This window comes from Bacillus cereus group sp. BfR-BA-01355 (genome assembly GCF_022663675.1).
Lineage (GTDB): Bacteria > Bacillota > Bacilli > Bacillales > Bacillaceae_G > Bacillus_A > Bacillus_A thuringiensis_S.
Window position 1 is genome coordinate 1 of record NZ_JAKUFY010000023.1, and the last position, 57,671, is coordinate 57,671.

Here is a 57,671-nt window from a genome sequence, read left to right on the forward strand (position 1 = left end):
GGAGCAACAGGCACAAGTATAACGGCAACATACGCATTTGCAAATAATACGTCGGGAACAGCAATATCGGTACTACTAGGTGGAACAAATGTCCCGCTTCCAAACAATCAGAATATCGGTCCAGGTATTACAGTGTCTGGGGGGAACACAGTATTTACGGTTGCAAATGCAGGGAACTATTATATTTCATATACAATTAATATAACCGCTTCATTATTAGTTAGTTCACGAATTACAATTAATGGGGCACCGCTTGCTGGGACTATTAATTCTCCTGCATTAGCAACGACATCATTTAGTGCGACAATTATTACGACCCTTGCGGCGGGGAGTGCAATTAGTTTGCAATTATTTGGTTTGTTAGCTGTTGCGACATTATCAACAACTACCCCAGGAGCGGTATTAACGATTATAAGATTAAGTTAATGACAAACTCTCTTACTCTTTTAAGATTAGGAGAGTTTCTACATATAATAAGAAGTTAATGAAGTAAAGCATAGTTATAAAAAAGTCAGAATATTATGATTGTAACGCTATGGTGACTATAATATAATGAAAATAACCATCATGAATGAACATTCATTTATCCCGCATTAACGGGCAGTAAGATCCCGCCTCAAAATTCAGCGAAAGTAAAGAAGTTAGCTGGGTGATTAACTGCCCGTAAAATCCCGATTGGTGTGGGCTAATAATCAGTGGGGCTGAAAAATCCCCACTGATTAAAGTTTCACTTTATTTTTTATGTATTTGAAGGGGGAATGAAGGTGGAAAAAACATGGTTGAAAAGTTATCCAGAGGAAATTCCTAGTACGATTTCTTATGATATTCAGCCACTTCATGGATATGTAGAACAGATGGCTTCTCGCTACCCAGAAAAGAAAGCGCTTCACTTTTTAGGGAAGGATATTACGTTTTCGGACTTCCATGATAAGGTGAAGAGGTTTGCAAATTATCTTCAAAAGCTCGGTGTGGAAAAGGGTGATCGAGTTGCTATTATGTTGCCGAATTGTCCGCAAGCTGTAATTGGTTATTACGGTACATTACTTGCGGGAGGTATCGTAGTACAAACCAATCCACTGTATACAGAAAGGGAATTAGAATATCAGCTTCATGACTCGGGAGCAAAAGTAATTCTTTGTCTCGATTTAGTGTTTCCAAGAGTAACGAATGTTCAATCTGCTACAAAAATTGAGCATATTATCGTAACTCGTATTGCAGACTTTTTACCATTCCCTAAAAATCTATTGTATCCATTTGTGCAGAAAAAACAGTCGAATTTAGTTGTGAAAGTATCAGAGAGTGAAACGATTCATCTTTGGAATTCAGTAGAAAAAGAAGTGAATACGAATGTTGAGGTGCCTTGTGATCCTGAAAATGATCTAGCTCTTTTACAGTACACAGGAGGAACAACCGGATTTCCAAAAGGAGTTATGTTAACGCATAAAAACCTCGTTTCTAACACTTTGATGGGAGTGCATTGGTTATATAATTGTAACGAAGGTGAAGAAGTCGTCCTTGGGGTTCTTCCATTTTTCCATGTTTATGGTATGACAGCTGTTATGAATTTAAGTATTATGCAAGGATACAAAATGGTCCTTATTCCAAAGTTTGATATGAAAATGGTTTTTGAAGCGATTAAGAAGCATAAAGTGACATTGTTTCCAGGGGCTCCAACTATTTATATCGCTCTTTTAAATAGCCCGCTTTTAAAAGAATACGATATTTCTTCTATTCGTGCTTGTATTAGTGGATCAGCACCACTGCCAGTAGAAGTACAGGAAAAGTTCGAAAAAGTTACAGGTGGTAAACTAGTAGAGGGATATGGTTTAACAGAATCATCTCCGGTTACACATAGTAATTTTTTATGGGAAAAGCGAGTGCCGGGTAGCATTGGAGTTCCGTGGCCAGATACAGAGGCAATCATTATGTCACTTGAAACTGGTGAGGCATTACCACCAGGAGAAATAGGGGAAATTGTAGTGAAAGGTCCTCAAATTATGAAAGGATACTGGAATAAGCCAGAGGAAACAGCGGCTGTATTGCAAGATGGCTGGCTCCATACAGGTGACGTTGGATACATGGATGAAGATGGATTCTTCTATGTAAAAGATCGCAAGAAAGATATGATTGTCGCGAGTGGATTTAATGTGTATCCTCGTGAAGTTGAAGAAGTATTATATGAGCATGAAAAAGTGCAAGAAGTAGTGACAATTGGAGTTCCAGATCCGTACAGAGGAGAGACAGTTAAAGCATTTGTTGTGTTAAAAGAAGGTACGGAGTGCTCTGAGGAAGAATTAAATCAGTTTGCACGTAAATATTTAGCGGCTTATAAAGTGCCGAAAGTATATGAGTTTAGAGATGAATTGCCGAAAACGACAGTAGGGAAAATTTTACGCCGTGTTTTAATGGATGAAGAGAAGAGAAAGAATGAGGATGAGCAAACGGGCTAAGGCCCTTTCTTTTTGAAAAAATAGGATTGACACTTTTCTAAATAGTCAGTATTATAAGAATGTGAATGACTATTCATTCAGTCATCTTCTTGAAGGGGACAGTAAAGTGAAGAAAAATAGACCGAAATACAATCAAATTATTGATGCGGCAGTCATTGTGATTGCGGAGAATGGGTACCACCAAGCGCAAGTTTCTAAAATCGCAAAGCAAGCTGGGGTAGCTGATGGCACGATTTATTTATATTTTAAAAATAAAGAAGATATATTAATATCCTTATTCCAAGAGAAGATGGGAGATTTTGTCGAAACAATTCGTCAAAAAACAGCAGGAATTGAAAGCGCTGTATCGAAGTTATTCATGTTGGTAGAAACGCACTTCTTGCTGTTGTCACAAAATGATCCCCTTGCTATCGTTACGCAATTAGAGCTCAGGCAGTCCAATCAAGACTTGCGCCTTAAAATAAATGAAGTATTAAAAGGCTACTTACAAGTTATGGATGAGATTTTAGAGACTGGTATAAAACAAGGTGAATTTCAAGCAGATTTAAATGTTCGCGTGGCAAGACAAATGATCTTTGGAACAGTAGATGAAGTTGTGACCAATTGGGTAATGAGCGATCATAAGTATGATCTGGTCGCACTTTCAAAAACGGTACATGGGCTACTCATTGCAGCTTGTGGTTATCGTCAATAATGGGAGGGATCATGTTGAAATTCCTATCTGTAAGAGTTGAAGATCATATCGCGGTGGCGACGTTAAATCATGCACCAGCAAATGCGATGTCTTCACAAGTTATGCATGACGTTACTGAATTAATTGATCAAGTGGAAAAGGATGATAACATTCGTGTTGTTGTTATTCACGGTGAAGGACGTTTCTTCTCAGCAGGAGCAGATATTAAAGAATTTACATCTGTTACTGAAGCGAAGCAAGCAACAGAATTAGCACAGCTTGGACAAGTTACGTTTGAGCGTGTTGAAAAATGTTCAAAACCAGTTATTGCGGCAATTCATGGAGCGGCACTGGGCGGCGGCCTTGAGTTTGCTATGTCTTGCCACATGCGCTTTGCAACTGAAAGTGCAAAACTTGGTTTACCTGAATTAACACTTGGATTAATTCCTGGCTTTGCAGGTACACAGCGCTTACCACGTTATGTTGGGAAAGCAAAAGCTTGTGAAATGATGTTAACAAGTACACCAATTACTGGTGCAGAAGCATTGAAATGGGGACTTGTTAACGGATTGTTCTCTGAAGAATCACTTTTAGATGATACGCTTAAAGTCGCAAAACAAATTGCTGGAAAAAGTCCAGCAACAACTCGTGCTGTACTAGAGTTATTGCAAACGACCAAATCGTCTCATTACTATGAAGGTGTACAACGTGAATCACAAATTTTTGGTGAAGTATTTACGAGTGAAGATGGAAGAGAAGGTGTAGCTGCATTTTTAGAAAAGCGTAAACCTTCATTTAGTGGCAGGTAGTTCAATTATTTTTTTAATATAAATTAACAGAAAATTAAAATTGATAGAATATTTCTGAAAAACAAGGGGGTAAATGGAATGAACATCTACGTACTCATGAAACGAACATTTGATACAGAAGAAAAAATCGTAATTAAAAACGGTGCAATTTACGATGGCGAAGCGGAATTCATCATCAACCCTTACGATGAATATGCAATTGAAGAAGCAATTCAAGTAAGAGACGCACAAGGTGGAGAAGTTACAGTTGTAACAGTCGGTGGCGAAGATAGTGAGAAAGAACTTCGTACTGCATTAGCGATGGGCTGTGATAAAGCGGTATTAATTAATATTGAAGATGATGTAGAAAATGGTGACCAGTTCACGACAGCAAAAGTGCTTGCTGAATATTTAAAAGATAAAGATGCAGATCTAATTTTAGGTGGAAACGTTGCAATTGATGGTGCATCTGGACAAGTAGGTCCACGCGTAGCTGAAGCGTTAAATATTCCGTATGTAACGACAATTACAAAACTTGAAATTGACGGTACAAATGTGAAGATTGAGCGTGATGTTGAAGGTGATACAGAAGTGATTGCAACTTCATTACCAGTGTTAGTAACAGCACAGCAAGGTTTAAATGAACCTCGTTATCCATCGCTTCCAGGTATTATGAAAGCGAAGAAAAAGCCACTAGAAGAATTAGAATTAGATGATTTAGATTTAGAAGAAGATGATGTGGAAGCAAAGACAAAAACAATTGAAATCTATTTGCCTCCTAAGAAAGATGCAGGAAAAGTGTTACAAGGCGAGCTGCAAGATCAAGTAAAAGAACTTGTATCGTTGCTCCATACAGAAGCGAAAGTAATCTAATAAAATACGAAATTATATATGCAGGAGGGAAAATCTATGGCTCGTAAAGTATTAGTAATGGGTGAAGTTCGTGATGGATCGCTACGTAACGTTTCGTTTGAAGCGGTAGCAGCAGCAAAAACAATTGCAGAAGGCGGTGAAGTAGTAGGTCTTCTAGTTGGAGACAGCGTTGCCTCTTTTGCAAATGAATTGATTCATTACGGTGCAGATCGCGTTGTGACAGTTGAAAATGATAAATTAAAATCATATACATCTGATGGTTATGCACAAGCGTTTTTAGCTGTACATGCTGAAGAAAATCCAGAAGGTATTGTCTTTGGACATACAGCACTTGGTAAAGATTTATCACCAAAATTAGCAGCGAAGCTTGAAGCTGGTTTAGTTTCTGACGTAACTGCTTTAGAGGTTGAAGGTGGAAATGTTATCTTCACTCGTCCGATTTACTCTGGTAAAGCATTCGAGAAGAAGATTGTAACAGACGGCATCTTATTTGCGACAGTGCGTCCAAATAACATTGCAACTCTGGAAAAAGATGAGTCTCGCAGCGGTGACGTATCTTCTATTACAGTTGATGTGAAAGATTTACGTACAATCATTCAGGATGTTGTCCGTAAAACAGCAGAAGGTGTTGATCTTTCTGAAGCGAAAGTTATTATCGCTGGCGGACGCGGTGTGAAGAGTGAAGAAGGATTTAAACCATTAAAAGAGTTAGCTGACGTACTAGGCGGCGCTGTTGGGGCATCTCGTGGTGCTTGTGACGCTGAATACTGTGAGTACTCATTACAAATTGGTCAAACTGGTAAAGTTGTTACGCCAGACTTATACATTGCATGTGGTATTTCTGGTGCGATTCAGCATTTAGCAGGTATGTCTAACTCAAAAATAATCGTTGCGATTAATAAAGATCCAGAAGCAAGTATCTTCAAAGTAGCTGACTACGGTATTGTCGGTGACTTGTTCGAAGTTGTACCTCTTTTAACAGAAGAGTTTAAAAAGTTAAAAGTACATTCATGATTTAAGTACCCTTGAGTTCCAAGTGAAGTACCCCTATATATAGAAAAAGGTGAGAGATCCCCTGTCTCTCATCTTTTTAGTATTTAATCCGTATTTTTATATAGTATAAAGGAACATTTTTTTGTTACAATACATAACGATACATATTATTCGCCACGTATATAAGTTAATGATATACTCTTGGTAGAATATACTTGAAGGAGGAAATAAAATGGCAATTGTAAACGCAAATGACCAAAGCTTCGCAGCTGAAACTAGCGAAGGTGTTGTATTATTAGATTTCTGGGCACCTTGGTGTGGACCTTGTAAAATGATCGCTCCTGTATTAGAGGAAATCGATGCAGAATTAGGCGAAAAAGTAAAAGTAGTAAAAGTAGATGTTGATGAAAACCAAGAAACTGCTCGTCAATTCGAAGTAATGAGTATTCCAGCTCTTTTCGTATTAAAAGACGGTAAAGTAGTTGATCAAGCGTTAGGTTACAAACCGAAAGAAGCGTTAGTAGAATTAGTTTCTAAACACTTCTAAAATAAAAAAAGCTACCAAATGGTAGCTTTTTTTATTTTCTTTTTTAGATCCTTTCCGTTACAATAAAGGAACGTATGTTGGGTGTTTTGGCATAGTATGTTTTCAAGTGAAAATAAAAATGCTAAGCATGTAGAAATGGAGGGAGACGAGTGCACGAACATTTGAAAGAAAAGTTGGCTATTTTACCAGATCAACCTGGTTGTTATTTAATGAAAGATAAGCAAGGAACGGTTATATATGTCGGAAAGGCAAAAGTGCTTAAAAATCGTGTGCGCTCGTACTTTACTGGTTCACATGATGGGAAAACACTGCGGCTTGTAGGAGAAATTGTTGATTTTGAATATATTGTAACCTCTTCGAATTTAGAAGCACTTATTTTAGAGTTAAATCTAATTAAAAAATATGATCCGAAATATAATATTCAATTAAAAGATGATAAAACATATCCTTTTATTAAAATTACAGCGGAGAAACAACCGCGCTTACTCATTACTCGAAATGTAAAAAAGGATAAAGGAAAGTATTTTGGTCCTTATCCAAATGCACAATCTGCTCATGAAACGAAAAAACTGCTAGATCGTATGTATCCACTTCGGAAATGCACGAATATGCCAGATAAAGTTTGTTTGTATTATCATATGGATCAATGTCTAGCGCCTTGTGTGAAAGAAGTGACGGAAGAACAAAATAAAGAAATTGTAGATGAAATTATTAAGTTTTTAAATGGTGGGCATAAAGAAGTTCGTTCAGAATTAGAAATAAAAATGTATGAGGCCTCAGAGAAACTAGAGTTTGAACGTGCAAAAGAGTTGCGTGATCAAATTGCTCATATTGATGCGATTATGGAAAAACAAAAGATGATTATGAGTGACTTAGTGGATCGCGATGTGTTTGGATATGCAGTGGATAAAGGATGGATGTGTGTTCAAGTTTTCTTCGTTCGAAAAGGCAAGCTAATTGAACGTGATGTTTCTATGTTTCCGATTTACGATGAACCAGAAGAGGGCTTTTTAACGTTTATCGGCCAATTTTATGAAAACAGTAGTCATTTTAAGCCGAAGGAAATTGTCGTTCCAGGAAGTATAGACTCGGAATTAGTAGAGCGCTTTTTAGAAGTGGAAGCGACACAGCCGAAACGTGGTAAGAAAAAAGACCTTGTAGAATTAGCAAATAAAAACGCAAAAATTGCTCTTGAAGAGAAGTTTTACTTAATCGAACGTGATGAAGAACGAACGATTAAAGCGGTAGATCATTTAGGGAAGCAGCTTGGAATTGAAACACCGTATCGTATTGAAGCGTTTGATAACTCAAATATTCAAGGAACAAATCCCGTTTCTGCAATGATTGCTTTTATCGATGGGAAACCAGCGAAGAAAGAATATAGGAAATATAAAATTAAAACGGTTCAAGGGCCAGATGATTATGAGTCTATGAGGGAAGTTGTGAGACGCCGTTATACAAGGGCGCTTAAAGAAAATTTACCTTTACCGGATTTGATTATTATTGATGGCGGAAAAGGCCACTTGGCGGCTGCAAGTGATATTTTAGAGAATGAGCTCGGATTATATATTCCGATGGCAGGTCTTGTAAAAGATGACAAACATAAAACCTCCCATTTAATTATTGGAGATCCCCCGGAACCTGTGGTGCTTGAGAGAAATAGCCAAGAATTTTATTTATTGCAGCGTATTCAAGACGAGGTGCATCGATTTGCGATTACATTCCATCGTCAATTACACGGGAAATCTGTCATTCAATCAGCATTGGATGACATTCCAGGAATCGGTGATAAACGGAAAAAGGTATTGTTAAAACATTTTGGTTCATTAAAGAAGATGAAAGAAGCTTCTGTAGCAGAATTTGTCGAAGCAGGTATGCCAAAAAATGTTGCAGAGACGATTTATACGTATTTAACAGATAAGAAGACGTTGTAGTTTACAATGTCTTCTATTTTTTGTTATAATTTCTGAAGATTTAAAATAAATTGACGTGAATGAAAATACAAAAAAGTCAACTAAACTGATATGTCTAGTTGACTGTAGGTAATGCTTACACTTCAATGAGATCTTTTATATCCCATTTCACAAGAAATGTAATAGAGTCAGAACGTTTTTTCTTTTCTTCATATGACTCTGCAACGACGTTCCGTTGCTTTTGAATTTGTTCAGCGATGAATCCAGCTTCTAGTTGATAAGAAGAATGCCTTTTTTGTTTTTGACGTTCTGCAATGAGTGTGCCTTTAAGTTGGAACTGCATTTCACGACGCTTATGTTCAATAATGCTTAAAGTGCCCCAGCCAGCCTTTTCAAAGAACTGAATGACTTCTTCAATTGTTTCTAGCGGATATTTTCTTGCAAGGTTTCTACCAGACCAGTATAAAATACCATCTAAATCGTTGCCGATTAAATCAGGTAGTAATTCTTCACGTAGCAATTCATAAGCGAAGGCGTTCAATGAAACATCTTCTAAAGATGTTATATCGATTGTATTTTTACTCACAATATTCCCCTCTTTCTATAGGGATTATTATATAACATTTTTCATTTATAAAAACAGATTTTTCTTTAGGGAAATCTCAATATCTGAGAAGAAAAAAAGAATTGGCAAATTATATGCAAATTATGTATACGTTTTCTTGACGCTTCGACAAAAATAGGGGTAAAATGAACTTGTTATCAAATTATGCTGAAATATTTCGAATAATTTTTTCAGTTTTTCTTATGCCAATAGTGAAAAAACATTATTGTTATAAATTAATCTGAAAACAGCAGTCAAACATTCAAGGGGGTAATGGGGACATGAAAGGCCGCGAGTATACGTTTCGTAAGTGGCACTCATTAATGGGGGTCATCCCGGTTGGTGTCTTTTTGACGCAACATCTAATTGTAAACAACTTTGCAACAAGAGGAGCAGAGGCTTTTAACAAAGCTGCAGGCTTTATGGAGCTCCTTCCATTCCGGTATGCGCTAGAAATTTTCATCATCTTTTTACCGATACTGTACCATGCTATATATGGCTTATATATTGCATTTACAGCTAAGAACAATGCGGTTTCTTACGGTTATTTCCGTAACTGGATGTTCGTCTTCCAAAGAATTTCAGGTATCGTTACGCTGATTTTCATTTCTTGGCACGTCTGGGAAACTCGTATTCAAGCAATGTTAGGTAAAGAGGTAAACTATGATATGATGGCAGATATTTTAAACAATCCAGCTATGTTTGCATTCTACTTAGTTGGTGTTGTTTCAACAATTTTCCACTTTGCAAATGGACTATGGACATTCTGCATCAGCTGGGGAATTACAGTATCTCCACGTTCACAAAGAATCTCTACTTATGTAACATTAGCTATTTTCTTAGGTCTATCTTATGTAGGTGTGAGTGCATTATTAGCGTTCATCGATCCACAGCTAGCAAATCAGTAAGGAGTGGGAGAGCATGAAAGGGAAACTTATAGTAGTCGGCGGTGGCTTGGCTGGCTTAATGGCAACGATTAAAGCGGCAGAAGCAGGAGTGAATGTTGAACTGTTTTCTTTAGTACCAGTAAAACGTTCACATTCTGTATGTGCTCAGGGCGGAATTAACGGTGCCGTAAATACGAAAGGTGAAGGGGATTCTCCATGGATCCACTTTGACGATACAATCTATGGTGGGGACTTCTTAGCGAACCAACCACCAGTTAAAGCAATGTGTGAAGCAGCACCTGGTATCATTCATTTAATGGACCGTATGGGTGTTATGTTCAACCGTACGGAAGAAGGACTTCTTGATTTCCGTCGATTTGGTGGAACACAACATCACCGTACAGCATTCGCTGGTGCAACAACTGGACAGCAATTACTTTACGCATTAGATGAGCAAGTACGTCGTCATGAAGTAGCAGGACTTGTAACGAAATATGAAGGTTGGGATTTCTTACGAGCTGTTGTTGATGATGAAGGTGTGTGCCGAGGAATCGTTGCACAAGACTTACAAACTATGGAGATTAAAAGTTTCGGAGCTGATGCCGTGATTATGGCAACAGGGGGCCCTGGTATCATTTTCGGAAAATCAACAAACTCCATTATTAATACAGGTACAGCAGCGTCTGCTGTATATCAGCAAGGCGCATATTATGCAAATGGTGAGTTCATTCAAATTCACCCAACGGCAATTCCAGGAGACGATAAATTACGTCTTATGAGTGAATCTGCACGTGGTGAAGGTGGACGTGTTTGGACATATAAAGATGGTAAGCCATGGTACTTCTTAGAAGAAAAATATCCGGCTTACGGAAACCTTGTACCTCGTGATATCGCAACGCGTGAAATCTTTGATGTTTGCGTAGAGCAAAAACTAGGTATTAACGGTGAAAACATGGTGTACTTAGATCTTTCTCATAAAGATCCGAAAGAACTAGATATTAAACTTGGTGGAATCATTGAAATCTATGAGAAATTTACAGGTGATGATCCTCGTAAACTACCAATGAAAATCTTCCCAGCTGTTCACTATTCAATGGGCGGACTATGGGTTGACTATAAGCAAATGACGAGTATTCCAGGTTTATTTGCAGCAGGTGAGTGTGATTATTCTATGCACGGTGGTAACCGCCTTGGTGCAAACTCACTATTATCAGCAATTTATGGTGGTATGGTAGCAGGACCAAACGCAATTGAATATATGAAAGGTCTTTCTAAATCATCAGATGCTGTTTCGTCTACTGTATATGAGCAAAATGAATTAATCGAAACAGAGAAATTTAACAATATTTTAACGATGGATGGTAATGAAAATGCATATGTTCTTCATAAAGAGCTTGGAGAATGGATGACAGATAACGTTACAGTAGTTCGTGAAAATAAAAAGTTATTAGAAACAGATGCGAAAATTGAAGAGTTAATGGCTCGTTACAAACGTATTAACATTAACGATACAGCGAGATGGAGTAACCAAGGTGCTTCATTTACACGTCAACTTGCAAATATGTTTGAGTTAGCACGTGTTATTACAATTGGCGCATATAACCGTAATGAGAGCCGCGGGGCGCATTACAAACCTGAATTCCCAAATCGTGATGATGCAAACTTCTTAAAAACTACGATGGCAAAATTTGAAGGAGAAGGAAATGCACCAGCATTCCATTACGAAGACGTTGATGTTTCATTAATTAAACCACGTAAACGTGATTATTCTTCAAAACATGATGTAGCTGCTAAGGGTGAAGAGAAGGGGGATAAACAACATGTCTGAGAAAACAATCCGCCTCATCATTACGAGACAAGATGGACCAGATGCACAAGCGTTTGACCAAGAGTTTGAAATTCCATATCGTCCGAATATGAATATTATTTCGGCGCTTATGGAAATTCGTCGTAATCCTGTTGATTCAAAAGGGAATCAAACAACTCCGATTGCATGGGATATGAACTGCTTAGAGGAAGTATGCGGAGCATGTTCAATGGTTATTAACGGAAAGCCACGTCAATCATGTACGGCTCTTATTGATCAATTAGAACAGCCAATTCGCTTAAAGCCGATGAAGACATTCCCAGTTGTACGTGATTTACAAGTTGACCGCAGTCGCATGTTTAATGCTCTAAAACGCGTTAAAGCTTGGATTCCAATTGATGGTACGTATGACCTAGGTCCAGGACCAAGAATGCCTGAGAAAAAGCGTCAATGGGCTTATGAGCTTTCAAAATGTATGACATGTGGTGTTTGCTTAGAATCATGTCCAAACGTAAACAGTAAGTCTGACTTTATTGGACCAGCGCCGTTATCACAAGCTCGCTTATTCAACTCACATCCAACGGGTGAAATGCATAAAGCAGATCGCTTACGTGCAATTATGGGAGATGGAGGACTAGCGAACTGTGGTAACTCTCAAAACTGTGTGCAATCATGTCCGAAGGGTATTCCTTTAACAACTTCAATTGCGGCATTAAACCGTGATACAACAATTCAATCGTTCAAAGATTTCTTTGGTAGCGATAATAACTATTAATAAATATTGCCTCTTCATCTTGAAGGGGCAATATTTATAACTGTATTTTTCAGTTTATTCTGTTTTTTTGAGAGGAAGAGGAGATAACGTTGAAGAGAATTTCTTATATTGAAGACTTCGAGAAATGGGAAAGTGGTTTTTTATTTTACAATCCTGTAAAGGTTCGTTTTGGTGAAGTAGATATGTTTGGACATGTAAATAATGTCGTTGCTTTTACTTATTTTGAAGAAGCTCGTATCGCGTTGTTTAAAGAACTTGGATTTATGCAAGAGTGGACACATACATCATCAGACACGATGATCGTTGTTGCGGATTTACAATGTAATTTTATTAAGCAAATATATTATGATGAACAGTTGAAGGTGTATGTAAAGGCAGGATCGGTTGGGAATTCTTCTTTGGATTTACATTATATGGTGAAGAATGCAGAAGGAGAGGTTTGTTTAGTAGGTCGTGGAATGATGGTTCAAGCGTCGAAAAAAACAGGAAGAGGCGAACCGTGGCCTGAAGAATGGAAGAAGAAATTACTACAATGATAGAGTGAAAGAAAAATAAGAGAGCAATTTGCTCTCTTATTTTTTGTCTTCCATTGCTTCTTCTAATGTTAAGTGATGTTTATATAGGTATGTAGCGTATGGATTACCAACGTAGCGTAAGTGCCATGGTTCATATGCATATTCTGTTGTATCTGTTTTATCTTCTAAGTAACGAATGACAAAGCCGAATTTATGAGCGTGTTCCGCGACCCAGTTTCCTTCTGCTGTCTCTCCGAAGATAGGCTCTAATTGAAATTTAGCTGTTTTTGAACTAATATCCATTGCTAAACCCGTTTGGTGTTCACTTGTACCAGGAATTGCGCTTACTGAATTAGCTTCAGCTTTTCCTTGACGTCTAACGTATGTATCATGCAACGATTTTTGACGTTTGTATGAACGATAACCAGATACAGCTGTAAGATCAATCCCTTCTTTTTTTGCAGCTTTGAACATGTTTTCAAGTGCTTCTGCAGCATCTTTGCGTAGTAGCGTTTTTTCTTTATCTTTTGGACTAGTGAATGGTACGTTTGGTCTTGTTAAGTCTTCAGGAGTGTATCCATCTGGTAGTTTTCGATGTTTATTAATTAAGACAAGATTAGATTTTGGATTTGTTACAACTGAAAAGTCATTGTCTATTTTCTTTGCATTATGATCAGCTTTTGGAAAAGCAGGAATCTCTTCTTTTGGGTGGTTATTATGTTTTTGACTTTCGACAGCTTTCGCTTCATTATGTAGTGGTGATTTAGAACCAAAGTAAGCGAAAGATGTGATACCGATTACAATAGTAGTGGCAGAAATAATTATTATCTTTTTCATAATGCCTTGTAATCACAGTCCCTTCTTAATAAAATATGTATCTTTTTTTATTATAAGTCTAGTTTGTTGGAAAAGAAATATAAGAGTCATAACGTAATAGAAATGCAAAGAAAATGTCAGAAAATGTGTGAATTTGTAGTATTTTTTTATATAATTCATTTCTTATCTTTCATGAATTGCATTTTTTATGTAATATATATACATAAGAAGATGTAGCGATTATCGAGAATAAAGAACTTCTTGTATAGACTAGGAGTGAATGGGAATGGATTTTGCAACAATTATTGGACTTATTTTAGGATTTTTAGCAGTGGTAGTAGGGATGGTCGTCAAGGGCGCTGACGTAACAGCCTTATTAAATCCTGCCGCAGCATTAATTATTTTTATCGGTACATTTGCTGCAGTATGTATTGCATTTCCGATGAATCAACTAAAAAGGGTTCCAAAACTATTTAAAGTTCTTTTTGGTTCAAATAAAAAGGATTTAAGTTATGAACAGTTGCTAGAATTATTTGTTCATTGGACATCTGAAAGTAGAAAATACGGTATTTTGTCTTTAGAGCAACAATTAGACAAAATTCAAGATGAATTTCTTTTGCGCGGTATGAAATTTGTGATTGATGGCGTATCCGCAGAAGATTTAGAGCAAATTTTGGAATCTGAATTAGAGGCAATTGAAGAAAGACATGCAAAGGGAGCTGCTATTTTTTCACAAGCTGGTACGTATGCACCGACATTAGGAGTTTTAGGTGCTGTTATCGGTCTTGTAGCTGCGCTTGGTAACTTAACTGATATTGAAAAGTTAGGTCATGCTATTTCGGGTGCATTTATTGCAACGATTTTTGGTATTTTTTCAGGGTATGTATTATGGCATCCATTTGCAAATAAGTTAAAGCAAAAATCTTCAGCTGAAATTGAGAAAAAACGTTTAATCATTGATTGTTTATTAATGTTACAAGAAGGTACATATCCGTTTATTATGAAGAACCGCATTTTAGGTGCACTTTCTGCAACTGAGCGTAAAAAGCTAGAAAAAGGAGCAGAAAAAAATGCGGAGTAAGAAAAATAGAAGAGGCAAAAAGAAAAAACATGATGAGCATATCGATGAAACGTGGTTAATCCCATATTCTGATATGTTAACGTTGTTATTTGCATTGTTTATCGTTTTATTCGCAATGAGTAGTATAGATGCTGCGAAGTTTAAACAGATGGCAGTTGCTTTTCGAAGTGAATTAGCCGGGGGAACAGGTAACAAAGAATTTTTAAGTGATCAAAAGCCAAATGATGAAAAAGAATTATCGGCAAGTAGCCTTGAGGCAGAACAAGCAAAAAAACAAGAAGAAGCTAGAGCTAAAGAAAAAAAAGAGATGGATGAATTGAAAGCATTACAAAAAAAGATTGATCAATATATTAATGAAAAACAATTATCCTCTTCTTTTCAAACTAAATTAACTGAAAAGGGATTAATGGTGACAATATTAGAAAATATACTGTTTGATTCGGGGAAAGCAGATGTGAAATTAGAATCTTTAGGGATTGCAAAAGAAATGTCTAGCTTACTTGTTTCAGCGTCACCTCGTGAAATTACAGTATCCGGTCATACGGATAATGTCCCTATTGCCAATGCACAGTTTGCGTCGAATTGGGAATTAAGTACGCAGCGGGCAGTTAATTTTATGCAAGTATTACTGCAAAATAAAGAATTACAACCAGAAAAATTTAGTGCGATTGGTTACGGAGAATACCGTTCGATTGCTCCAAACGATACACAAGAAGGAAAGGCAAAGAATAGACGTGTGGAAGTATTTATCTTGCCTTTAACAGAGAAAGCAAAATAAAGAGGATGGCGAATGCCATCCTCTTTATTTTACTTCAAATGATTTTAAGTTGCCGCGACGGATTTTATCTTTTTCTGCATCTGATTTTTTGAAATCATAATCATATAAAGCGCCTTCCCAATCGCCATACATTGGATTCGGGAAAATAATGAATTTCTCACCAAATTGTACTTTTGAATCTTCTACTGTTTGGTTACGATCTTTTACAGATTTTCCATCAAAACCTGTGAAATCAGATAAGTTATCACCGAAGAATAAGACAATATCATGAGTTTGAGAAACGAGTTCACGGCGTTTTTCTTTTCCTTTTTCTTTCGGATCTTGTAGTAATATATGTTCTTTCGTTGCTTGAGGAGCACCTACACGCTCAAGATTTTTAATTGTTGCATCTAGTTGGTTCGTTTTACGATTTGAGATATAGTAAATATCTACACCTTTAGACTCTGTATATTTTAAGAAATCAATTGCGCCTGGAAGGGCTTCAGCCTCAGCTTTGTTAATCCAATCATCCCATTTGTAAGGATAACCTTTGCCTGTTTTTACGCTCATTGCTTGATGAGGACTGTTATCTAAAACAGTTTCGTCTAAATCAAGTACGATAGCAGGTTTTTTCTCTGTCCCTTTTGCAAGAACTGCATCAAGTTTTAATTGACCAATGTTGTACCCTTGGTAGTAAAGTGCTTTCGTTTCACCGGCTGTTTGATACCATAAATCAGCCATTAATTGTTGTTCTGTTAATTTTACTTTCTCTTCTTTCGCCACTGTTTTCTCTGGTGTTCCTGAACATGCTACAAGTGATGTAGATAGAACCGCTACAGATAATAAAGTGGTAATGCCCCTCTTCATCTTCATATGTATCCTCCTTGATGTTAGAAAATCATTTTATATTATATATTAAAATATAATATTTTTATATGAACATTTGCATATTGTCTTTTATATATATAGTAGTATGTCCTATATTAGAAAGATGAGCAAAATAATAACAGTTGTTTTGACAAGTTTAATTGTCGAAATGACAATTATAATTGACAAAGAGCGCTTTATTATTTACAATTTTAACTAAATAGAACAAATGATGGATTAATGACGGTGTTTACATATAAGAGGATGAAGTGTAGCGCTATATTTTGTCTTGAATAAACATAGTCTTTGAAAGAGAGTACGAATGATACTAAAGGGGAGGCTTTAAACTTTGAGTTTACAAATTCAAAACTTAACGAAACAATTTGGGGAATCAAAAGCTGTTAACGGTTTACAAATTTCGTTACCAAAAGGTGAAGTACTAGGGTTACTTGGACGAAATGGTGCAGGGAAAACAACAACAATCAAAATGCTTCTCGGATTATTAACGCCTAATGAAGGTTCGATTACGTGGGATGGAAAAGCATTTGGGAATAGTGGCGTAACAATTGGGTATTTACCAGAAGAAAGAGGTTTATATACAAAAAGTAGAGTAATAGACCAGCTGCGATATTTTGGTAGATTAGAAGGGATGTCGAAGAAAGAAGTAGATCACGCTATTGATCACTGGTTAGAGCGTTTAGCGATACCAGAATATAAATTTAAAACGGCTGGAGAGCTTTCAAAAGGGAATCAGCAAAAAATCCAATTAATTGCTGCTCTTCTTCATAATCCGGAACTTCTCATTTTAGATGAACCATTCAGTGGCCTTGATCCAGTTAATGCCGGGATGTTAGCTAGTATTATTGAAGAACAAGTACAGAGCGGAAAGACGATTATTTTATCAAGTCATCGTATGGAACAAGTAGAGGCTTTTTGCCAACATGTATGTATTTTGAAAAAAGGTGAAGCAGTCGTAAAAGGACAGCTAAGTGATATTAAGAAAGAATACGGTTTCCGTAATTTAACGATTGAAGATACAGTAGAGAATGAAAAGGGATTAGAAGCTATACATGTATCGTATGAAAAACAACAAGGCCTTCTTTATGTGAAAGTACAAGGCGATGCGGAAGCTCTCGAGATTTTGCAACAGTTGCAAGAGCAAGGTGTTAGCTTACGACAATTTAAAATGTTAGAGCCGACGTTAAACGAAATCTTTGTAGAGAGGGCGAAATAACGATGCGTAAATTTTCTCACGTATTTTCATTTTATTTTAGGGAAGCGTTTTTATCTAAAAAATCATTAATTACGAGTGCGATTTTATTTTTAGTTGTGTTTGGGATTTTTGCATTTAATCATTTTACTTCAGGCGATGATAAAAATAAGGATAAAGATAAAATTGCAGTTGTAGTAGAGAGTTCCACATATAAAGTACAAAAAGATGAGCTAAATAAGCTATTGCCATCAGCAAAAATAACACTGGGTTCAAAGGATGATTTTGATAAACTGCATAAGCAAGTAGAAGATGGCGATTTAGATGGTCTATTCCATGTGACGGAAAAGGGTGGGGCTCCATCGATTACATATATGTATAATGGATTTCCAAGCCAAGCAACTTCCGCAATTATGGCGGGATATTTAAAGCAACAATATACGATGGTGACGATTGCAAAAAATAATGTTTCACCAGAAATTGCACAGCAATTACAAACAGAAATTCAAGTAAAGCAAGAAGCGATAAAAGATCGTACATCTTCTTTCGGAATTGCCTATTTCTTTACATTTGCTTTATATATGTTTATTGTAGCGTTCGGAAATACAATCGCAATGAATATTGCATCTGAAAAGGCGTCACGTGTAATGGAAGTAATGCTTCCGAAAGTGAAGCCTCTTACAATGATGTATGCGAAAATTTTAGCGGTTGTTTCAACGGCGTTATTGCAACTTGTCATATTGGCGTGTGGTTATCTTATTCCATATTTGTTGGGTTGGGTTGATTTAGAAAGTGCCTCACTATTTGGTATTCCAATTGACTTTACGAAATTAGATGCAAAGGTTATCAGCATGTTTCTTGTTTATTTCATTACGGGATATTTACTATATGCGATGATGTATGCTGCTGCTGGAGCTGTCGTGTCTAAGACGGAGGATTTACAAGCTGTATCTTTCCCGGTAATGATTTTAATTATGGCTGCATTCTTCATTAGTATTAAATCATTAAGTGATCCGAATAGTACTATCGTTGTTGTAAGTTCTTACGTTCCATTTTTTACACCGATGGTTACCTTCTCACGTATTGTAGCTGGTGAAGCAGGTATGCTAGAAATTACGATAACATTAGCGGTCTTATTGGCGACAATTGCGGTATTAAATGCTGTTACAAGCCGCATTTACGTAAACGGCGTAATGAATTACTCAGATAAAGTTAAATTTAAAGATTTAGCGAAATTTATAAAGCGTCAATAATGAGAGAAAAGCATGATTTCCTATTGAAATCATGCTTTTTCTTTATGTATAAATTAAAAATAGTATATAATAATAAGAGTTGTCTTTTAATAGAATGAATAAAAAGGAGGGTGTGCAGATGGGGATTAGTAGTCGTTTTACAGTAGGTGTTCATATGCTGACATTACTTGCGATAGATCGAAACTCTCGCTGTACCTCTGAATGGATTGCCGGTAGTGTGAATACAAATCCAGTTGTGATTCGTCGCATTACAGGAATGTTGAAGAGAGCAGGACTTGTTGATGTACAAGCTGGTAAAGGTGGTACGACACTTGCTCGAGATTTAGAAGAAATTACATTACTTGATGTATATAAAGCAGTGGAAGTTGTAGAAGAAGGACAGCTATTTTCCTTCCATGAAAATCCCAACATTGAATGTCCAGTAGGAGCTAATATTCAATCAGTATTAGAAATTATTTTAATGCAAGCGCAAGAAGCGATGGAAAACGTACTTGCAAATGTAACGGTAGATCAATTAGTTACAAATTTAAAGTCTAAAATGAAAGAATAAAAAAGCGAGCTTCCTCATAATGAGGGCTCGCCTTTTTTTTATTCAGAAATATTGAAAATTCTATTTTTCAGTATTTAAAATGAATTTACCTACGATAGCTGCGAAGATACCACCAAGAATTGGTGCTACGATGAATACCCATAGTTGAGAAAGTGCTTCTCCACCAACAAATAAAGCTGGTGCGATACTACGAGCTGGGTTAACAGATGTTCCAGTTAACGGAATTCCTAATAAGTGAATTAAAACTAATGTGAAACCAATTACTAGTCCCGCTAAAGAAGAACTGCCTTTTTTACCTGTTACAGCGACGATAACTAAAATGAATACGAAAGTTAAAATGAACTCAACTAAAAATGCTCCAGATAAACCAAGAGTTCCGAAACCATTTTGTCCTAAATTATCTAAAGGTGTTTTAGCAGATTTTAAAATTGTTACTAACGTTGCAGTTCCTAATAAACCACCTAAAATTTGAGCTAATACATAATAACAAAGTTCCATAGCGTTCATTCGTTTGTTGATGAACATAGCTATTGATACTGCTGGGTTAATGTGACATCCAGAAATTGTTCCGATGCTATATGCCATAGCTACAATAGATAGACCGAAAGCCATAGCGATTCCTAATGTTCCAATTCCTTCAATTCCGCCGCCAGTGACAGCTACTCCAGTTCCGAATAATACAAGTACAAATGTACCAATAAATTCAGCGATTGCTTTTTTTAACATAATTTACCTCCTATTAATGCGCATGAAACGTATTATAACATAAGTTTTAGTATAAACAGCCAATGAAGTACTATTCTGATAAGGCGAAATAGGGGGACAATAAAAAAGGGTATGGTTCATCTCTATAGAACCATACCCTTTTTTTATGCTGATTTTTTCTGTTTAACGACTGGAACAGAACGGTTTAAAATACTATTTGCAACCATTCCTAACATAATAATAATCATTCCAATGAGGGAAAGTCCTCCAGGGAATGAACCATTTAAGAAAATGATTTCGCCAAGCACGGTAAATACCATCGTTCCAGCTTGTGTTGCTTCAACTGCCCCGAGTAAGGCGAGGTTATCTTTTGCTAAGTCAGTAGCAAAGAAAAATGTCATCGTTGCAATAACGCCGGAACATAATGCTAATAAAAGCCCTTGAAGCATTTGGCTGGATGTTGGAATGCCAGTAGTAGAAAATCCATATACACCAAGCAAAATTGTTATAGGAAGACTTCCAATAGCCATTCCTAATACACGTTGGAACGTATCAAGGCGTCCGCCAACAAGTTCCATCATTTTTCGGTTACCGAACGGATATAAGAAAGCGGCTAATACGACAGGTAAAAAACCTGAAATGAACTGAGTCATTGTAATATGGCCTGCTGCAGTTGCTTGCATACAAATTACACCAAGTAAAATAAATAATGCAACATATAAGCTACGAAGTGGAATTTTTCCACGTACAAGTTTCGTACCTGATTTTGTTTCTATTTTCACGAAAAATAGTGGTGATAGTAGTAAACCAGCTAAAATCGTAACTTGCCAAGTTCCAGCAACGAGCCAAGCTGGAGAAAAGACAGCTGCGAAACTTAATAAAGAATAAAAACCAATACCTGCAACGGAACCCCATCCGATCCATGCTAATGGATGTTTTTTTAATTCTTCCCATAATCCCCTAAAGTTTTTGCGAAATAAAACGATAAGGAATAAAATAGGAAGAGCAAATAAAAAACGGAAGGAAGCTGTCCAAGCCCAGCTCGTTCCAGATACATTCATTGCTCTATTAATAATAAAGGTTGCAGAAAAAAAGGCAGATGATAAAAGACCTAATAAAATTGCGCGCATAAAGTATAGCACTCCTTTCGAAAATAAATAATTATGTATAGTATGATATACTTTAATTAAATAAAAGTAAACTATTTTATACTTTAAGGTGGTTTTATATATGAAAGAAAATGAAGATATACAAACGAAAGAAGTCATTCAACAAGTTGGACAGTTATTGAGACAAATTCGAAATGAACAGAAATTAAGTTTAGAAGAATTAGCTCATAAAACAGGAGTAAGTAAATTAACATTAGGAAAAATTGAAAGAGGGGAAACAAATCCGACGCTAGCTGTCATTTGGAAAATAACGAAAGGGTTATCAATTCCTTTATCCAGATTGATGGTTGTTGGAGAACCTGTAGCTGTTGCGCGCTGTGGAGAAGGATTTGCAGTAGATGAAGGACAAGCGTGGCATTTAGAAACGATGTTCCGTTATACGAAAGAAACAGGGATGGAAATGCACCGTGCTTGTTTACGATCAAATAGTATATATGAACCAGAAGCTCATCATGAAGGTGCGATTGAGCTTGTAACGATAATGAAAGGGAAAGTGTCTATTCAAGTGGAGAATGATGTATACGAATTAAATGAGTTTGATTCCATCCAATTTGAAGCGAATAAGAAGCATGTTTATAAAAATGAAGAAGAAGAAGTGGCGGTATTACATTTAACGATGAAATATTCTTCATGAAAAAATCACCTATAGAATTCTATAGGTGATTTGCTCTTCTTAAGTATATGAAATGATACCATTAGTACGAACGTGGCATAAGTAATAAACAAATGAAATAAACTAAAAATCCTGTCCCAAAACATAAAACAGCAATAACCCAAATGATACGAATAAGAGTAGAGCTAATATCAAAATATTCTCCTAAACCACCACATATACCAAATAGCATTTTATCAGTTTCGGATTTACATAACTTTTTTGACATATTCCAATCAACTCCTTTTTATATCAAACTGCATACTTTTATTCTATATGGAAATTTATGAGAAGACTATGGGGTTGTATTACATTTTTTTTTGAGAGACGATCATATTAATTGTCTTAATTTTCAGTGGATATTAAACTTGTAGTTATGAGGTGATTTTTAATAAAGGGTGGGGAAATAGGGATGACAGTATATTGGTTGACTAATGTAATGCTTGAATCAAGGTATACATATGAAGAAGAGAGAATTTCGCGAACAGAAACAGAATTATGTAGTTTACTCATTGAAGATGGACGAATTAAAAAAATTATAGAAGGGGTTGTTCAAGAAGAAGATATAGTAATGCTTGATGCTAAGCACTTATTGATGTTGCCAGCTTTCGAAGAGATGCACATTCACATTGATAAAACATATTATAGTGGCCCCTGGAAAGCTTGTAAGCCAGCAGAAAGTATTTTTACACGTTTTAATGAAGAAGAAAAAATTTTACTAAAGCAATTAGCAACTGCTCAAGATAGAGCGGAAAATATGCTAGAGTTACTACTGCGAAATGGTGCAACGAATATTAGAACGCATTGTAATGTTGATCCGATTATTGGACTTGGTAATTTGGAGGCGACGTTAGCGGCATTAGAAACATATAAAAATCGAGTGTCTAGTAGAATTGTTGCGTTTCCGCAACATGGATTATTGCGCAGTAATTCTGTGCAACTCGTGAAAGATGCGATGCGTATGGGTGCTCATCTAGTCGGAGGAGTAGATCCAGCTACAGTGGATAATGATATTGAAAAATCATTACATACAATTATGGATATCGCAGTAGAATTTAATGCGGATGTTGATATTCATTTACACGATGAGAATAATCTTGGAACGTTTACGATGAAGAGATTGGCAAGTTTAACAGAAGAAGCAGGGTGGCGAGGGCGTGTAACAATTAGTCATGCACTTGGACTTGGTGGTGTTACTGATAAAGAGGCTGAAGAAGTGGCAGAAAGACTCGCAGCTGTAAATATTGATATTACTTCAACAGTACCAATTGGTAAACAAGTAATTCCAATTCCGTTATTAGATAAAAAAGGTGTTAAAGTTTCATTAGGAAATGATAGCATTACAGATCATTGGTCACCGTTTGGAACAGGTGATATGCTTCAAAAGGCAAATCGATTAGCAGAGCGTTTTGGATGGAGTGACGAAAGGTCTTTAGGAAAAGCAATTCGCTTTATTACGGGAGGAAAAGAAACGTTAAATAATGAAGGGAAGCGGGTATGGCCGAATGTAGGGGATGAAGCGAGCTTTGTTTTGACAAATGCGACATGCACTGCTGAAGCGGTAGCACGCCAAACAGAAAAAAGTTTAGTTGTGTATAAAGGAAATATTGTTGTTGGAAGCTTAAATGAGCTGGAATTAAATAATCTTGTGTAGAAGAATCGTTTAAATACCTTGGGGAGGGTTCTAATTGTGAATATAGAACTCTTCTTTTTTATTCTTACAATATATTTTTTATAGGAAAGCTAGAAGGGATGGACATTTTGGACAATCAACATAACCAAAATCATATTATGGGAACTTTGCAATGGTTTATATTTCTATTAGCAAATTCAATCGCACTACCAATTGTCGTTGGTGGATTATTTCATCTTACGACGGAAGAAATATTTTATTTAATGCAGCGTACGTTTTTTGTAGTTGGTATATCTTCTTTCTTACAAGGATGGATTGGGCATAGACTTCCAATTGCGGATGGACCAGCTGGATCTTGGGTTGGTGTATTTACAGTACTTGCTTATGCAACTGCCGGACAAGATCAATTGCATAGTACACTGCAAATTTTAGAGTTAGGAATGATAATCTCCGGTGTTATTTTAATAGGATTAGGAGTAACTGGTTTTATAGGACGTATTTTATTTTTATTTACGCCAGTTGTGACAGGGACGTTTTTACTTTTATTATGTTTACAATTAAGTGGTGTATTTTTAAAAGGAATGCTAGGAATTACAGCTACTATTTCTCAAATCGATGGATTTACAGCGATAATTGCGTTTAGTATATTTTTGTTCGTTATTATACTGTCTAATTTTGGAAGAGGTTTTATCAAAAGTTATGCAGTTTTAATAGGATTAATTAGCGGGTGGATTATTTTTCTCATTGCAGGAAAAGTGACGGTTCCATCTCAAGTAACTCATTTTGTACAACTTCCACAAATGTTTGCTTGGGGACTTCCAAAATGGAATACTGGTATGGCAGTATCCAGTTTCGTTATGGTATGTATTTTAGTTTCAAATACAGTGGCAGCTATTATAGCGATTAATCAAGCTACCATTCATAAAGCAACTATTGAACAAAAACAGTTGAAGGATGGTACGTGGGTTGGAGGGATTTCGCATATCATTTCCTCCGTATTTTCAACTGTAGGTATCGTTCCGTTACCAGCAACGGCAGGATTTATACGCTTAACAAAACAAAAATATATACGATCGTTCTTAATGGCATGTGCGTTACTAGTCGTAATGTCTCTTTTTCCAAGTATTATTCGTTACTTAGCATCTTTACCATCGGCTGTCGCATCGGCTGTTTTAATGGCTTCGTTCGTACAATTAATTGGAATTGGATTTAATAATATAAAACAAGTGCCGATGAGTGAAAGGAATGTAACGATTTTAGGAGTGGCAGTATTATTTGGAAGTGGCGTTATGTTTTTACCGTCTGGAGCACTCCAATCCTTGCCGTCTGTTATGCAATATATATTCGGTAATGGTTTATTTGTAGGTACGGTTGTAAGTATATTGCTAGAACAAATATGGCGCGTTGGAAAGTAAGTGGATAAAAAGAGTGTACGCAATGTATAAAAGTCTAAAATAACATGGGAAATAAAGCCCATTTTTATTCACCACCTGCACATTTCGTTCATACAATATCTTGACTAAATAAACACCCAACTTACACATACACAGCTCTGGCTTAAGCAAGGAGGGTTATACCAGTTGAAGGAAAAAGCGTATCAATCTAAACCTTTACTCACAAAGAGAGAAAGAGAAGTATTTGAATTACTGGTTCAAGATAAAACAACGAAGGAAATTGCAGGTGAACTTTTTATAAGTGAAAAGACAGTTCGTAACCACATCTCAAACGCAATGCAAAAGCTAGGGGTTAAAGGACGTTCACAAGCAGTTGTTGAGCTTCTTCGTATGGGAGAGCTCGAACTATAAGAAAGCAGCCGACTTTTATATAAAGAGTCGGCTATTTTTCTGTTTGTTTCACTTGCTATATGAATGATAAGAAGATTACATACATAAATAGGTAATAAGGAGGGGATATGTTGAAAAGGATACTGTTAGTTTCAACAAGTGCTCATGATATGAATGGACACCCGACTGGTTTGTGGCTTGAAGAGCTTGCAGCTCCTTATCATTTATTTAAAAAGGCTAAGTTTGATGTTGATATTGTGTCGATAAAAGGCGGAAGAGTACCTATAGATAGAGTGTCTATTCCGAATGGTATACCTCGCGAATTCAAGCACGTTGCGTCTTTATTGCAAAATACGAGACCGATTTCAAAGGTTCATTTTTCGGACTATGATGCGGTTTTATTTGGTGGTGGGCACGGGGCGATTGTAGATTTTCCAGGTAATCCATATGTAGCAAATTTGATTGAGAATATGTATAACAATAACCGGATTGTAGCGGCTGTTTGTCACGGAGTAAGCTCCTTAGTCGGTGTGAAAAATAAGGATGGCTCGTTTTTTGTTGCCGGTAAGCGTATAACGGGTTATACAAACGATGAAGAAAAAGCTGTACATTTAGAAAAGCGCGTTCCGTTTTTGTTAGAAAGTAAGTTGAAAGAAGAAGGAGCTTTGTTTTATATAGCCCCCAATTTTACGTCACATGTGGTAGTAGATGGACATTTAATTACAGGACAAAACCCGCAGTCTAGTGTGGAAATGGGTAAGGCTATAAAAAGGGCTGTAAATAAATTATAGAAAAGGTGCTCGCTACTCATAAAGGTAGCGGGCATTTTTTCTATAGTGTAAATGAACCCTTAAACTAAAAAGATGTATTGAGTATAGTGACTTCATTTATAATTAATCGTGAATTTGCTATACTATTTTGTATGGACAAAAGGGGAGGCTCTTTTAAATGAGAAAAGTCGCATGTGCAAATACTTATATTAATAAAATCAAGCCCGTTATTAGAAAGGCGAGTTTTAGCCAATTGAAAATAGATGAAATTGCGAAATATATGGATATTAGTAAAGCTACTTTATATAAACGTTTTTCTTCGAAAGATGAAATTATTGAGGCGGTAGTAGAGGATTTCATGAACTATCTACTCGAAGGTGATGCGGATAATCAAGATGAAAGTATGTCATTTACAGAACGGTTCCAAAAGACATTTATCCATTCTTTAAAATGTGTGACATATATTTCGGATGTTTTTTTGCAAGATTTGAAAGAAGCATATCCGCATTTGTCGGATCAATTAGTCGCTGCACAACAAAATCGTAATCATAATTTGCAAATGTTTTTTGAAGCGGGTATGGAACAAGGCTACTTTAATAAGATGAACGCACAATTATTTATGGTGCAAGATGATGTGATGTTAAGACGTATTATAGATCATTCTTTTTGTATTCAGTACGATATTACGTTAAAGAAAGCGATACTTGATTTTTATCAATTGAAGAAGTATCAACTTTTTAAACCAGAGTATATAGATGCAATTGATGATTCGGAAATTGAAAAAGAAGTTATTGCTATTTTGCAAATGATTTCGTAAAAAAGCAGATCTCCCTTAATAGAGGGAAATCTGCTTTTTTAGTACATATTATTTTTGTAACTGTTTTAATACTAATTCGGCTACTGGACCACCTGAAGCTGGGTTTTGACCAGTGATAACACGATTATCTTCTAAAGCATAAGCTTCCCACGGTTGCGCGGCTTTTTCGTAAAGTCCTCCATTTTTAATGAGTTCATCTTCTGTTAAAAATGGAACGAATTGATCTAATTCAGCTAATTTTTCTTCTTCATTTGAAAAGCCTGTTACCTTCTTACCACTAATTAAACGATCCCCATTACTTAATGTAATATGAAATAAACCAGCAGCTCCATGACAAACGGAAGAAACAATTCCGCCGTTTTCATAAATGTTGCGGCAAATATTTTGAAGTTGTTTATTTTCTGGGAAGTCCCAAATAACCCCGTGACCACCTGCGTAATAAATAACAGCGTAGTCTTCTGGATTCACTTCACTCGGTTTCATTGTAGAACCGAGGCGATTCATAAACTCTTTCTTTTGATACCATTCCCAATCGACGCTCTCCGCCATTGCTAAACTATGTGGATCAATTGGTGTATAACCGCCTTGTGGGCTGACATAATCGACTTCGTAACCCGCTTCTTCTACTTTTTTTACGAAATGTACAGCTTCACCAAGCCAAAGTCCGGTAGCCCTATTTAAATTTGGATATTTTTCTACACTTGTTAATACAACTAACATTTTTTTCTTCATCATAATCCTCCTATAATGTCTCTTCTATATAAAAGTTCTGTATTCGTTTCGTCTTATTAAGTTAAAAAATGCAAATTTGAATAATCATGCCAGTCCTTCTCATATCGGGTTCGAAATTAGTGTATAATAAATTTCGAACAAAGTAAACTAAAAAGGCTAAATTAGTTTAGTTTGTATATTTTTCGTTGACAAACTGTAATGCTGAAACTATGATAGTTCCATGAATATCGAACAACATTCTTGTTTCGTGTCGAATTCAATTTACCCCGCTATTTTCCGGGCAGTAAGACCCCCACCTCAAAATTCAGCGGAAGCAAAGAAGTTAGGTGGGGGATCAACTGCCCGTAAAAGTCCGATTGATGAGGGCTGGTTAAAGTTTCACTTTATCGCGCGATAAGGTAGTACCTTTTATACATTTAATGAAGTTGTTTAGTGGTGATACAACATTTAAATAACTTCATTTTTCATCTATAGTTTGACAATTTTAAAATTGCAATCAGGAGAGTGTTACACATGGGGAAAGATATAAGTAACCATTCGAAATGGTTTGTTTTTACATTATGTTTTATTGTTTTGTTAGGACCGATGAACGCTGTGTTATTTAATGTAGCGCTAGAGGATATTGCCAATGATTTATCAATTAGTCAATCGAAAGTAAGTTGGGTTGTAGTGGGGTATTCTTTAGTTGTCGGTATTGGTTCGATGATATATGGAAAACTGGCTGATCGTTACAGTGTAAAAAGGCTATTAATTATTTCTATTATCATATTTGTAGCTGGTTCTATTGTTGGGTTTGTGAATCAATCTTATGAGATTATCATTTTCGCAAGGTTAGTGCAGGCGAGCGGGGGAGCAGCGTTTATTGCGCTCAGTATGATTGCGGTGGCAAAATTAGTTGCTCCAGCTAAAAAACCGGGTGCGTTAGCAATGATTAGTTCTTCTATTGCATTAGCGGTTGGTATTGGACCTTTAGTTGGTGGGGCAATTACAAATACGTTAGGGTGGCCGTATTTATTTTTATTTATGGTTATTTCAATGATTGGTATTTTCTTGCTCGTAAAATTTATGCCAGAAGAGGCGCAACATACCGATGAAGTGTTTCGCTTTGATTTCATTGGAGCAGTTTTATTATTTGTATTGATTACGACCATTTTATTAGGAGTGAATATTAATAGTTGGCTTTTTGTGTTATCTGTTGCTTTCCTATTTTTATTCAGGGCTCATATGAAGAGAACAGAGTCGCCGTTTATTGATATTGAGTTGTTTACAAATAAACCATTACTTCGTTTAATAGCGGTCGGATTTATCATTAATGTGGCGTTATGTGCTAGTTTATTATTATTACCATTACTGTTAGGAAGAGGACACGGATTGTCTCCATTCGTTATTGGAATTGTATTGTTTGTTGCATCTCTCTTTGGTATTGTATCTAGTGTTATTACCGGAAAGATTATTCCTTCGTTTGGGAATGTGAGGATGATGTATGTAGCGTCTGTAGTTATGATCATGGGCTTTTTAATTTTAGGGATTATTCCGAATGGGAACTTACTCTTTATTTTATTTGCGGTTATTTTAACATTTATGAGTTATTCGGCAATTCAAGTATCATTAAACACATTTATACCCAAAACATTAAATCCAGCTAAAGTTGGAGTTGGTCTTGGTTTATATAATTTAATTAACTTTTTCGGTATGGCATTTGGACCAGCTGTAGCGAGCAAAATTATGGAATCTACAAATAGTTATCGATTGAATTTTATTTTGCTCGTCATTTTAATTTCTGCTCATTTCTTCTTATTAATGGGAATGTCTTCTTTTCAAAAAAAGATGGAGCAATGAGTATGCACCTTATATAGAAGAAACCGACTTTCTTATAGAAGGTCGGTTATTTTTCTGTCTTGCAAATTACGAAAAAAAGGAGCAAAATAAAAAAGGTCCTAGTCTATACATGGGTAAATGAAAATTTTCATACAGAAGCATTTGAAGTGAGCGAACTTAAAGTGTGTAAAATATAATGATAAACATAAAAGATGATGAATGAGAAAACGGGTGATGAAGTTGAATAGAGCAATCGGTGTTATCGATTCAGGAGTTGGCGGTTTAACAGTAGCGAAGGAATTAATTCGTCAGTTGCCGAAAGAGCGTATCATATATTTAGGAGATACAGCACGTTGTCCTTATGGTCCACGTTCTCGAGAAGAAGTGCGTCAATTTACGTGGGAAATGACGGAGCATTTACTAGATTTAAATATTAAAATGTTAGTTATTGCGTGTAATACAGCAACTGCAGTTGTATTAGAAGAGATGCAAAAACAATTACCAATTCCAGTAGTAGGAGTTATTCACCCAGGATCACGTACAGCTTTAAAAGTGACAAACACGTATCATGTTGGGATTATTGGAACGATTGGAACCGTGAAAAGTGGTGCATACGAAGAGGCGTTAAAGTCTATTAATAACCGTGTTATGGTAGAAAGTTTAGCTTGTCCACCTTTCGTTGAACTTGTAGAGAGTGGGAATTTCGAAAGTGAAATGGCGTACGAAGTTGTAAGAGAAACGCTGCAACCACTGAAAAGTACCGATATTGATACCCTTATATTAGGGTGTACACATTATCCGATTTTAGGACCTGTTATTAAAAAAGTAATGGGAGATAAAGTACAACTAATTAGTTCTGGTGATGAAACAGCACGTGAAGTAAGTACAATCTTATATCATAGTAAAATGTTGAATGAAGGAGAAGAACAAAGTGATCATCTCTTCTTAACAACAGGAAAAATAGGCTTGTTTAAAGAAATTGCATCAAAATGGTTCGGTCAACCGATTGAAAATGTGAAGCATATTCATTTAGAAAAAGAATAATAGTAGAATTCATATAAGTAAGCTCCTGAGAAATCAGGAGTTTTTGTTTATCCCGCTATTTTCCGGGCAGTAAGACCCCCACCTCAAAATTCAGCGGAAGAAAAGAAGTTATGTGGGGGATGAGCAAAACTCCCACTGATTAAAGTTTCACTATATAAGAGGCACAGCTTGTTCTAAAATGTGAAACGGCTCGTATACATAATAGTACAAACTTAGATTTTAGGGGGGAATGGCATGCCTAAATCCACTTTTAAATGGGTTGTTGGTGCTACTGTGAGCGCTGTTTTACTAACAGGGTGTGGCTTTATAAATCAGGAGAAAGCAACTGAACAAATTGATCCGCCAAAACAAGTTACGTATACAGAGGGTGGGAAGAAAGAAGTAGCTAAAAAAGATAAGCAAGGGCAAATGGTAAATAGAGAACTATACCTTGTTGATAAAAATGGTTATGTTGTACCACAAACATTAGCTATACCTACTCCGAAAGCAAATGAGACTGTGAAGCAAACGTTAGAATACCTTGTGAAAGATGGACCAGTAACGAATTTATTACCGAATGGGTTTCGTGCAGTCATTCCGGCGAATACAACGATGACCTTAGATTTGAAAAAGGACGGGACGGCAGTTATTGATTTCTCTAAAGAAATGAAAAACTATGCGAAAGAAGAAGAGCGGCAAATCGTTGAATCTATAGCGTGGACGTTGACGCAATTTACAGAGATAAAACAAGTGCAGTTCCAAATAAATGGTGAGAAATTGGCAAAGATGCCTGTTGGTGGTACACCGCTTGGTGAAGGAGTGAGTCGTGCAAATGGTATTAACTTCGATGATGAACAAGTAGCAGATGTAACAAATACAAAACCAGTCACACTGTATTTTATGGCGCAAAATAATAATAAACAGCAATATTACGTACCAGTAACGCGCCGCGTTGCTGAAGGAAAAGAAAATGATTATGCAGCAATTATAGATGAGCTTGTAAAAGGTCCGATTCATCAATCGCTCCTGAATGATTTTAATCCAGGCGTTAAGCTTATTACGAATCCGAAATTACAAGACGGAAATCTTACATTAAACTTTAATGAAAATATATTTGTAAACCCAGATAAAAATATGATTTCAAATTACGTATTGAAGTCGTTAGTTTTATCTTTAACAGAAAAGAAAGGTGTGAAAAATGTTTCTATTGAAGTGAATGGAAAAGCGAATCTTATAGATGAAAAGGGCGGAAAGTTAATAAAACCTGTAGATCGTCCAGAAAACGTGAATACAGGTAGTTTTTAATCTTGAATAATTTGATATACTTAAGTAAGAAAGGAGAATTGCTTTTTGGGTTCTCCTTCTTTTATTGTATACATATCATACATTTAAAATTGGCTATACTAACGAGTAGTAATTAAGAGGAGGTTATTTTTATGCGAGTAGATGGTAGAGAGAAAACAGAATTACGCCATATACATATTCATACGAATTATTTAAAACATCCAGAGGGATCTGTATTAATTGAAGTTGGGGATACAAAGGTGATTTGCTCAGCGACAATTGAAGAGCGTGTACCACCGTTTATGCGTGGAGAAGGAAAGGGCTGGGTAACAGCTGAATACGCGATGATTCCGCGTGCAACAGAACAACGTACAATTAGAGAGTCAAGCAAAGGGAAAGTAACAGGACGTACAATGGAAATTCAGCGTCTAATTGGACGAGCATTACGTGCGGTAGTTGATTTAGAAGCGCTTGGCGAGAGAACAGTTTGGATTGACTGTGATGTTATCCAAGCAGATGGTGGAACGAGAACAGCGTCTATTACAGGTGCATATGTAGCGATGGTACTAGCTTTTGAGAAGTTATTACAAGCAGAAAAAGTATCTAAAATTCCAGTAAAAGATTATTTAGCAGCAACGTCAGTAGGGATTGTTGAAGAGCAAGGTGTTGTTTTAGATTTAAACTATGCAGAAGATTCTAAAGCAGACGTTGATATGAACGTGATTATGACTGGAAAAGGCCAATTTGTTGAAGTGCAAGGAACTGGAGAAGAAGCGACGTTTAGTAGAGCGCAGTTAAATGAACTACTTGATGCTGCGGAAAAAGGCATTTTCCAACTGATTGATATGCAAAAAGAAGCTTTAGGCGACATCGTATCTCATATAGAGTAGAGGTGGAAAGTATGAAACAAGTTGTTGTAGCGACAAAAAATATGGGTAAAGTACGTGAGTTTGCTGAGTTATTTGAGCGATTTGATTTAGAAGTAAAATCATTACACGATTTTCCTCATATTGAAGAAGTTGAAGAAACAGGTGAAACATTTGAAGAAAATGCGATCTTAAAAGCGGATAGTTTGAGTAGACAGCTGAATTCGATCGTAATTGCGGATGATTCGGGTCTTATTGTAGATGCTTTAAACGGAAAACCAGGAGTGTATTCAGCGCGTTTTGCTGGTGAACCGAAAAATGATCAAGCAAATATCGATAAAGTGTTACAAGAATTAAATGGCATTGACTTTGAAAAGCGTAAAGCACGTTTCTATTGTGCATTAGCAGTTGCTTTCCCTGAAGGTGATAAAAAGCCTGTCATTGTAAATGGGACATGTGAAGGATTTATTTTAGAACAACGCCGCGGGGAAAATGGTTTTGGATACGATCCGATCTTTTATGTGGAAGAATACAAAAAAGCAATGGCGGAATTAAGTTCAGATGAGAAAAATGCTATTAGCCACCGTGGTCGTGCTCTTCGTAAGTTAGAAGAAAAAATCCCGGAATGGTTTTTAGGAGAATAAGGGAGAGAGTATGATGAAAGCTTTAATCGTAAGCGATAGTCATAGCTCTGTGAAGGAATTACAGCAGTTGAAAGAGAAATATGAAGGGAAAGTAGATATCATGATTCATTGCGGTGATTCAGAGCTAACGCCTGCTCATGAAGAAATGCAAGGTTTCCGTGTTGTAAAAGGAAACTGTGATTATGCTAACTTTCAAGATGAAATTGTAACTGATGTAAATGGAATTCGCTTCTTAGTTGTGCATGGACATCGCCATAATGTGAAAATGACATTACAAACGCTAGCGTACCATGCGGAAGAAGTAGGAGCGCAAGTTGCATGCTTCGGACATTCTCACGTATTAGGTGCGGAATTAATCGACGGCGTTTTATTTATTAATCCAGGCAGTATTTTATTACCACGTCAGCGTGTAGAAAAGACATTTGCTGTATTAGAAATGGATGAAAATCAAATGGAAGTTCGTTTTGAAACATTAGACGGACAACTAGTTGAACAAGCAGTTTTTAAAAGAGGATAATAAAATTTATCCTCTTTTAAAAAAGGTGTTGACTTTATGTATGGTTATACATATAATAAATATTGTCGATAGGGCAACGGCGCTAACGAAGAAAAGAAAATAACATATGCGGGTGTAGTTTAGTGGTAAAACAAGAGCCTTCCAAGCTCTGGTCGAGAGTTCGATTCTCTTCACCCGCTCCATGTCCCAGTAGCTCAGCCGGATAGAGCATACGCCTTCTAAGCGTACGGTCGGGAGTTCGAATCTCTCCTGGGACGCTAACAAAAACCTTGTTATCTTTTGATAACAAGGTTTTTGTTTGTCTAAAAATTGATGTTTGGGTTATAAGTGTAGTTCATTCTTAATATCTGCGACCTTTCCTTCGATATTAAGCAGTTGCATATGTACTTCTTTTCTTAAATAAAAAGAGCGCCGTTTATCCCGCTATTTGCCGGGCAGTAAGACCCCCACCTCAAAATTCAGCGGAAGCAAAGAAGTTAGGTGGGGTCGGGCTGTCCGTAAAAGTCCGATTGGTGAGGGTTGATTAAAGTTACACTTTATGCGCCCTGTTCCTCATATTTAATTTAAAGAATCAATAGGCTTATGGTAGAACTCAAATCCATATCCAGATTCTCCTAATTGTTCACTTGCAATGTTATAAAAGTTTTTACCATTCTAGTGTGATTGAGTAGCCGTTATCGGAACTTATCCCTGATAGTGTGTTACAATTAATAGAAGCGGAAAACGAGAATCTCCAATTGACTGGACGTGTGATTAGTTGGACAGTTTAAGAAGGTTGTATAAAAAGGGAGATGGCGCAAAGATGGCGAGAACAAAAGAGAATGATTTAACGGAGAAATTGGCAGAAGGTCAACGGAAATATGGTGACGGCAACTTTACAGTACAGAACATCGGTGATGAAACTAACCCGAATTGGACTGTCGTAAAAAATGTGAGGAAGGGATCGGCAGGCATTCGCGAAGGAGAAGATATATTAAGACTGCGATCAAAATATATAAAATAGTACGGAATGGGCGGAGCGGGAGTTCGAATCTCTCCTGGGACGCTAAAAAAACCTTGTTATCTTTTGATAACAAGGTTTTTTGTTTTAAATTAGTTATTAATAAACTTCTCAAATACAAAACCATAATCTTTCACATTGTATTGTTTCTTCGTATCAACAAGCCAGTTAAAGGCAATCTCGTTCATCTCTTTAAATTGCTCTGCTAAGTTTACTTGTGCGTTTGAAATACGGCTGAAAGCATTAGATGCCATATCTAAACTTTTATGTGCATATTGTAATGTAATGTCGTTGTCGTATGAAATTTCTTCAATTTTAAGTAAAGCCTTATATAAATCTTTTAATTCTTCAATATGTTTTTTATGAACATCAATTGAGTAATGCTCATCTCCCATTTGAAACTTAATTTCTATATCTAAATCAATCGTTCCTGCAGTTTCAAGTGCTACGTTTTTAATTTGATATTTACTATAGCTATAGCGGCGCAGTGTGCGTTTTTTACTTGTTGCGCTTGTACCATCTAGGTGGAGTAATCCTTTGTTTGTGAAGCAATATTCATCTGATTTGGATTTAATTAGAAAATAAATTTTCTCTCCATCTTCGTGCATCACGTAATCATCAGCATCAACTTTATCGTAATCTTTCGGTGTAATGACAGAACCTACATCGCTTAACCCTAAAACATCAGCAGCTACTTTTTTGAACATATATAATCCCCCTTGTAAATTAAATTCTTAATTGTACAAAAATATATTAACATGATTTTCATTTTTTGTTTTCTTGTAATACGAAAATATCTGAAGGTAAGTTAAGAAAAGTAATGCATAATTATTTTGATCCTAAATTATTTAGTAAATCTATTAGTCTAAGAGTCGATTCGCCGAAAAGTAACCAAGAGAAAAAAGCTAATTTTGCAAGTGATTATAGAGAAATTTCGTGAAAGCACCTCAAGCGATATGAGGTGTTTTTCAATCCCTTTTTGAAATCTTACAATTCTGTAAGGTAACTGTAAGGTAGTTCGATGGTAAGAAATTGCTAATCTTTTATAATGAAGATAACAACGATAAAACGAGGAGGAAGAAATGATGAAAGGGTTAGTTGTAACGGGCTTAACGGTTGCTTTTGGATTTGTAGCGTATGAGAAATTAACGTATGTAGTCGATGTTGTGAAACATTTGATTGCTTAGAGAAAACAGCTATGAGAGGGAAAGGGAATGAGTGAATGAATGGAATGGTTATTTGGAATTATAGGTACTTGTAGTGTAGTGTTATTGTTCTTTGTCCCAAGTGGTATACTTAGTTCGACAACAAGTTTGTTCTTCTTAAGTTTGTTTGCTTGTACGATGCTTATTATTATGTTTTTAATGAAGCGAAGTAAACCAATCTTCTATTTTAGCATGATTTTTATGGCAATTATTGTTCTCCAAATTATTACCCTTGTAATATACCCCACAATTATAAAAGCTTTCCATTAATGATGAATCCTCTGCGCTTGTTGCTGGGGATTTTTATTTGTACAATTTTAATTTTTAGTAGAGATTTACTCGTATCGGAATATAAAAATTAAATATTTTTATATTTCAAACAAATGATTTAGGGATGTTGTGTTCTCATTACGCATTTGATATATTTACTTTGAGCATAATTAAAATCAAGAAAAAGAGGCGGACGTATGGATAAAAAAGAAAATACGGTCGTATTGTTTCCACAACTATCAGAGCGCTATATTGATGAAGGTTTTTTAGCGCTGAAAGAGCGGAAATTCGAAGATGCATTGCGTTGCTTTGAAATATTACGTCAGTATAATGCGGAAACGGAACAAACGGAATTAGCTTCAGTTATTTGTTTACTCGAATTAAAACGTATGGAAGAAGCGAAAGATAAATGTGAACAGTTGCTTAAAACAGGAGTTGTCTTATTTGGTGATATTCTTGAAACGTACGTAACAATTTTAGTTCAAACAAATGATTATGAAGGTGTTATTGAAACTGTTGAAAAGGTTTTACAAACGAAAGATATAATGCCTGATCAAAAGGAAAAATTAGCGCAGCTTGCTTTATTTGCAGAAGGTATGCTAAATGAGGGAGACGCATCGCTAGTGGATTCAAACTTTGAATTGGATGAGTTTACTAATGAAATTTTTGGAGAAAACTTTGGACAGAAGCTAAGAGCGATTCAGCGACTTTCGTTAAAAGATTTAGATCTTGCATTACCTGTTTTAAAGAAATTTTTAATAGACGAAGAGCAGCACCCCTATTTGAAAACTTCTATTTTGTATAAAATGATAGAAAGTCAGGTAGAAGAAGAAATAGAGGTAGAAAAGTTTGGAAATACGATTAAGGTGATTCCAGCATTTACAGGTCATAATGAGGAGCAATCCAATAACATTATACATAAATTATCAAGCCGATTAGAGCAAAATTATCCCGATATATTTGAAGCGATGGTTACATATTGGAAAGAGTTGCAAATTAGCGTTTTCCCATTCGCTCTATTAATGGATAAAGAAGAGATTTGGTCAGCTGTTTTAGAGAGAATTGGAAGAAAGCGTTTCGGATTGGCTATTGATGAAGAAGAGCTTATGGCAGCATATAATATCGAATTGGAAGAGTTTCATATTGCCTATCAATGGTTATTACGTGTTGAAAGAGAAGGATATTTGCCCGTATAATTATGAAAAAGAATCGTTCAGTTCTTGAAACGAGCATATTCTATGTTATAATGTAAGGGTTGCAAAAGGCAGAAATCTGCCTGTTTGTAAGAGAAGAGAAGTGCAATTCTCTTACTTAATATGTTTCATATTATTCTCGAACAAAATATACCGTAGTTGTCTTCTGGGCAATTAGTAGATTGGAACATTATATCTGAAAGCTTTTGCTAGAGGGTTATTTGTGTATTTGTTATTTCAAAAAAGAGATAATGAAGATTTTAATCTATAGAGGTATGTGCATACATTATTATAGTTGGAGGGAAAGAATAAATGTCTACAAAATGGGAAAAATTAGAAGGTAACGTTGGCGTTTTAACAATCGAAGTTGATGCTAAAGAAGTAAACAACTCTATCGACGCTGCGTTCAAAAAAGTAGTAAAAACAATTAACGTACCAGGTTTCCGTAAAGGAAAAATGCCTCGTCCATTATTCGAACAACGCTTTGGTATTGAATCTTTATACCAAGATGCTTTAGATATCATTTTACCAAAAGTATACGGTGAAGCGATTGAAGAAGCTGGTATCTTCCCAGTTGATCATCCTGAAATCGACATCGAGAAGTTCGAAAAAAATGCTAACCTTATCTTCACTGCAAAAGTTACAGTGAAACCTGAAGTTAAATTAGGTGAGTACAAAGGTTTAGCAGTAGAAAAAGTTGAAACAACTGTAACTGACGAAGATGTAGAGAACGAATTAAAATCTTTACAAGAGCGTCAAGCTGAACTAGTTGTTAAAGAAGAAGGAACTGTTGAAAACGGTGATACAGCTGTAATCGACTTCGAAGGTTTCGTTGATGGCGAAGCATTTGAAGGCGGAAAAGGCGAAAACTACTCTCTAGCAATCGGTTCTGGTACATTCATCCCAGGTTTCGAAGAGCAAGTAATCGGTCTTAAATCTGGTGAGTCTAAAGACGTTGAAGTATCATTCCCAGAAGAGTACCATGCTGCTGAATTAGCTGGCAAACCAGCAACATTCAAAGTAACAATTCACGAAATCAAAACAAAAGAACTTCCTGAGTTAAACGACGAGTTCGCTAAAGAAGCAGACGAAGCGGTTGCAACTCTTGATGAATTAAAAGCAAAACTTCGCACAAACTTAGAAGAAGGCAAAAAGCACGAAGCTGAGCACAAAGTACGTGACGAAGTAGTAGAATTAGCTGCTGCTAACGCTGAAATCGAAATTCCAGAAGCTATGATCAACACTGAGTTAGATCGTATGGTTCGTGAATTCGAGCAACGTTTAAGCCAACAAGGTATGAACCTTGAGCTTTACTACCAATTCACAGGTACTGACGCTGACAAATTAAAAGAGCAAATGAAAGAAGATGCACAAAAACGTGTAAGAATCAATCTTGTTCTTGAAGCTATCATTGAAGCTGAAAACATCGAGGTTACTGAAGAAGAAGTAACTGCAGAAGTTGAAAAAATGGCTGAAATGTACGGTATGCCAGTAGACGCTATCAAGCAAGCTCTTGGAAGTGTAGACGCTTTAGCTGAAGATCTTAAAGTGCGTAAAGCTGTAGACTTCTTAGTAGAAAACGCTGCATAATAAAATAACAAGGCACGATTTTAATCGTGCCTTGTTTTATAAATATAGAAATATATTTATAAAACTTTTCGATGGAGAAGGAAATGTTCCTTTACAAGTCGAATATACATATTTCAAAAGTTTTAAAATTTTTTTATTTGTACATAACTAGTCATATTATTTGTATTTCTCGCCACGTAGTGACATAATATGTATTTACATACGATACATTTATCGTGTACATACGAAGGCAAGAGGTTAGCACTTTGTAAGGGGTGTGAAAATATGTTTAAATTTAATGATGAAAAAGGGCAATTAAAATGTTCTTTCTGTGGTAAAACACAAACGCAAGTTCGAAAGTTAGTGGCAGGTCCAGGTGTTTACATTTGTGACGAGTGTATCGAACTTTGTACTGAAATTGTACAAGAGGAGCTTGCGAAGGACGAAGAAGTAGAATTCAAAGATGTACCGAAACCGGTAGAAATTCGTGAAATCTTAGATGAGTATGTCATCGGGCAAGATAGCGCGAAAAAAGCACTAGCGGTAGCGGTATATAATCATTACAAACGCATTAATTCTAACAGCAAAATTGATGATGTAGAATTAGCGAAGAGTAATATCGCACTTATCGGGCCAACAGGTAGTGGTAAAACATTACTGGCACAAACGTTAGCGCGTATTTTAAATGTTCCATTTGCAATCGCGGACGCAACATCTTTAACAGAAGCTGGATATGTTGGGGAAGATGTAGAAAATATCTTACTAAAATTAATTCAAGCAGCTGATTATGATGTAGAGAAAGCGGAAAAAGGAATCATTTATATTGATGAGATTGATAAAGTGGCACGTAAGTCCGAAAATCCATCAATTACACGTGATGTATCTGGTGAAGGTGTGCAGCAGGCACTTCTGAAAATTTTAGAAGGTACTGTAGCAAGCGTTCCACCTCAAGGTGGTCGTAAGCATCCGCACCAAGAGTTCATTCAAATTGATACAACGAACATCTTATTCATTTGTGGTGGAGCGTTTGATGGCATTGAGCCGATTATTAAACGTCGCCTTGGTGAGAAAGTAATTGGATTTGGTTCTGAGAAGAAAAATGCTGATGTAAATGAGAAGCATGTTTTATCTCACGTATTACCAGAGGATCTTTTAAGATTTGGTTTAATTCCAGAGTTTATCGGTCGTCTTCCAGTTATTGCGAACCTAGAGCCACTTGATGAAGATGCTCTTGTTGATATTTTAACGAAACCGAAAAATGCACTTGTTAAGCAATTCCAAAAACTATTGGAGCTTGACGATGTTGAGTTAGAGTTTGAAGAAGGTGCACTAATCGAAATTGCGAAAAAAGCAATTGAACGTAAAACGGGTGCTCGTGGACTTCGTTCTATTATTGAAGGCTTAATGCTTGATGTAATGTTCGAACTTCCATCTCGTAAAGATATCGAGAAGTGTATTCTTACAAAAGAAACAGTAGCTGATAATGAACCGCCAAAATTGGTGTTACAAGACGGTACTGTACTTGATACAAAAACATCTGCATAATGCGAAAGGGAAACAGCAATTTTTATAATTGCTGTTTTTCTTTATGTTTAGCTACGTTCCTCCGCGGAAATACTAAGAGATAAAATATTGCGGGAGGAAATAAATAATGAGCTGGACAAATATATTTTTAGTTGTTCAACTTGTTTTTGGTGTAATTGTCGGATTATATTTCTGGCATTTACTTCGAAATCAACGAACACAAAAAGTTTCAATTGATCGAGAATCGAAAAAAGAATTAGAACAGCTTCGTAAAATGCGTGAGATTTCTTTAACAGAGCCGCTAGCAGAAAAGGTGCGTCCTACAACCTTTTTAGATATTGTAGGGCAAGAGGACGGGATTAAGTCGTTAAAAGCGGCTCTTTGTGGTCCGAATCCGCAACATGTAATCATATATGGCCCGCCAGGTGTTGGGAAAACAGCGGCAGCACGTCTTGTATTAGAAGAAGCGAAACGAAATCCTAAATCTCCATTTCGTACGAATGCAACATTTATTGAACTTGATGCGACGACAGCTCGGTTTGATGAACGTGGTATCGCAGACCCTTTAATTGGTTCGGTGCATGATCCGATTTATCAAGGTGCTGGGGCGATGGGACAAGCAGGTATTCCGCAACCGAAAAAAGGTGCTGTAACAGATGCGCATGGTGGTATTTTGTTTATTGATGAGATTGGCGAACTCCATCCGATTCAAATGAACAAAATGTTAAAGGTGTTAGAAGATCGAAAAGTATTTTTAGAAAGTGCGTACTATAGTGAAGAAAATACGATGATTCCAACATATATACATGATATTTTCCAAAAAGGCTTACCGGCAGATTTTCGCTTAGTTGGAGCAACGACACGTTCGCCAGAGGAAATTCCTCCTGCTATTCGGTCACGTTGCTTAGAAGTATTTTTCCGTGAATTAGATACGGAAGAAATTCAAAAAGTAGCGAAAAATGCCGCGGAAAAAGTAGAAATGCAAATAGGCGAAAATGGTATTGAAATGATTGGGATGTATGCAAGAAATGGACGAGAAGCGATTAATCTCGTGCAAATCTCTGCTGGTATGGCGATAAATGAAGAACGTTCTTTCATTAAAGATGAAGATATAGAGTGGGTTGTTCACTCAAGTCAGCTTACACCGAAATACGAAAAGCACATTTATCCGATTCCAAGGATTGGTCTTGTAAATGGTCTTGCTGTATACGGACCAAATACAGGTGCGTTATTAGAAATTGAAGTAACAGCAATTCCGGCGAAAGATAAAGGGTCGGTAAATGTTACCGGAATTGTAGAAGAAGAAAGTATTGGTAGTCAAACGAAATCGATTCGCCGTAAAAGTATGGCAAAAGGCTCTGTTGATAATGTATTAACAGTACTTCGTTCTTTAGATGTGTTGCCAGAAGGATACGATATACATATTAATTTTCCAGGTGGTATCCCAATTGATGGACCTTCTGCAGGAATCGCTATGGCAACAGGTGTATATTCTGCGGTGCATCGCACATATGTAAATAATGAAGTAGCGATGACAGGTGAAATAAGTATACACGGAGAAGTAAAGCCTATTGGTGGCGTGTACGCAAAAATAAAAGCTGCGAAAAAAGCGGGAGCTAAGAAAGTCATTATTCCTGCTGAAAATATGCAACCATTTTTGTATACTATAAAGGGAATCGAAATTATTCCTGTCCGTAAGTTAAAAGAAGTATTTGAGTTAACATTTATGCAAGAAAATGCGCATAGAGAGCTAGATGTACATACTAACGTAGACGAAACAGATGCACAATCTATGTAAAAATAAACAATAATAAAATTTGCCAGACTTCGTTTAAGTTTGTATGCTTAATCGGAGTCTTTTTTCTTTTCGTGAGGTAGAAAAATAAGCTATTTATAATTGCGAGGAATCTCAGCAATTGCATCTAGGTGTATTGTAATATAAAATAGTTGAACAGGAGTTTAATTTATTATGGAGGTGCTATGTCTAGTATGAATACGAACGAAAGAATCGTGCCCCTCCTACCATTAAGAGGCGTTCTCGTATATCCAACGATGGTTTTGCATCTTGATGTAGGACGTGATAAATCGATACAAGCACTAGAGCAGGCGGCAATGGATGAAAATATCATCTTTTTAGCAATGCAAAAAGAAATGAATATCGATGATCCGAAAGAAGATGACATATATAGTGTAGGTACAGTGGCGAAAGTCAAGCAAATGTTAAAATTGCCGAACGGTACGCTTCGTGTCCTTGTGGAAGGTTTACATAGAGCAGAAGTAATAGAGTTTATCGAAGAAGAAAATATAGTACAAGTGTCTATTAAAACGGTAACTGAAGAAGTAGAAGATGATTTAGAAGAGAAAGCTCTTATGCGTACGTTACTGGAGCATTTCGAACAATATATTAAAGTTTCGAAAAAAGTTTCAAATGAAACATTTGCAACGGTAGCTGATGTAGAAGAACCAGGGAGATTAGCTGATCTAATTGCTTCTCACTTGCCGATTAAAACGAAGCAGAAACAAGAGATTCTAGAGATTGTATCTGTAAAAGAACGATTACATACACTTATTTCAATTATTCAAGATGAACAAGAGTTACTTAGCCTAGAAAAGAAGATCGGACAAAAAGTGAAACGTTCAATGGAGCGCACGCAAAAAGAATATTTCTTACGTGAGCAAATGAAGGCGATTCAAACTGAACTTGGCGACAAAGAAGGTAAGGGCGGAGAAGTAGAAGAACTTCGTGAAAAAATTGAACAGTCAGGAATGCCTGAAGAAACAATGAAGGCTGCGCTGAAAGAATTAGATCGTTATGAAAAGTTACCAGCAAGTTCTGCGGAGAGTGGTGTTATTCGCAATTATATTGATTGGTTATTAGCGCTTCCGTGGACAGAGGCAACAGAAGATATAATTGATCTTGCTCATTCAGAAGAGATTTTAAATAACGATCATTACGGTCTTGAAAAAGTGAAAGAGCGTGTACTTGAATATTTAGCTGTACAGAAGTTAACGAATTCATTAAAAGGACCTATCCTTTGTTTAGTAGGCCCTCCTGGGGTCGGCAAAACTTCGTTAGCGCGTTCAATTGCAACATCATTGAATCGTAAATTTGTCCGTGCATCTCTTGGTGGTGTGCGTGATGAATCTGAAATTCGTGGTCACCGCCGTACATATGTTGGAGCAATGCCAGGACGCATTATTCAAGGTATGAAAAAGGCGAAAACAGTTAATCCAGTCTTCTTATTAGATGAGATTGATAAAATGTCTAACGATTTCCGTGGAGATCCATCAGCGGCATTACTTGAAGTATTAGATCCAGAACAAAACCATAACTTCAGTGATCATTACATTGAAGAACCATATGATCTATCGAAAGTTATGTTTGTAGCAACCGCTAATACACTTTCAAGTATTCCAGGTCCATTACTTGACCGTATGGAAATCATTTCGATTGCTGGCTATACAGAACTTGAAAAAGTACACATTGCTCGTGAGCATTTATTGCCGAAACAATTAAAAGAGCATGGCTTACGAAAAGGTAATTTACAAGTGCGTGATGAGGCGCTTCTTGAAATTATTCGTTATTATACACGTGAGGCTGGTGTTCGTACGCTAGAACGCCAAATTGCAAAAGTTTGCCGTAAAGTAGCGAAAATTATCGTTACAGCAGAACGTAAACGTATCGTTGTGACAGAGAAAAAGATTGTTGATTTACTTGGTAAACACATATTCCGTTATGGGCAAGCTGAAAAAACAGACCAAGTTGGTATGGCAACAGGTCTAGCTTACACAGCAGCAGGCGGCGATACACTTGCAATTGAAGTTTCTGTAGCGCCAGGAAAAGGGAAACTAATTTTAACGGGGAAACTTGGGGATGTTATGAAAGAATCAGCACAAGCTGCGTTTAGTTATATACGCTCTCGTGCAGAAGAGCTTCAGATTGACCCGAATTTCCATGAGAAAAATGATATTCATATTCATGTTCCAGAAGGAGCAGTTCCAAAAGATGGACCGTCAGCAGGTATTACGATGGCAACGGCACTTATTTCTGCACTAACAGGTATTCCTGTAAGTAAAGAAGTAGGTATGACAGGTGAAATTACACTTCGTGGTCGTGTATTACCAATTGGTGGCTTAAAAGAAAAAACATTAAGTGCTCACCGCGCAGGCTTAACAAAAATTATTTTGCCAGCAGAAAACGAGAAAGATTTAGATGATATTCCAGAGAGCGTAAAAGAAAACCTTACGTTTGTGCTTGCATCTCATTTAGATGAAGTATTGGAGCACGCATTAGTAGGAGTGAAACAATGAAAGTAACAAAAGCAGATATTGTAATTAGTGCTGTTAAACCAGAACAATATCCAGACAGTGATTTACCAGAAATTGCATTAGCAGGTCGTTCAAATGTCGGGAAGTCTTCCTTTATTAATAAAATTTTAAATCGTAAAAAGTTAGTGCGTATTTCTTCTAAACCAGGAAAAACGCAAACACTGAACTTTTTCTTAATCAATGAGATGATGCATTTTGTTGATGTTCCAGGTTATGGATATGCGAAAGTGTCTAAATCGGAGCGCGCGGCATGGGGGAAAATGATTGAAACGTACTTTACAACGCGTAAGCAATTAGACGCAGCTGTATTAGTAGTTGATTTACGTCACCAACCAACAAGTGATGACGTGATGATGTATGATTTCTTAAAGCATTATGAAATCCCAACAATTATTATTGCGACGAAAGCCGATAAAATCCCGAAAGGGAAATGGCAAAAGCATTTAAAAGTTGTAAAAGAAACGCTTGCTGTTGAAATTGGCGATGAAATCGTTCTATTCTCTTCTGAAACAGGACTTGGAAAAGAAGAAGCGTGGAAGGCAATTCATAAAATGACAAAAACAAAAAACGCGTGACGAATGTCGCGCGTTTTTTTCTTTATATAAGCTGTTAACGTACGTTTAATGTAACTTCAATATTACCTCGTGTTGCTTTAGAGTAAGGACATACACCGTGAGCCGCTTCTACAAGTTCTTTTGCTTCGCTATGTGAAACGCCAGCGACATGTACATCAAGCACGGCAGATAGGCCAAAACCACCATCTGTATCTTTTCCGATAGAAACGTGAGCGGTTACTTCTGTACTTTCTACTTTCATACGTTTTGTACGAATGACAAGTTGTAATGCACTATCAAAACAAGCTGCATAACCAGCTGCAAATAGTTGTTCTGGATTTGTTGCTTCTCCGCCTGCACCACCTAGTGCTTTCGGCATTTTTACATCAAGATTTAATATGCCATCATCTGAAACTACTTTCCCATTTCTTCCACCTGTTGCTGTTACTGAAGCAGTATATAATTTATCCATATTTATTCCCCTTTTCCATCATTAATTGTTTTCATTGTTTCAATTAGTTTATTTAGCTCAATTAATAAAGAGCGATATTCTTGCTCTGTAATTCCTAAATTTGTAGCCATCGTTGTCGGTAATGAACAAGCCTTTTCCTTTAAATCTTTGCCTTGTTCTGTTAATTCAATACAAACTTTTCGCTCGTCTTCTTTGGAACGAACACGTTTTACAAGTTTTAATGATTCCATTCGTTTTAACATAGGTGTTAACGTACCGGAATCTAAAAATAGACGTTCTCCAATTTCTTTTACTGTTAGTCCATCTTGCTCCCATAGTACGAGTAAAGTAATGTACTGGGGATACGTAATACCCATCTCTTCTAAATAAGGTCGATAAAAACGAGTAACCTCTCTAGAACAGGCATAAATAGAAAAACAAAGTTGGTTATCTAGATGCAAAGAGTCCTCTGTCATACATAACTCCCTTCTAATTAAGTTGTGCACAATTTAATTTTGTAAAATCAATATAACGAAAAAGAAATAAAATGTCAAATACATTGTATTGAGAAAGTGTTTGCTACATTTTGGAACAATCATACATATTTTCCTTCATGATGAAAGAAGATAGGAAAGATGATGTTATAATTTATATGGAATAGTTTCCATCACTTGATTATGAGGACTTTTTTTGGTAACGTACAAATAGAGTTATTAATTTATAATCATTATAAAGTAGAAGATTTTTTTATTAGTTTACTGAATCTCCTTTATTACATACGGAGAATAATTAAAAAATAATCGGTTGTTCACACGATTGTCAGATTCATAAGAGGAAAGTTGTATTATGATAGTAGATAAAGTGATAAAACGGGTGAAGGGGGACATGCTGCGTGCATATTCTTGTTGTTAGTGTAAATTATCGAACAGCCCCTGTAGAATTTCGTGAGAAACTCACATTTCAGGCAGCAGAGCTAGAGCGAGCGATGACTACATTACAAAATCAAAAGAGCGTGTTAGAGAATGTCATTGTATCAACTTGTAATCGCACTGAGATTTATGCTGTTGTCGATCAATTACACACGGGACGGTATTATATTAAGAAGTTTTTAGCTGATTGGTTTCAGCTTGAAATAGAAGAAGTCGCGCCATATTTAACTATTTTTGAACAAGATGGTGCAATAGATCATTTATTCCGCGTAACGTGCGGTTTAGATTCGATGGTAGTCGGAGAAACGCAGATTTTAGGTCAAATAAAAGATAGCTTTTTAGAAGCGCAACAAGTTAAAGCAACAGGCACAATTTTTAATGAATTGTTTAAGCAAGTCATTACATTAGCAAAACGTGCCCACTCAGAAACAACAATCGGGGAAAGTGCAATGTCTGTTAGTTATGCTGCTGTTGAGCTTGGAAAGAAAATATTTGGCGAGTTAACAGATTGTCATGTGCTTATTCTTGGTGCTGGTAAAATGGGCGAACTTGCACTGCAAAACTTATATGGAAGTGGTGCTCGTAAAGTAACAGTTATGAATAGGACACTTTCGAAAGCAGAAGTAATGGCTGAGAAATATATGGGACATGCAAAATCGTTAAGCGAATTGCAATGTGCATTATTAGAAGCAGATATTTTAATTAGTTCAACTGGTGCATCTGAGTATGTCATTACGAAAGAGATGATGACAAAGGTGGAGAAAATGCGCTCTGGTCGCCCTTTATTTATGGTTGATATTGCAGTACCACGTGATATTGATCCAGCGATTGATGAGTTAGAAGGTTCTTTTTTATATGACATTGATGATCTGCAAGGAGTAGTGGAAGCAAATCGTGCTGAGCGTTTGAAAGAAGCGGAGAAAATTCAATTTATGATTGAAGAGGAAATTGTTCTATTTAAAACGTGGTTAAGTACACTTGGTGTTGTTCCATTAATATCAGCTCTTCGTGATAAGGCACTTGCAATCCAAAGTGAAACGATGGTAAGCCTAGAGCGAAAAATACCAAACCTTAGTGATCGTGAGAAAAAAGTCATTAGTAAGCATACGAAAAGTATTATTAATCAATTATTAAAAGACCCAATTTTAGTAGCGAAAGAAATAGCTGCTGAAGAGGGAGCGAGCGAAAAATTAGCGTTATTTGCGAAGATTTTCGATTTAGAAACGGAAGAAGTAGAGAGTCGTGCGGAAGAAGTAGAACATAAAAGAGTGTGGACACCATCCGTTCCATCTTTATAATTTGGAAGGATGATCGGATGAGTTTTTTAAATAACAGTATTATTTATCATATTGCAATTATTTTATATGCTTGTAGCATTAGTTTATATTTTATAGATTATTTCCAAAGTAACCGAAAGGCGAACCGATTTGCTTTTTGGTTACTTTCGATTGTATGGGTATTGCAGTCTATTTTTATGTTGCTTAGGGCGACAGATTCAGAAACGAACCCCATTTTAACTTTATTATCAGGGATTTATTTTTATGTTTGGTTATTGATTACGATGTCGTTAGTCATAAATCGATTTATGCGCGTTGACTTTTTAGTCTTCTTTACAAATGTTGTTGCATTTGGCGTAAGCGCTTTTTCTATTTTTACACCGCTCGGAAAGATGTCGCCAGTACTTGCAGAGCAATTAGTTTCAGAACTTGTATACGTGCATGTTGGAATGGCGATTATTTCTTATGCAACGTTTACGGTATCATTTATTTTTTCTATTATGTATTTACTGCAATATCGCCTATTAAAAAAGAAAAAGTGGAATGCGAGATTAAGAAGGTTAGGGAATTTACCGAAGCTTGAATCTACGTCTTACGGATTAAATTTATTTTCTGTTCCATTTTTCTTACTAGCAATTTTATTAGGATGTATATGGGGATATACAAAATTAGATAATTTTCATTGGTATGATACGAAAGTAATTGGTTCGTTTGTCGTTCTATTTGTATACTGTGCGGGCTTGTATTTAAGAGCGGCAGATGTATTGCAAGGGAAGAAAATTGTACTGTGGAATGTAGGGGCCTTTCTCGTAATGCTAGTTAACATTTTTTTATTAAGTAGTTTATCTAATTTCCACTTTTGGTATTTATAATGAGGAGAGAGAATTATGCGCAAAATTATTGTAGGGTCACGAAAGAGTAAGCTAGCATTAACACAAACAAACTGGTTTATTGATCAGTTAAAAGCACTTGGTTTACCATATGAATTTGAAGTGAAAGAAATTGTCACCAAAGGTGATGTGATTTTAGATGTTACTCTTTCAAAAGTAGGCGGAAAAGGTTTGTTCGTTAAAGAAATTGAGCATGCGTTACTTACGAAAGAAATCGATATGGCTGTACATAGTATGAAAGATATGCCAGCCGTACTTCCAGAAGGGTTAATGATTGGCTGTACACCAAAGCGTGTTGACCCTCGTGATGCTTTTATCTCAAAAAATGGAGCATCGTTTAAAGAGTTAGCGGAAGGTGCTATTTTAGGTACGAGTAGTTTAAGACGTAGTGCACAGCTACTCGCTGCGAGACCAGATTTACAAGTGAAGTGGATTCGCGGAAATATCGATACACGTTTACGTAAATTAAAAGAAGAGGATTACGATGCGATTATTTTAGCGACAGCTGGATTACAAAGAATGGGCTGGGATGATGAAGTTATTACAGAACATTTAGATGAAACGTTATGTGTACCTGCTGTAGGACAAGGTGCATTAGCGATTGAATGTCGTGAGGATGATAAGGATTTATTGCAGTTGTTAGCGCATATGAATGATGCGATAACAGAAAGAACAGTGGCAGCGGAGCGAGTATTTCTTCATAAACTTGAAGGTGGATGTCAAGTTCCAATCGCTGGATATGCAACCCTTAAAGAAAACGATACAATCGAATTAACAGCTCTTGTTGGCTCTATGGATGGCTCTGTTTTATTAAAAGAGACAGTAGTAGGTACTAATCCTGAGGAAGTAGGATTAGAAGCCGCGGGCCGTTTAATTAAACAAGGCGCCAAAGAACTCATTCTTGCTGCAAATAAGGAGCAACAATAAATATGAACGCTCTCGCTGGAAAAACGGTATTGATTACACGTGCCCAGCATCAAGCGAAACAAATGAGTGTAGCAGTGAAAGAAAAGAGCGGAATTCCATTGGAAATTCCGCTTTTGCATATGGAAGGTATGTCTCATAGGCAAATTCAACATATTGAAGGGCAGCTACATTCGTATGACTGGGTTATTTTTACGAGCAGAAATGGTGTAGCTTTTTTTCTAGATAGTTTGAACAAGAAACTACCGCTAACCATTAAAATCGCTGCGGTAGGTGTGAAAACAAAATTAGAGTTAGAAAAAAGGGGCTATCAAGTTCATTTTGTTCCAACTTCATTTGTTGCAGAAGCATTTGCAGAAGAGTTTCTAAAAGAATTAAGTGGAAACGAACGTATTTTATTTCCGAAAGGGAATATAGCAAGAGAGGTAATTCCGGTTGCACTTCGGGAAATTGGTGTTTCTCTAGATGAGCTAATCGTATACGGTACGAAAGTGAATATAGAAAAAAAGCAAGAGCTTATAGCGGCATTGAAGTTAGGGAAAGTAGACATTATTACATTTACGAGCCCTTCAACTGTTACTAGTTTTGTTCGTTTACTTGAGGGTGCAAACTGGAGAGAATGGACAAAAAAATGTACAATTGCTTGTATAGGACCTATTACGGAAAAAGAGGCAAGTCGTTATTTTCCGTCTGTTATTGTGCCGAAAGAGTACACTGTAGAAGCATTACTACAATGTGTTTGTGAATCTATAAAATGAAAGAATGGGGATAGAAATCTATGAACTCTTTACAATTTAATCGTCATCGTCGTTTAAGACAAAGCGGTAGTATGCGTGCACTTGTGCGTGAAACGTTTTTACATACGGAAGATTTTATTTACCCTATTTTTGTATTAGAAGGTGAAAATGTTCGTAATGAAGTTCCTTCTATGCCAGGCGTATATCAAATGTCTTTAGATTTATTGCAAGCTGAAATGCAAGAAGTTGTTGATTTAGGTATTCGTTCTGTTATTGTATTTGGTTTACCTGCTGAAAAAGATGAAGTTGGATCATCAGCATATTGTGATCATGGAATTGTACAACGTGCTATTCAACAAATTAAAGGCGATTTCCCTGAGCTAGTAGTAGTTGCAGATACATGTTTATGTCAATTTACAAGTCATGGTCATTGCGGTGTAATTGAAGATGGTATTATTTTAAATGACGAGTCTCTTGCAGTTCTTGCGAAAACAGCTGTAAGTCAAGCGAAGGCAGGAGCGGACATTATTGCGCCATCAAACATGATGGACGGCTTCGTAACAGCAATTCGCCATGCATTAGATGAAAATGGTTTTGGACACGTGCCAGTTATGTCGTACGCTGTGAAATATTCATCAGCGTTTTATGGGCCATTCCGTGATGCTGCGCACGGTGCGCCGCAATTTGGTGACCGTAAAACATATCAAATGGACCCAGCGAACCGTATGGAAGCATTCCGTGAAGCAGAATCAGATGTAATGGAAGGGGCTGATTTCTTAATTGTAAAGCCAGCTCTTTCTTACTTAGATATCATTCGTGATGTGAAAAATAACTTTAATTTACCAATCGTTGCTTACAACGTAAGTGGTGAATATTCAATGATTAAAGCGGCAGCGCAAAATGGTTGGATTAATGAAAAAGAAGTTGTGCTTGAAAAATTAATTAGCATGAAACGTGCAGGAGCAGACTTAATTATTACGTATCATGCGAAAGATGCAGCAAAATGGTTGCAAGAAGGAGGCGTTAAATAATGAAAAAGTTTGATAAGTCAATTGCAGCGTTTGAAGAGGCGCAAGATTTAATGCCTGGTGGCGTAAATAGCCCAGTTCGTGCCTTTAAGTCTGTTGGGATGAATCCGTTGTTTATGGAGCGTGGTAAAGGCTCTAAAGTATATGATATTGATGGAAATGAATACATCGACTACGTATTATCATGGGGGCCTTTAATTCATGGGCATGCAAATGATCGTGTTGTTGAAGCGTTAAAATCTGTTGCTGAAAGAGGTACAAGCTTCGGTGCACCGACAGAAATCGAAAATAAATTAGCGAAACTTGTTATTGAGCGTGTACCATCGATTGAAATTGTCCGCATGGTTAACTCTGGAACAGAAGCGACAATGAGTGCACTACGTTTAGCTCGTGGTTATACAGGCCGTAATAAAATCTTGAAATTCATCGGTTGTTACCACGGTCATGGTGATTCGTTATTAATTAAAGCTGGTTCTGGTGTGGCGACTCTAGGTTTACCAGATAGCCCTGGCGTACCAGAAGGTGTAGCGAAAAATACGATTACAGTAGCTTATAATGATTTAGAAAGTGTGAAATACGCTTTTGAACAATTCGGTGATGATATTGCTTGTGTAATTGTAGAACCAGTGGCAGGGAATATGGGTGTTGTTCCTCCGCAACCAGGATTTTTAGAGGGACTTCGTGAAGTAACAGAACAAAACGGTGCACTGCTTATTTTTGATGAAGTAATGACAGGATTCCGTGTTGCTTATAACTGTGGACAAGGTTACTACGGTGTAACACCTGATTTAACTTGTTTAGGTAAAGTAATCGGTGGTGGCTTACCAGTAGGAGCGTACGGTGGTAAAGCAGAAATTATGCGCCAAATTGCGCCAAGCGGACCGATTTATCAAGCTGGTACTTTATCAGGTAACCCACTTGCAATGGCAGCAGGTTATGAAACGTTAGTACAGTTAACGCCAGAATCGTATGTAGAATTTGAGCGTAAAGCTGAAATGTTAGAAGCTGGATTACGTAAAGCAGCTGAAAAACATGGCATTCCACATCATATTAATCGTGCAGGTTCTATGATTGGTATTTTCTTTACAGATGAGCCCGTTATTAATTACGATGCAGCAAAATCTTCAAACTTAGAGTTCTTTGCGGCTTACTATCGTGAAATGGTAGAACAAGGTGTATTCTTGCCACCATCTCAATTCGAAGGTTTATTCTTATCGACAGCACATAGTGACGCAGATATTGAGGCGACAATTGCAGCGGCTGAAATTGCAATGTCAAAATTAAAATAATGTATTAGAGAAAAATCGCTCTCCATAAGGGGAGCGATTTTTTTTATTCATAAAGTAAGCTTTCCCTACATAAATCTGTAATGACATATAGTTTGGGAGGGGGAAAAGAAGTGGCTGCAGATCATTCGTTACGATTTTCATTAAAAGAATCTGTTTGGTTCCAAAAGGGACAGGAAGTCGATGAACTTTTGTCAATTTCGTTAGATCCAGACGTTGAGATAGAAGAGCTTGATCATGAAGTAATCGTGAGAGGGCAATTAGATTTAACGGGAGAGTATGTTGCAAGGCAAGATGATTCGGCGTATTCACTAAGAGAACTATCGCCAGCAAAGTCAATTGATTATGTAGAAACAAGGGAAGATGGGGTTAATGAACTTGTTCATTCCTTTCCGCTTGAAATATCAATTCCGAGAAATCGCGTGAAAGTAATTGAAGAACTATATGTATCAATTGAGGAATTTGATTATGAATTAAAGGAAAATGGTTGCTTACAATTATTAGCGGATATATCTATTACTGGTTTATGTGATGAAGAGAGAAGCGAGGATGAAGAAGAAACGGTGTATGCTGATTTAGAAGAAGATTCAGCGCAAGAGGATGAGAATAGACCGGCGCCCCATGTAGAAGAACCAACATACAAGGAATCAGATGAGTGGGAAGATTACGCATTTGAACCGTTCCAATTAGAGGAAAGAAAAGAGCAGGAATTAGAAGAAGAGAAAATAGAAGAACATGAATTTGTGGAACGTGAAGAGGAGCAAGAAACAACGCCGCAATTTGAATTGTTCGGACGAAAAGATTTCAAGAAAGAAAAAGCGAAAAAGCAGGAAGAACAAGAAGAAGAGTACTCACAGCGAGATGAAAATGCGCTTTATTTAACAAAACTATTTACGAAAGAACCGGAAGAGGAATTTACAAAGTTAAGAATGTATTTCGTACAAGAAGGGGATACAATTGAATCTATTGCAGACCGTTATGAAACATCGGTACAAAATTTGTACCGTGTCAATCAAACAGAAGATATATTTTTAAATACGGGGCAAATTATTTATATTCCCGTTTCAAGAGTAAAGGCGAAATAAAGAAGTTATGTTTTGAATAGAAAGGGTTATTCGTATGGATATTGAATTGCGAAATCACTATGAACCTATCGTGAGGCAATATAGATTGGATACGCAGCATATGGAAGAGCACGGAAATGTAATGAAAATTTATACGAATCAAGGTCCATATGCACTTAAGAAAATAGAAGGCAGAAAGTTAGAGCGGAATAACTTTCTGCATCATATTCAATATTTGAAGGAGAAAGGTTTTTCAAATTATGTACCTATATACCATGCGACGGATGGAAATTATATTTTAAGTGACGGGACGTATAATTATTATTTAATGCCTTGGTTAGAACGTGCAGAAGGAAATGGTGAGGACAATGATCAATACCATAAAATGTTTCAGACACTCGGAACGTTGCATCAAAAAACTGTGAAGGAAGAAACGTATACGGAAGAAGATTTAGAAAAACATTATACAACTATATCCAATCGCTGGGAAAATGATGGTGAGATGTTAGAAGAGTTTCTCGTAGAATCTGAATCAAAATGGTATATGTCCCCGCTTGAATTGCAATATTGTACGTACTATCATCATGTAATGAGAGCGCGTGAATTTGCAACGAAGCAATTAAATGAGTGGAACGATGCGATGAAAGAAAAAGATAAAACGCGTATTACTTTTGTACATGGTAACGTGTCACTTAATCATTTTTTATTTGACTATGAGCGGAATGGCTATTTTATTAGTTTGGAAAAATCGAAGTTTGCAACGCCTGTGCAAGATATAGTAGGTTTTTATTCACGGTCTTTAAACACATATCCGATCGCAAGAAGTGATCGGTTTGAATGGTTTCAAATGTATCAAAAAAATTTTCCGTTTACGAAAGAAGAGCAACTTCTCATGTTTGCTTATATGACGTACCCATCACAATTTATTCGACAAATCGGTTCGTATAGAAAAAGAAAAGATAATCGCAACGAGGAAAATGAATTGCTGGAAGTAAAGAGTTTGCAACAATCGCATTGGCTCGTTAGCAATATAGAATATTTCCTATCACAATTACAAGCTGCCCAGCAAGGGAACGGGTAAAGTAAAACTTTAATCAGCGGGTGGCTCCAACCTAACTTCTTTGCTTCAGCTGAATTTTGAGGTGGGGTCTTATTGCCCGCAAATAGCGAGATAAAGAAGATAAGTAGAGAATGCTACTTATCTTTTTTGTGCGCCTGAAAATTCATAGACTTAAATTTATCTTGACGAATAAGGTTTCGTTTTTTACACTATTGTATATAATAATTAACAATCATATAAATGCCTTGAAGGGGAAGAGTATAACAAGAAACGTCTTCAGAGAGGAGAATCATTAGCTGGGAGATTCTCTAGATAGTTATGTTAGAAGGTAGCCCTGGAGCATCTTTTCTGAACGGAATAGTTCTCATTAGGAAAAGACGGATTTGTCCGTTATCAAATTAAGAGTATAAGCAAATTATGAATTTGTTTGTAAATAAAGGTGGTACCGCGATGTCCCTCGTCCTTTTTTGGATGAGGGACATTTTTTATTTTAAGGAGGGAAAATAATGTCAAACACGGAAAAGAATTTACCAACTAAATATGATCATATGTCCGTTGAAGAAGGCCTTTATCAGTGGTGGCTAGAAGGCAAATATTTTGAAGCAACAGGAGACGAGAAGAAACAACCTTATACAATTGTAATTCCACCTCCGAACGTAACTGGTAAGTTACACTTAGGTCATGCTTGGGATACAACTCTTCAAGATATTTTAACTCGTACGAAGCGTATGCAAGGATATGATGTATTATGGCTTCCAGGAATGGACCATGCTGGTATTGCAACACAAGCGAAAGTAGAAGGAAAACTTCGTGAAGAAGGTATTTCACGTTACGATCTTGGCCGTGAGAAATTCCTTCAAAAAGCTTGGGAATGGAAAGAAGAATACGCTTCTCACATTCGTCAACAATGGGGGAAAGTTGGTTTAGGACTAGACTATTCTCGCGAACGTTTCACATTAGACGAAGGTTTATCTGATGCGGTTAATAAAGTATTCGTTCAATTATACGAAAAAGGCTTAATTTACCGTGGTGAATATATTATCAACTGGGATCCAGCAACACGCACAGCTCTTTCTGATATTGAAGTAATTCATAAAGAAGTTCAAGGTGCATTCTACCATATGAACTATCCGTTAACAGACGGTTCAGGTCACATTCGTCTTGCTACAACTCGTCCAGAAACGATGCTTGGTGATACAGCAGTAGCAGTTCATCCAGAAGACGATCGTTACAAACATTTAATCGGAAAAACAGTTACACTTCCAATTGTAGGCCGTGAGATTCCGATTATTGCTGATGAGTACGTAGAAAAAGACTTCGGAACAGGTGTTGTAAAAATTACACCAGCTCATGACCCGAATGATTTTGAAGTAGGTAACCGTCATGACTTACCACGCATCTTAGTAATGAATGAAGATGGATCGATGAACGAAAAAGCTGGTAAGTATAACGGTATGGATCGTTTCGAATGCCGTAAAGCATTAGTGAAAGACTTACAAGAGGCTGGCGTATTAGTAGAAATCGAGCCTCATATGCATTCAGTAGGTCATAGTGAGCGTAGCGGTGCAGTAGTTGAGCCTTACTTATCAACACAATGGTTCGTAAAAATGGCTCCACTTGCAGAAAAAGCAGTAGCACTTCAACAAAAAGAAGAAGAAAAAGTAACGTTCGTACCAGAGCGTTTTGAAAACACATACTTACGCTGGATGGAAAACATTCATGACTGGTGTATTTCTCGTCAATTATGGTGGGGACACCGTATTCCAGCTTGGTATCATAAAGAAACTGGTGAGGTATACGTAGGTACAGAAGCACCAGCAGATATTGAAAACTGGAATCAAGATAATGACGTACTGGATACATGGTTCAGTTCAGCGCTATGGCCGTTCTCAACACTTGGTTGGCCGGATGAAGATTCAGCAGACTTTAAGCGCTACTATTCAACAGATGCATTAGTAACTGGTTATGACATCATCTTCTTCTGGGTATCTCGTATGATTTTCCAAGGTTTAGAGTTTACAGGCGAGCGTCCATTTAAAGATGTATTAATTCACGGTTTAGTTCGTGATGAGCAAGGTCGTAAGATGAGTAAATCTCTTGGTAACGGTATTGACCCAATGGATGTTATCGAGAAGTACGGTGCAGATGCAATGCGCTATTTCTTATCAACAGGAAGTGCACCAGGTCAAGATTTACGCTTCAGCATGGAGAAAGTAGAATCTACTTGGAACTTCATTAATAAAATTTGGAATGCATCACGCTTCGTATTAATGAACATGGATGATATGAAGTATGAAGAAATCGATTTAACTGGTGAAAAATCAGTTGCAGATAAGTGGATCTTAACTCGCTTAAACGAAACAATCGAAAGTGTAACACGTAACATGGATAAATATGAGTTCGGTGAAGCTGGACGTTCATTATACAACTTCATTTGGGACGATTTCTGTGACTGGTACATTGAAATGGCGAAGCTTCCACTATACGGTGAAGATGAAGCAGCTAAGAAAACAACTCGTTCTATTTTAGCTTACGTATTAGACCAAACAATGCGTCTATTACATCCATTCATGCCATTCGTAACAGAAAAAATTTGGCAACATTTACC

56 protein-coding genes, 2 tRNA genes and 1 other annotated feature (1 of these 59 running past the window's edge) are annotated in these 57,671 nt (G+C 36.6%); of the genes, 48 read left to right on the forward strand and 10 right to left on the reverse strand.

Translation table 11 applies throughout. From position 1 onward, the window contains the following. The 8 genes from MR167_RS10270 to uvrC form a co-directional block, all read left to right on the forward strand. A partial coding sequence (locus MR167_RS10270; RefSeq protein ID WP_481746700.1) for a BclA C-terminal domain-containing protein occupies positions 1-426 on the forward strand: 426 nt, incomplete at its 5' end. Positions 427-764: 338 nt separating this feature from the next. Then, the gene (locus MR167_RS10275; RefSeq protein WP_000416317.1) at positions 765-2,450 is read left to right on the forward strand and encodes a long-chain-fatty-acid--CoA ligase; all 1,686 of its coding nucleotides are present in this window, start codon (positions 765-767) and stop codon (positions 2,448-2,450) included. Positions 2,451-2,556: 106 nt separating this feature from the next. Further along, positions 2,557-3,144 carry a TetR/AcrR family transcriptional regulator gene (locus MR167_RS10280; protein WP_000742213.1) on the forward strand — a complete coding sequence of 196 codons (588 nt, stop codon included), beginning with the start codon at positions 2,557-2,559 and terminating at the stop codon, positions 3,142-3,144. Positions 3,145-3,155: 11 nt separating this feature from the next. Continuing rightward, positions 3,156-3,932, forward strand: coding sequence for an enoyl-CoA hydratase (locus MR167_RS10285; RefSeq protein ID WP_000911292.1), 777 nt, complete (start codon positions 3,156-3,158; stop codon positions 3,930-3,932). A gap of 78 nt (positions 3,933-4,010) precedes the next feature. Further along, positions 4,011-4,784: an electron transfer flavoprotein subunit beta gene (etfB, locus tag MR167_RS10290; RefSeq protein ID WP_001029028.1), complete on the forward strand. Its 774-nt coding sequence runs from the start codon at positions 4,011-4,013 to the stop codon at positions 4,782-4,784. Between the two features lie 36 nt (positions 4,785-4,820). Then, the gene (etfA, locus tag MR167_RS10295) at positions 4,821-5,798 is read left to right on the forward strand and encodes an electron transfer flavoprotein subunit alpha (RefSeq protein ID WP_000101957.1); all 978 of its coding nucleotides are present in this window, start codon (positions 4,821-4,823) and stop codon (positions 5,796-5,798) included. A 211-nt stretch (positions 5,799-6,009) separates the two neighbouring features. Further along, on the forward strand, positions 6,010-6,324 hold the full coding sequence (gene trxA / locus MR167_RS10300; protein ID WP_001018943.1) for a thioredoxin: 315 nt from the start codon (positions 6,010-6,012) through the stop codon (positions 6,322-6,324). A 149-nt stretch (positions 6,325-6,473) separates the two neighbouring features. Then, complete coding sequence (uvrC, locus tag MR167_RS10305) at positions 6,474-8,258, forward strand: excinuclease ABC subunit C (RefSeq protein WP_000544290.1); 1,785 nt, start codon at positions 6,474-6,476, stop codon at positions 8,256-8,258. 115 nt (positions 8,259-8,373) lie between these two features. Here the strand turns inward: uvrC and MR167_RS10310 are convergent, their stop codons facing one another. Next, positions 8,374-8,823, reverse strand: a complete 450-nt coding sequence (locus MR167_RS10310) for a YslB family protein (RefSeq protein WP_000042214.1) — start codon at positions 8,821-8,823, stop codon at positions 8,374-8,376. Positions 8,824-9,122: 299 nt separating this feature from the next. Here MR167_RS10310 and sdhC point away from each other — a divergent pair, with 299 nt between their 5' ends. The 4 genes from sdhC to MR167_RS10330 all read left to right on the forward strand — a co-directional run bounded on the left by sdhC (position 9,123) and on the right by MR167_RS10330 (position 12,846). Next, positions 9,123-9,749 carry a succinate dehydrogenase cytochrome B558 gene (gene sdhC / locus MR167_RS10315; protein ID WP_000678354.1) on the forward strand — a complete coding sequence of 209 codons (627 nt, stop codon included), beginning with the start codon at positions 9,123-9,125 and terminating at the stop codon, positions 9,747-9,749. Between the two features lie 13 nt (positions 9,750-9,762). Beyond that, complete coding sequence (gene sdhA, locus MR167_RS10320) at positions 9,763-11,556, forward strand: succinate dehydrogenase flavoprotein subunit (RefSeq protein WP_000676742.1); 1,794 nt, start codon at positions 9,763-9,765, stop codon at positions 11,554-11,556. Next, a complete protein-coding gene (gene sdhB / locus MR167_RS10325; protein ID WP_001291827.1) occupies positions 11,549-12,310 on the forward strand; it encodes a succinate dehydrogenase iron-sulfur subunit in 762 nt (253 codons plus the stop codon). The genes sdhA and sdhB overlap by 8 nt, the downstream gene beginning before the upstream one ends. An 89-nt stretch (positions 12,311-12,399) precedes the next feature. After that, positions 12,400-12,846 carry an acyl-CoA thioesterase gene (locus MR167_RS10330; protein WP_000822726.1) on the forward strand — a complete coding sequence of 149 codons (447 nt, stop codon included), beginning with the start codon at positions 12,400-12,402 and terminating at the stop codon, positions 12,844-12,846. A gap of 36 nt (positions 12,847-12,882) precedes the next feature. Here MR167_RS10330 and MR167_RS10335 read toward each other — a convergent pair whose 3' ends face one another. Further along, a complete protein-coding gene (locus MR167_RS10335; RefSeq protein ID WP_000720194.1) occupies positions 12,883-13,662 on the reverse strand; it encodes a M15 family metallopeptidase in 780 nt (259 codons plus the stop codon). Between the two features lie 265 nt (positions 13,663-13,927). Here MR167_RS10335 and motA point away from each other — a divergent pair, with 265 nt between their 5' ends. Both motA and motB read left to right on the forward strand, forming a co-directional pair. Continuing rightward, on the forward strand, positions 13,928-14,722 hold the full coding sequence (gene motA / locus MR167_RS10340) for a flagellar motor stator protein MotA (RefSeq protein WP_000344851.1): 795 nt from the start codon (positions 13,928-13,930) through the stop codon (positions 14,720-14,722). Beyond that, positions 14,712-15,500, forward strand: a complete 789-nt coding sequence (motB, locus tag MR167_RS10345) for a flagellar motor protein MotB (RefSeq protein ID WP_001256733.1) — start codon at positions 14,712-14,714, stop codon at positions 15,498-15,500. The genes motA and motB overlap by 11 nt, the downstream gene beginning before the upstream one ends. Before the next feature lie 24 nt (positions 15,501-15,524). Here motB and MR167_RS10350 read toward each other — a convergent pair whose 3' ends face one another. Beyond that, entirely contained in the window at positions 15,525-16,352 is an 828-nt protein-coding gene (locus MR167_RS10350) for a 5'-nucleotidase, lipoprotein e(P4) family (RefSeq protein ID WP_242314535.1), read from the reverse strand. Between the two features lie 343 nt (positions 16,353-16,695). On the opposite strand from MR167_RS10350, the gene MR167_RS10355 reads away from it, so the two are divergent. The 3 genes from MR167_RS10355 (at position 16,696) to MR167_RS10365 (ending at position 19,359) form a co-directional block, all read left to right on the forward strand. Continuing rightward, complete coding sequence (locus tag MR167_RS10355) at positions 16,696-17,580, forward strand: ABC transporter ATP-binding protein (RefSeq protein ID WP_000058118.1); 885 nt, start codon at positions 16,696-16,698, stop codon at positions 17,578-17,580. Between the two features lie 2 nt (positions 17,581-17,582). Next, on the forward strand, positions 17,583-18,809 hold the full coding sequence (locus MR167_RS10360; protein ID WP_001224985.1) for an ABC transporter permease: 1,227 nt from the start codon (positions 17,583-17,585) through the stop codon (positions 18,807-18,809). Between the two features lie 118 nt (positions 18,810-18,927). Then, positions 18,928-19,359 carry an Rrf2 family transcriptional regulator gene (locus MR167_RS10365; protein ID WP_000512998.1) on the forward strand — a complete coding sequence of 144 codons (432 nt, stop codon included), beginning with the start codon at positions 18,928-18,930 and terminating at the stop codon, positions 19,357-19,359. 60 nt (positions 19,360-19,419) lie between these two features. Here MR167_RS10365 and MR167_RS10370 read toward each other — a convergent pair whose 3' ends face one another. Beyond that, entirely contained in the window at positions 19,420-20,085 is a 666-nt protein-coding gene (locus MR167_RS10370; protein WP_000913211.1) for an aquaporin, read from the reverse strand. Positions 20,086-20,228: 143 nt separating this feature from the next. Beyond that, the gene (locus MR167_RS10375; RefSeq protein ID WP_001201632.1) at positions 20,229-21,194 is read right to left on the reverse strand and encodes a DMT family transporter; all 966 of its coding nucleotides are present in this window, start codon (positions 21,192-21,194) and stop codon (positions 20,229-20,231) included. Positions 21,195-21,294: 100 nt separating this feature from the next. On the opposite strand from MR167_RS10375, the gene MR167_RS10380 reads away from it, so the two are divergent. Then, entirely contained in the window at positions 21,295-21,867 is a 573-nt protein-coding gene (locus MR167_RS10380; RefSeq protein ID WP_000661914.1) for a helix-turn-helix domain-containing protein, read from the forward strand. A 61-nt stretch (positions 21,868-21,928) separates the two neighbouring features. Here the strand turns inward: MR167_RS10380 and MR167_RS10385 are convergent, their stop codons facing one another. Then, positions 21,929-22,114 (reverse strand): PspC domain-containing protein, encoded by a 186-nt coding sequence (locus MR167_RS10385; protein ID WP_000038411.1) that lies wholly within the window; start codon positions 22,112-22,114, stop codon positions 21,929-21,931. Between the two features lie 183 nt (positions 22,115-22,297). Here MR167_RS10385 and MR167_RS10390 point away from each other — a divergent pair, with 183 nt between their 5' ends. From MR167_RS10390 to MR167_RS10410, 5 genes are all read left to right on the forward strand, one after another. Beyond that, positions 22,298-23,539 carry an amidohydrolase family protein gene (locus MR167_RS10390; protein WP_000219575.1) on the forward strand — a complete coding sequence of 414 codons (1,242 nt, stop codon included), beginning with the start codon at positions 22,298-22,300 and terminating at the stop codon, positions 23,537-23,539. 98 nt (positions 23,540-23,637) lie between these two features. Further along, a complete protein-coding gene (locus MR167_RS10395; RefSeq protein WP_086397222.1) occupies positions 23,638-24,933 on the forward strand; it encodes a purine/pyrimidine permease in 1,296 nt (431 codons plus the stop codon). Positions 24,934-25,098: 165 nt separating this feature from the next. Then, positions 25,099-25,323 carry a spore germination transcription factor GerE gene (gene gerE, locus MR167_RS10400; protein WP_000659484.1) on the forward strand — a complete coding sequence of 75 codons (225 nt, stop codon included), beginning with the start codon at positions 25,099-25,101 and terminating at the stop codon, positions 25,321-25,323. A 107-nt stretch (positions 25,324-25,430) separates the two neighbouring features. Next, a complete protein-coding gene (locus MR167_RS10405; RefSeq protein ID WP_098829521.1) occupies positions 25,431-26,093 on the forward strand; it encodes a type 1 glutamine amidotransferase domain-containing protein in 663 nt (220 codons plus the stop codon). Positions 26,094-26,250: 157 nt separating this feature from the next. After that, positions 26,251-26,889, forward strand: a complete 639-nt coding sequence (locus MR167_RS10410) for a TetR/AcrR family transcriptional regulator (protein WP_001233010.1) — start codon at positions 26,251-26,253, stop codon at positions 26,887-26,889. Between the two features lie 48 nt (positions 26,890-26,937). On the opposite strand, the gene MR167_RS10415 is transcribed toward MR167_RS10410, so the two are convergent. Then, a complete protein-coding gene (locus tag MR167_RS10415; protein WP_000728522.1) occupies positions 26,938-27,621 on the reverse strand; it encodes a type 1 glutamine amidotransferase domain-containing protein in 684 nt (227 codons plus the stop codon). Between the two features lie 513 nt (positions 27,622-28,134). Between MR167_RS10415 and MR167_RS10420 the strand changes: the two genes are divergently transcribed. From MR167_RS10420 to MR167_RS10460, 9 genes are all read left to right on the forward strand, one after another. Further along, entirely contained in the window at positions 28,135-29,460 is a 1,326-nt protein-coding gene (locus MR167_RS10420) for an MFS transporter (RefSeq protein WP_000513862.1), read from the forward strand. Between the two features lie 213 nt (positions 29,461-29,673). Continuing rightward, positions 29,674-30,483: a glutamate racemase gene (racE, locus tag MR167_RS10425; RefSeq protein ID WP_000774005.1), complete on the forward strand. Its 810-nt coding sequence runs from the start codon at positions 29,674-29,676 to the stop codon at positions 30,481-30,483. Between the two features lie 234 nt (positions 30,484-30,717). Continuing rightward, a complete protein-coding gene (gerM, locus tag MR167_RS10430; RefSeq protein WP_001126747.1) occupies positions 30,718-31,767 on the forward strand; it encodes a spore germination protein GerM in 1,050 nt (349 codons plus the stop codon). Between the two features lie 131 nt (positions 31,768-31,898). Next, entirely contained in the window at positions 31,899-32,636 is a 738-nt protein-coding gene (gene rph / locus MR167_RS10435) for a ribonuclease PH (protein ID WP_001261763.1), read from the forward strand. 11 nt (positions 32,637-32,647) lie between these two features. Beyond that, positions 32,648-33,256 carry an XTP/dITP diphosphatase gene (locus MR167_RS10440; protein ID WP_000815946.1) on the forward strand — a complete coding sequence of 203 codons (609 nt, stop codon included), beginning with the start codon at positions 32,648-32,650 and terminating at the stop codon, positions 33,254-33,256. A gap of 13 nt (positions 33,257-33,269) precedes the next feature. Further along, the gene (locus MR167_RS10445) at positions 33,270-33,773 is read left to right on the forward strand and encodes a metallophosphoesterase (RefSeq protein ID WP_000645510.1); all 504 of its coding nucleotides are present in this window, start codon (positions 33,270-33,272) and stop codon (positions 33,771-33,773) included. Positions 33,774-33,881: 108 nt separating this feature from the next. Further along, positions 33,882-33,955 (forward strand) — tRNA-Gly (locus MR167_RS10450). Between the two features lies 1 nt (position 33,956). Beyond that, positions 33,957-34,030 (forward strand) — tRNA-Arg (locus MR167_RS10455). Positions 34,031-34,575: 545 nt separating this feature from the next. Beyond that, a complete protein-coding gene (locus MR167_RS10460) occupies positions 34,576-34,776 on the forward strand; it encodes a hypothetical protein (RefSeq protein WP_000124591.1) in 201 nt (66 codons plus the stop codon). Between the two features lie 89 nt (positions 34,777-34,865). Here MR167_RS10460 and MR167_RS10465 read toward each other — a convergent pair whose 3' ends face one another. Next, positions 34,866-35,480, reverse strand: coding sequence for a PH domain-containing protein (locus tag MR167_RS10465; protein WP_000475213.1), 615 nt, complete (start codon positions 35,478-35,480; stop codon positions 34,866-34,868). Positions 35,481-35,999: 519 nt separating this feature from the next. On the opposite strand from MR167_RS10465, the gene MR167_RS10470 reads away from it, so the two are divergent. The 7 genes from MR167_RS10470 to ysxC all read left to right on the forward strand — a co-directional run bounded on the left by MR167_RS10470 (position 36,000) and on the right by ysxC (position 45,438). After that, positions 36,000-36,248 (forward strand): hypothetical protein, encoded by a 249-nt coding sequence (locus MR167_RS10470; RefSeq protein ID WP_242314538.1) that lies wholly within the window; start codon positions 36,000-36,002, stop codon positions 36,246-36,248. Positions 36,249-36,445: 197 nt separating this feature from the next. Further along, complete coding sequence (locus tag MR167_RS10475) at positions 36,446-37,444, forward strand: hypothetical protein (RefSeq protein WP_000358275.1); 999 nt, start codon at positions 36,446-36,448, stop codon at positions 37,442-37,444. Between the two features lie 309 nt (positions 37,445-37,753). Further along, entirely contained in the window at positions 37,754-39,031 is a 1,278-nt protein-coding gene (gene tig / locus MR167_RS10480) for a trigger factor (RefSeq protein ID WP_242314540.1), read from the forward strand. A gap of 264 nt (positions 39,032-39,295) precedes the next feature. Beyond that, on the forward strand, positions 39,296-40,555 hold the full coding sequence (clpX, locus tag MR167_RS10485) for an ATP-dependent protease ATP-binding subunit ClpX (RefSeq protein ID WP_000472289.1): 1,260 nt from the start codon (positions 39,296-39,298) through the stop codon (positions 40,553-40,555). A gap of 106 nt (positions 40,556-40,661) precedes the next feature. Then, positions 40,662-42,332 (forward strand): ATP-dependent protease LonB, encoded by a 1,671-nt coding sequence (gene lonB, locus MR167_RS10490; protein ID WP_000119171.1) that lies wholly within the window; start codon positions 40,662-40,664, stop codon positions 42,330-42,332. A 182-nt stretch (positions 42,333-42,514) separates the two neighbouring features. After that, on the forward strand, positions 42,515-44,845 hold the full coding sequence (gene lon / locus MR167_RS10495; RefSeq protein ID WP_000097281.1) for an endopeptidase La: 2,331 nt from the start codon (positions 42,515-42,517) through the stop codon (positions 44,843-44,845). Then, positions 44,842-45,438: a ribosome biogenesis GTP-binding protein YsxC gene (gene ysxC, locus MR167_RS10500; protein WP_000869118.1), complete on the forward strand. Its 597-nt coding sequence runs from the start codon at positions 44,842-44,844 to the stop codon at positions 45,436-45,438. Before lon ends, ysxC begins: the two co-directional genes overlap by 4 nt. 34 nt (positions 45,439-45,472) lie before the next feature. Here the strand turns inward: ysxC and MR167_RS10505 are convergent, their stop codons facing one another. Together MR167_RS10505 and MR167_RS10510 are read right to left on the reverse strand one after the other, a co-directional pair. After that, positions 45,473-45,889 (reverse strand): organic hydroperoxide resistance protein, encoded by a 417-nt coding sequence (locus MR167_RS10505; RefSeq protein ID WP_000359773.1) that lies wholly within the window; start codon positions 45,887-45,889, stop codon positions 45,473-45,475. A gap of 2 nt (positions 45,890-45,891) precedes the next feature. Next, positions 45,892-46,344 (reverse strand): MarR family winged helix-turn-helix transcriptional regulator, encoded by a 453-nt coding sequence (locus MR167_RS10510; protein ID WP_000133913.1) that lies wholly within the window; start codon positions 46,342-46,344, stop codon positions 45,892-45,894. 416 nt (positions 46,345-46,760) lie between these two features. Here MR167_RS10510 and hemA point away from each other — a divergent pair, with 416 nt between their 5' ends. The 9 genes from hemA to MR167_RS10555 form a co-directional block, all read left to right on the forward strand. Continuing rightward, positions 46,761-48,095 carry a glutamyl-tRNA reductase gene (gene hemA, locus MR167_RS10515; protein ID WP_000547868.1) on the forward strand — a complete coding sequence of 445 codons (1,335 nt, stop codon included), beginning with the start codon at positions 46,761-46,763 and terminating at the stop codon, positions 48,093-48,095. A 17-nt stretch (positions 48,096-48,112) separates the two neighbouring features. Beyond that, a complete protein-coding gene (locus tag MR167_RS10520) occupies positions 48,113-48,946 on the forward strand; it encodes a cytochrome c biogenesis protein (protein WP_000009002.1) in 834 nt (277 codons plus the stop codon). Between the two features lie 15 nt (positions 48,947-48,961). Further along, complete coding sequence (gene hemC, locus MR167_RS10525; protein ID WP_001226403.1) at positions 48,962-49,891, forward strand: hydroxymethylbilane synthase; 930 nt, start codon at positions 48,962-48,964, stop codon at positions 49,889-49,891. Positions 49,892-49,893: 2 nt separating this feature from the next. After that, complete coding sequence (gene hemD, locus MR167_RS10530; RefSeq protein WP_000992324.1) at positions 49,894-50,646, forward strand: uroporphyrinogen-III synthase; 753 nt, start codon at positions 49,894-49,896, stop codon at positions 50,644-50,646. Between the two features lie 20 nt (positions 50,647-50,666). Further along, on the forward strand, positions 50,667-51,656 hold the full coding sequence (gene hemB, locus MR167_RS10535) for a porphobilinogen synthase (protein ID WP_001087080.1): 990 nt from the start codon (positions 50,667-50,669) through the stop codon (positions 51,654-51,656). Further along, positions 51,656-52,942: a glutamate-1-semialdehyde 2,1-aminomutase gene (gene hemL, locus MR167_RS10540; protein WP_000712938.1), complete on the forward strand. Its 1,287-nt coding sequence runs from the start codon at positions 51,656-51,658 to the stop codon at positions 52,940-52,942. The genes hemB and hemL overlap by 1 nt, the downstream gene beginning before the upstream one ends. Before the next feature lie 110 nt (positions 52,943-53,052). Then, entirely contained in the window at positions 53,053-54,024 is a 972-nt protein-coding gene (gene spoVID / locus MR167_RS10545) for a stage VI sporulation protein D (RefSeq protein ID WP_000718528.1), read from the forward strand. Between the two features lie 34 nt (positions 54,025-54,058). Continuing rightward, positions 54,059-55,084 (forward strand): spore coat protein YsxE, encoded by a 1,026-nt coding sequence (gene ysxE / locus MR167_RS10550; protein ID WP_000350652.1) that lies wholly within the window; start codon positions 54,059-54,061, stop codon positions 55,082-55,084. 215 nt (positions 55,085-55,299) lie between these two features. Then, positions 55,300-55,531 (forward strand) — a binding site (T-box leader). A 38-nt stretch (positions 55,532-55,569) separates the two neighbouring features. Then, positions 55,570-57,671: the 5' portion of a valine--tRNA ligase gene (locus MR167_RS10555; RefSeq protein ID WP_017763623.1), read on the forward strand. It continues 544 nt past the right edge of the window; 2,102 of the gene's 2,646 nt are visible here — the first part of the coding sequence; its start codon is at positions 55,570-55,572; the stop codon falls past the right edge of the window.

Excerpts from the sequence above, each read along its gene's own strand:
- MR167_RS10285 (WP_000911292.1), top strand. The coding sequence starts at position 3,156 with ATGTTGAAATTCCTATCTGTAAGAGTTGAAGATCATATCGCGGTGGCG.
- etfB (WP_001029028.1), top strand. The coding sequence starts at position 4,011 with ATGAACATCTACGTACTCATGAAACGAACATTTGATACAGAAGAAAAA.
- etfA (WP_000101957.1), top strand. The coding sequence starts at position 4,821 with ATGGCTCGTAAAGTATTAGTAATGGGTGAAGTTCGTGATGGATCGCTA.
- trxA (WP_001018943.1), top strand. The coding sequence starts at position 6,010 with ATGGCAATTGTAAACGCAAATGACCAAAGCTTCGCAGCTGAAACTAGC.
- sdhC (WP_000678354.1), top strand. The coding sequence starts at position 9,123 with ATGAAAGGCCGCGAGTATACGTTTCGTAAGTGGCACTCATTAATGGGG.
- sdhA (WP_000676742.1), top strand. The coding sequence starts at position 9,763 with ATGAAAGGGAAACTTATAGTAGTCGGCGGTGGCTTGGCTGGCTTAATG.
- sdhB (WP_001291827.1), top strand. The coding sequence starts at position 11,549 with ATGTCTGAGAAAACAATCCGCCTCATCATTACGAGACAAGATGGACCA.
- MR167_RS10335 (WP_000720194.1), bottom strand. The coding sequence starts at position 13,662 with ATGAAAAAGATAATAATTATTTCTGCCACTACTATTGTAATCGGTATC.
- motA (WP_000344851.1), top strand. The coding sequence starts at position 13,928 with ATGGATTTTGCAACAATTATTGGACTTATTTTAGGATTTTTAGCAGTG.
- motB (WP_001256733.1), top strand. The coding sequence starts at position 14,712 with ATGCGGAGTAAGAAAAATAGAAGAGGCAAAAAGAAAAAACATGATGAG.
- MR167_RS10350 (WP_242314535.1), bottom strand. The coding sequence starts at position 16,352 with ATGAAGATGAAGAGGGGCATTACCACTTTATTATCTGTAGCGGTTCTA.
- MR167_RS10360 (WP_001224985.1), top strand. The coding sequence starts at position 17,583 with ATGCGTAAATTTTCTCACGTATTTTCATTTTATTTTAGGGAAGCGTTT.
- MR167_RS10365 (WP_000512998.1), top strand. The coding sequence starts at position 18,928 with ATGGGGATTAGTAGTCGTTTTACAGTAGGTGTTCATATGCTGACATTA.
- MR167_RS10370 (WP_000913211.1), bottom strand. The coding sequence starts at position 20,085 with ATGTTAAAAAAAGCAATCGCTGAATTTATTGGTACATTTGTACTTGTA.
- MR167_RS10375 (WP_001201632.1), bottom strand. The coding sequence starts at position 21,194 with ATGCGCGCAATTTTATTAGGTCTTTTATCATCTGCCTTTTTTTCTGCA.
- MR167_RS10380 (WP_000661914.1), top strand. The coding sequence starts at position 21,295 with ATGAAAGAAAATGAAGATATACAAACGAAAGAAGTCATTCAACAAGTT.
- MR167_RS10385 (WP_000038411.1), bottom strand. The coding sequence starts at position 22,114 with ATGTCAAAAAAGTTATGTAAATCCGAAACTGATAAAATGCTATTTGGT.
- MR167_RS10390 (WP_000219575.1), top strand. The coding sequence starts at position 22,298 with ATGACAGTATATTGGTTGACTAATGTAATGCTTGAATCAAGGTATACA.
- MR167_RS10395 (WP_086397222.1), top strand. The coding sequence starts at position 23,638 with ATGGACATTTTGGACAATCAACATAACCAAAATCATATTATGGGAACT.
- MR167_RS10405 (WP_098829521.1), top strand. The coding sequence starts at position 25,431 with ATGTTGAAAAGGATACTGTTAGTTTCAACAAGTGCTCATGATATGAAT.
- MR167_RS10410 (WP_001233010.1), top strand. The coding sequence starts at position 26,251 with ATGAGAAAAGTCGCATGTGCAAATACTTATATTAATAAAATCAAGCCC.
- MR167_RS10415 (WP_000728522.1), bottom strand. The coding sequence starts at position 27,621 with ATGAAGAAAAAAATGTTAGTTGTATTAACAAGTGTAGAAAAATATCCA.
- MR167_RS10420 (WP_000513862.1), top strand. The coding sequence starts at position 28,135 with ATGGGGAAAGATATAAGTAACCATTCGAAATGGTTTGTTTTTACATTA.
- racE (WP_000774005.1), top strand. The coding sequence starts at position 29,674 with ATGAAGTTGAATAGAGCAATCGGTGTTATCGATTCAGGAGTTGGCGGT.
- gerM (WP_001126747.1), top strand. The coding sequence starts at position 30,718 with ATGCCTAAATCCACTTTTAAATGGGTTGTTGGTGCTACTGTGAGCGCT.
- rph (WP_001261763.1), top strand. The coding sequence starts at position 31,899 with ATGCGAGTAGATGGTAGAGAGAAAACAGAATTACGCCATATACATATT.
- MR167_RS10440 (WP_000815946.1), top strand. The coding sequence starts at position 32,648 with ATGAAACAAGTTGTTGTAGCGACAAAAAATATGGGTAAAGTACGTGAG.
- MR167_RS10445 (WP_000645510.1), top strand. The coding sequence starts at position 33,270 with ATGAAAGCTTTAATCGTAAGCGATAGTCATAGCTCTGTGAAGGAATTA.
- MR167_RS10460 (WP_000124591.1), top strand. The coding sequence starts at position 34,576 with ATGGCGAGAACAAAAGAGAATGATTTAACGGAGAAATTGGCAGAAGGT.
- MR167_RS10465 (WP_000475213.1), bottom strand. The coding sequence starts at position 35,480 with ATGTTCAAAAAAGTAGCTGCTGATGTTTTAGGGTTAAGCGATGTAGGT.
- MR167_RS10470 (WP_242314538.1), top strand. The coding sequence starts at position 36,000 with ATGGAATGGTTATTTGGAATTATAGGTACTTGTAGTGTAGTGTTATTG.
- MR167_RS10475 (WP_000358275.1), top strand. The coding sequence starts at position 36,446 with ATGGATAAAAAAGAAAATACGGTCGTATTGTTTCCACAACTATCAGAG.
- tig (WP_242314540.1), top strand. The coding sequence starts at position 37,754 with ATGTCTACAAAATGGGAAAAATTAGAAGGTAACGTTGGCGTTTTAACA.
- clpX (WP_000472289.1), top strand. The coding sequence starts at position 39,296 with ATGTTTAAATTTAATGATGAAAAAGGGCAATTAAAATGTTCTTTCTGT.
- lonB (WP_000119171.1), top strand. The coding sequence starts at position 40,662 with ATGAGCTGGACAAATATATTTTTAGTTGTTCAACTTGTTTTTGGTGTA.
- lon (WP_000097281.1), top strand. The coding sequence starts at position 42,515 with ATGTCTAGTATGAATACGAACGAAAGAATCGTGCCCCTCCTACCATTA.
- ysxC (WP_000869118.1), top strand. The coding sequence starts at position 44,842 with ATGAAAGTAACAAAAGCAGATATTGTAATTAGTGCTGTTAAACCAGAA.
- MR167_RS10505 (WP_000359773.1), bottom strand. The coding sequence starts at position 45,889 with ATGGATAAATTATATACTGCTTCAGTAACAGCAACAGGTGGAAGAAAT.
- MR167_RS10510 (WP_000133913.1), bottom strand. The coding sequence starts at position 46,344 with ATGACAGAGGACTCTTTGCATCTAGATAACCAACTTTGTTTTTCTATT.
- MR167_RS10520 (WP_000009002.1), top strand. The coding sequence starts at position 48,113 with ATGAGTTTTTTAAATAACAGTATTATTTATCATATTGCAATTATTTTA.
- hemC (WP_001226403.1), top strand. The coding sequence starts at position 48,962 with ATGCGCAAAATTATTGTAGGGTCACGAAAGAGTAAGCTAGCATTAACA.
- hemD (WP_000992324.1), top strand. The coding sequence starts at position 49,894 with ATGAACGCTCTCGCTGGAAAAACGGTATTGATTACACGTGCCCAGCAT.
- hemB (WP_001087080.1), top strand. The coding sequence starts at position 50,667 with ATGAACTCTTTACAATTTAATCGTCATCGTCGTTTAAGACAAAGCGGT.
- hemL (WP_000712938.1), top strand. The coding sequence starts at position 51,656 with ATGAAAAAGTTTGATAAGTCAATTGCAGCGTTTGAAGAGGCGCAAGAT.
- ysxE (WP_000350652.1), top strand. The coding sequence starts at position 54,059 with ATGGATATTGAATTGCGAAATCACTATGAACCTATCGTGAGGCAATAT.